The organism is Streptomyces sp. NPDC101393 (assembly GCF_044767385.1).
GTDB lineage: Bacteria > Actinomycetota > Actinomycetes > Streptomycetales > Streptomycetaceae > Streptomyces.
The window spans coordinates 1-56,719 of sequence record NZ_JBIWNU010000005.1; the positions used below are offsets into that span (position 1 = coordinate 1).

The window sequence follows — 56,719 nt, forward strand, 5'->3', positions numbered from 1 at the left end:
GGGGGGGGGGGGGGGGGGGGGGGGGGGGGGGGGGGGGGGGGGGGGGGGGGGGGGGGGGGGGGGGGGGGGGGGGGGGGGGGGGGGGGGGGGGGGGGCCGGCGGTCCTGCCGGCTTGGGGCCCCGCCCCCGCCCCGCCCTCCCACCTCCTCCACCACCTCCACCGCCGCTTCGTGCCGCCGCCTTGCGGTGCCTCGCTGCGCCACGCCGTGCCACGCCGCGTCTCCGCCGTGTCTCCGCCGTATGTGTCCAGGTGGCTGCACACGTATGGGGTTGTCGGCGAAAGCCGGCGTGAGCCCACCCCCGGGCCCCTTCTCAGAGGCCCGGGAGAGCCTCACCGCTCAGCGCTCACCGCTCACCGCTCAGCGCTCAGCGCCCACGTCGGCTTCTCGGCGCCCAGAGTCAGCGCCTCGGCCCCCGTGGCCGCCGCGGTCCTCGCGGCCATCACGGCCCGCGCCGCGGCCCTCGCCGGCGCGAGGTATCGCTCCCGTGCCCGCCTCACTTGTGGTCGGCGGCCCCGCTCGGGCCCGTACCCGGGAGGTGAACGGGCTGTCCCCGGCCTCGGCCGATACGTCGGCGATCGCCGCGGCCAGGGAACAGCGCACCAGGCGGGTGTGCTGCGCGGCCGCGACCCGGCGGGCCGCCGCGCAGGCCTTGGCCTCACCCCGAAGGGCATGATCCGCGGCGGCCAACGCCGCCAAGTCGGCCGCACCACCTGCCCGGTGCCGCGCCGTGACGGCCTGCCCGAATCCGACCAGCGCTGCGAAGACCACGCACAGCGCCGCCGCAGCAAAGACCGTCCACACGGTTGCCGACCCCGCATCCCGCCGATGCCGACGCCCACGCCCTCGCCATCGCTCTATCCGCCAGCTCTCCACACCCTCACCTCCCCCGCACCCCTCAAGCCCCACAGCTCACGCCTCTCAACGGCTGGCCCCATACGCCCCTCCCGTACGCCCCTCCCCGTCCCGGCCCTCAGCGCCCCACCGTGTCCTCCGCAAGGGCCACCGCCTCCCCGCCGACGCGCACCGACAGCCGTCCCACGCCGGGCAGATCGGCTTCGACCCGTACGCGCACCAGATCGCCCTGCCGGGCCAGGCTGATCCGCGCGCCGCCCGGAGCCGCGCCGCGCGCCGCACCGACCACCGCGACTCGCGGTTCGGACCGCGCCGCCGCGCGCGCCCCGGCCCGCGCCGCGTCCACGCACTCGATCCGGGCACAGACCGCCATCAGGCCCCAGATCAGCGCGGCGGCCACGCCCACCAGTACCGGCATCACCAGAGCCGTCTCAGCCGTCACGAACCCCGCATCGCGCCGAGGCCGCCGACCCCGTAAAGGACCGAGGCCGAGGCCGAGGCCGAGGCCGAGGCCGAGGCCGGGACCGGCAACGGGCCCACCTCCATCTCCGTTTCCGTTTCCGTTTCCCATTCCCATTCCGGCTCCGGCTCCGGCTCCGGGGCCGGGGCCGGAGCCGCCTCCGCTTCCCTTGCCGGCTCCGGAGCCGGTAGGTGGGGCGTTCGTGTCAGCGCCCACAGCCACCGGGCTCCTCGCGGCGGCGCCGTCAGAACTGGACATTGATCGCCCGCTGAAGCACCGATTGCAGCAGCGCCTGGACCGCTTGACTCGTCACGACTTTGTAGAGCACCGCCGCCAGGGCACACGCCGCGAGTGTTCCCACCGCGTACTCCGCCGTGGCCATCCCACGGTCCGCCCCCGCCCGGCGCAGCCGCTTCCACCACTTCCGAAACATTGCTCACTCCCCCAACTCGTTTCATCAACAGATCAGTTACGTTCCAGCAGGCCGCCCGCCAGGCCCATCAGCACGGGCGCCACCCCGAGCGTCAGGAACGCCGGCAGGAAGCACGCCGACAGCGGCAGCGTCACCAGCACCCCGGCCCGCCGGGCCCGCGCGGCCGCCGCTCGCCCCGACTCCGCACGGAGTTCCGCGGCGATCAGCGATGCCGACTCGACGGCCGGCACCCCGGATATCCCGGCGCGCTCCATGCACCGCGCCAGCCCCTCGGCCCCGGGAAGCGCGGCCAACCGGAGCCATGCCCTCGCTGGTTCGCCACCCAGACGTAGTTCCGCCGCCACGTGGCGCAGCCGTTCGGCGACGGTTCCGTCGAGTGACCGGCCCACCGCCTCCGCGGCCTCGCGCGGCCCGGCTCCCGCCGCGAGGCAGGCGGCCAGCAGGTCGCCGGCCGGCGCCAACTCCGCCCGCACTTCGACCTCCGCCAACCGCCGGTCCTCCGCGAGCCGTTGGTGCGCCAGCCAGCGATGGGCGCCGAAGGCGACGGCGAGTCCGACCACGACCCCGGCCACCCCACCCACCACAATGGCCACAAAACCGGCGGCCCCCAGCGGCCCGCCCCACACCATCAGCCCACCGCTCTCCCGCGCATCGGAGCGAGCGCGAGCACGAGAACAGGAGCGGTAGACCGAAGGGAGACGGATACGGGGATGGATACGGGAACGGTTGCGGGTAGGCGGACCCGCGACCCGGCCATCGCCGCGACGGGCGCCACACCCTCTGGGCCCCTCGCATCGGCCGCCATGGCGATGCCTGTCGCCGAGCACGGTCGACGTGCGTTTCCGTACGGCCCGACCGTGGCGGGCCTCCCCCAGCAGCACGAGTGCGCAGAGCACACCCAGCGCCACCGCGATCGCCATCCCCACCCTGTGGAAAACTTCCGGGCTCATGCCCCACCCCACCTCTCACCGCACCGCCGGCTCGTCATCTCCGCGCCTCTCCCCCACGCACCGCCGTCTCCCCCACACACCGCTGACTCCGCCTCCACCCGCCCGGCCGGCCGGCGCCCCGAGCCCCCCGACACTGCGGACATATCCGGCACCGCAGCCGCGACGATCCGGGCCGTCCAGACCACGCCGCCCCACTCCAGGAGCCCGCCGATCAGCAGGCAGGCCCACCCGGCAGGGGTGTGGAGCAGGACCCGCAGCGGGTCGGCGCCGAGGGCACTGCCCATCAGGAGGCCGCATACCGGGAGCAGTGCGAGCATCAGCGCCGTCGCGCGTGGGCCTGCCAACTGGGCCCGTAACTCCTCGCGTTGATCGCGCCGGGCTCTGAGGCCGGCCGCGATCCGCTCCAGTCCTGCGGCCAGCCCGGCGCCGCCCTCCACCGCGACCTGCCAGCACGCCGCCACTCCGGCCAGCCCCTCGGCCCCGGGCAGCCGCGCCGCGGCGCGCAGCGCCTCCGGCACGTCGCCGCCATAGCGCGCCGCGGCCAGGACGGCCGATCCGGCCGATCCGAGGTCCGGCGCCCGTACGGCGAGGAGGGCCTGCACCGGCTGCCGCCCGGCTCTCAGTTCGCCGGCCACCGCCGCGCACATGCCGATCACCTCCGCGGCCCGCGCCTCGCGCTCGCGCTCCGCGCCGCGGGCCGCCAGCCACCGGCGGACGACCAGCAGGGCCGCCAACGACGCGCACACGGGCAACACCGATCTGCCCAGCACCCCGATCCCGAGCCCCACCGGCAGACACCACGCCTCCCGTCCCAGGGGCCCCCGGCGCCCGATGGCCCACCGGCGCCGCGCGCCACCACCGACCCGACGCACCCTCAACCTGCCCCGCACGCCCTCCCGGACGGCCTTCCCGCCTCCATCCCCTGCCCCGGCACCTCCCCCGCGTCCGGCTGCTCCCCCCGTCGGCCGGTCTCCCGGGAACACCTCGCGCGCCCGCCGCCCGGAGTCGTCCCGCCCGCCCCCGAGCAACCAGCCCACGACCCCGGCGCACCCCACCGCCACCCACATCCACGCCGAGCCCGCCATGGCCGTCACGCGCACCCACCGCCCCTCGCCCCGTTCATCCCGCTCCTCCGGATCCGCTCCGCCACGCCGCCCGTCCCGCTCCTCACGTCCACCCCGCATCGCCCCCGCCCCGCTCGCAGAGCCGAGTCAGCCGCTCCCAGCCACGCGCCTCCCGGAATCCGTCGGGCCCCCACAGCGCGGCCGGCACCGTCACCACGAAGCCGTCGCGGTCCCGCTCCAGGACGTGGACCTCGGCGATCCGGCGCCGGCCGGTCCGGTCGCGTACGAGATGCAGGACCACCGAAAGTGCGGCCGCCAGCTGGCTGTGCAGCGCGGCGCGGTCCAGACCGGCCGTGGAGCCGAGGGCTTCCAGGCGGGCGGGGACGTCGCTCGCGGCGTTCGCATGGACCGTGCCGCAACCGCCCTCGTGGCCCGTATTGAGGGCTGCCAGAAGGTCCGTGACCTCGGAACCGCGCACCTCGCCGACCACCAGCCGGTCGGGCCGCATCCGTAACGCCTGCCGTACGAGATCCCGCAGGGTCACACGGCCGATGCCCTCCTGGTTGGCCGGCCGTGTCTCCAGCCGCACCACATGCGGGTGGTCCGGGCGCAGCTCCGCGGAGTCCTCGGCGAGCACGATCCGCTCGGCCGGGCTCACCAGCCCCAGCAGGGCGCTGAGCAGCGTCGTCTTGCCGGAGCCCGTACCTCCCGTGATCAGGAACGACAGCCGGGCGGCCAGCAGTGCGGTCAGCAGCCGGTCGCCGCCCGGGGGGACCGTCCCCGCGGCCACCAGCTCTTCGAGGGCGAAGGCCCGTGGCCGCAGCACCCGGAGGGAAAGGCAGGTCCCGCCGACGGCCACCGGAGGCAGCACAGCGTGCAACCGGGTGCCGTCCGGCAGCCGGGCGTCCACGTACGGCCGGGCGTCGTCCAGGCGTCGGCCGGCCACCGCCGCCAGCCGCTGGGCGAGTCGGCGCACCTGCGCCGCGTCCCGGAAGCGCACCGCCGTACGCTCCAGACCGCCGCCCCGGTCCACCCACACCTCGTCCGGTGCGGTGACGAGGACGTCCGTCACCTCGGGCTCTGCCAGCAGCGGCTCCAGTGGTCCGCTGCCCACCATCTCGGACCGCAACGCGGTCACCACGCCCAGCACTTCGGCGTCTCCGAGGAGGCGCCCTTCCTCCCGGAGTGCCACCGCCACCCGGGCCGGTGTCGGCTCCGCCCCGGCCTCGGCCAGCCGCCGGCGCACCACGTCCAGCAACTCCTGGCTCATGACCGCACCCCGTCCCGCGCCGCGGCGGGTGCCGCGGCATCCTCGGTCAGTGCGCGCTCCCAGAAGGCGGCGCAGAAGCGGGCGAGCGGTCCGCGGGCGTTCGCCCCCGGGGGCCCGCCGCGCGCGGGCTCTTCCAACAAGCCGGTCTCCCACGGGAGTTCTCCTGCCAGGGGCAGCTCCAGGAGGCGGGCGATCTCGTCCGGTTCCAGGCCCGTGGGCGTCCCTGGCGAGACGCGCGCCACCGTCCGCAGATCGCGCAGCACGGTGCGTACGCCGGCGGCGACCCGCCGGGCCGCGGCGATCGCCCGCAGCTCGGCGGGGACCAGCAACAGCCCCACGTCCACCTGGGCGAGGGCTTCCGCCACGGCTTCGTCGACGCGGCGCGGCAGGTCGACCACCACGACGCCGCCGCGCCGGCGCGCCGCCGCCATGACGGCGCGCATGGCCGGTGGCGGGATCGCGATCTCGGTGCCGCGGTCCCAGCTCAGCACGCGCAGGGAGTGCAGCCGCGGCAGCGATTCCTCCAGCGCGCCGGAGGCCACCCGGCCGCGTGATTCGCAGAAGGCGGGCCAGCGCAGGCCCTTCTCCTTCTCCCCGCCGAGCAGGACGTCGAGCCCGCCGCCCAGCGGATCGCCGTCGATGAGCATGGTGGGCCGTCCCGTGCGCGCCGCGGTGACGGCCAGCGCGGCGGCGAGGGTGCTCGCTCCGGCCCCGCCCCGGCCGCCGATGACGCCGACGGTGCGGGCCGGCGGTCCGACGCCCTCGACCGCGTCGGCGATCCGGTCCACCAGCCAGCGTTCACCGTCGGGGAGGGTCAGCACGCGTTCCGCACCGATGGCGACGGCGAGCCGCCAGAGGGCGGGGTCGTCGGTGTCGGGGCCGATGAGGACGACGCCGGGCCGGCGTCCGGCACCGGGCAGCCGGGCCGCGCAGTCGCCCCCGACGAGCACCAGCGGCGCCGCCTCCCAGTCCTCTTTGCGGGCGGGCGGGCCGTGCGCCACTTCGGGCAGTGCGCCGGCCGCAGCGGACAATCGAAGAAGATCATCGAGGAGCTCTTCGTCCTCGGTAATGATCAATGGGGCGCCGCGCTCATCACCGCTTCGCGCCGGCTGATCGGAAGCATTGGTTCCGGCCACGTTCTGTCCCCCTATCGCTACGCAACTCGTACATCCGCGAACTCCGCGGACTTTTACGGTGCAGCGATCGGGGAAATCTCGGGGATCTTGGTCCAAAACTGTGGACAACTCAGCGGATGTGAATATCCCCGTCACCTATTCCGGCGACGAAGGTCTGGCGAAGACCTGACGAAGGCTTAGTTTCAGGGCCGGGGAAGAGGGTTCCGTAGAGCATTGCTTCAACTACGGAGCGTGACAGGCGGCGGGCGCGAGCAAGGGCCGCGACGCAACGGAGAGGGGAGCGGGCAGAACCATACCCAGCGGTTGAAAATGCGTCCGGACATGCGACGACCCCCGCCGGGGGGGAGAGCGGGGGTCGTCCCCACGGCCGACTCGGGGGGGGAGGAGCCGGACCGGGTTAGCACGGTCGCGAACGATCCGTGACTTCCATGGTGTACCCGAGAGCCTTCTCAGGCAAACCCACGCGCCGCACTTTACGCCGAATGGTGGGCGCCTATGCTCGCCCCGTGGAAAACCGCTCTGCACCTCACTCGGCTCCCCGTACTGCCGCGTTCTTCGACTTGGACAAGACCGTCATTGCAAAGTCGAGCACGCTGACCTTCAGCAAGTCGTTCTACCGAGGCGGCCTGATCAATCGGCGGGCCGTTCTGCGCACCGCTTACACCCAGTTCGTGTTCCTCGCGGGCGGCGCCGATCATGACCAGATGGAGCGGATGCGCGCCTACCTGTCCGCCCTCTGCCGTGGCTGGAACGTCGACCGGGTACGCGAGATCGTCGCCGAGACGCTGCACGACCTGATCGACCCGATCATCTACGACGAGGCCGCCTCCCTCATCGAGGAGCACCACGCCGCGGGCCGCGATGTCGTGATCGTCTCCACCTCGGGCGCCGAGGTCGTCGAGCCGATCGGTGAACTCCTGGGCGCCGACCGGGTGGTGGCCACCCGCATGGTCGTCGGTGAGGACGGCCGCTTCACCGGCGAGGTGGAGTATTACGCCTACGGGCCGACGAAGGCGGAGGCCGTCCGGGAGCTCGCCGCTTCCGAGGGCTACGACCTCGACCGCTGCTACGCGTACAGCGATTCGGCGACCGATGTCCCGATGCTCGAGGCGGTCGGCCACCCCCACGCGGTCAATCCCGACCGCGCGCTGCGCCGCGAGGCCGTCAGCCGCGGCTGGCCGGTGCTCTCCTTCACCCGCCCGGTCCGGCTCAAGCAACGGCTTCCGGCGCTGTCGATGCCCTCGCGGCCGGTGCTCACCGCGGTCGTCGCGGTGGGCGCGGCCGCCGCCACCGCGGGCGCGGTCTGGTACGCGGGGCGGCGGAAACGCGCCGCCCGCGTTCGATGCATTTGAGGCCCCGCGCAAAGATCTGCGGCCCGGGGTTCCGCTCACCCCGCATCAGTAGTACAAAGGACATAACGGCCCGCGAGACCAAGGACGTCCGAGAGGACGACCCGTAACGCAGCAAGGCCCCACGGACCGATGCACGAATGTCGGGCACCCACGCGACGTCGACCCGTCGATTACGGGCCAGCCGCACCAGGTAACCGGACGAAGACTCCGACCTGATGGGCACAATTCGAGCACGCACTGGTAACCCGGCAAACGTGCCAGCGGCGGTACCCCTCAGCGACGGGTACCGCCGCAACCCCTTTCCGGGGCAGGCGAGTTGCCAGGTCAGAGCGGCAAGGCCGGCAGCGGGGCGCCCGTCAGGCCGCGCCGCGCTGCAGCGCCTCGCAGACCGCGGTGCTCTCCCGCGAACCCAGCCCGACCGCGCGCCCGCAGTGCGCGATCCATGCGGCGACACCCTCCGGCGTCCCCGAGACATAACCCTCCAGGGCGGCGACATAGGCCGCGCGCCCCTGTTCGGCGTGCCCGACCTCGGCCGGGCAGATCGACTTCGGGTCCAGTCCGCTGCCGACCAGCACGATCCGCTCCGCGGCGCGCGCGACCAGCCCGTTGTACGAACCGAAGGGGCGCAGCGCCAGCAGCTCGCCGTGCACCACCGCGGCGATCACCAGGGCCGGGGCCTCGGTGCCCGTCAGCAGCAGCCCCGCCAGCCCCTCCAGCCGACCGGCCACCTCGTCGGCGTCCGGCAGCGGCAGCTCGATCAGCGGCTCCTCGACCGGCTCGCCCGCCAGCCGGGGCCGGCCCACCGCGTCGTCCGCCTCGCCGCCGCCGGCCGCCACCAGGTGCAGCCGCGCCAGCACCCGCAGCGGGGACTGCCGCCACACGCTCAGCAGCTGCCCGGACTCGGCGGTCAGCCGCAGCGCGGCGCCGACCGTCCACGGCTCGCCCTCGACGCCGAAGTCGCTGCGCCGCCTGACCTCTTCGAGCGCCCAGTCGGCCCCCGAGAGCGCCGCGGAACCGCGCGCTCCGCGCAGCGCGGCCTCAGAGGTGACCTCGGTGCTGCGGCGTCGCATGATGCGGTGCCCGTAGACACGGTCGACGCCCTTGCGCACGGAGTCCACGGAGTCGGCGACTCCCGGGAGCGACGCCAGGGTCATGAGCGGATCGGCGCCCGCCTTCGGGGATCCGGGGGTCGTTCCCCGGGGGTTTGCTGCCATGGACAGGACCCTACGCACCATCGGGCCGCACCCCTCGAAGGAGTGGTCTTCTTCACGCAAACCTCTCACTCAAAGCGATAGGACGATTACCCTTGGTGAACATGAAGATCGCTTTCGTAGGAAAGGGCGGCAGCGGCAAGACGACCCTGTCCTCCCTGTTCATCCGGCATCTGGCCGCCGGCCGCGTCCCCGTGATCGCGGTGGATGCCGACATCAACCAACACCTGGGCGCCGCCCTCGGCCTGGACGAGGCGGAGGCCGCCGGGCTTCCGGCGATGGGCGGCCATCTTCCGCTCATCAAGGACTACTTGCGCGGCCGCAACCCCCGCATCCCGTCCGCCGAGACCATGATCAAGACGACCCCGCCCGGCGACGGCTCGCGGCTGCTGCGGGTGGGCGGGGACAACCCCGTCTACGACGCCTGCGCCAGGACCGTGCCGCTCGACGGCGGGTCCGTACGCCTGATGGCCACCGGCCCGTTCACCGAGTCCGACCTCGGGGTGGCCTGCTACCACTCCAAGGTCGGCGCGGTCGAGCTGTGCCTCAACCACCTCGTGGACGGCCGCGGGGAGTACGTCGTCGTCGACATGACGGCCGGCTCGGACTCGTTCGCCTCCGGGATGTTCACCCGCTTCGACATGACCTTCCTGGTCGCCGAGCCGACCCGCAAGGGCATCGCCGTCTACCGCCAGTACAAGGAATACGCCCGGGACTTCGGCATCGCCCTGAAGGTCGTGGGCAACAAGGTCCAGGGCCCCGACGACCTGGCGTTCCTGCGTTCCGAGGTGGGCGACGACCTGCTGGTGACCGTCGGGCACTCGGACTGGGTGCGCGCCATGGAGAAGGGCCGCCCGGACCGCTTCGACCGGCTGGAGGAGGACAACCGCCGCGCCCTTGAGGCACTGCACACCGCCGCCGACGCGTCGTACGAGCGGCGCGACTGGGAGCGCTACACCCGCCAGATGGTGCACTTCCACCTGAAGAACGCGGAGAGCTGGGGCAACGCGAAGACGGGGGCCGACCTGGCCGCCCAGGTCGACCCCGCCTTCACGCTCTTCGAGGGGGCGGCTACTCCTCAGCCTGCTTGACGTGTTCGTCGGATCCGGCCGCGGCCGCCGGTTCCGACGGCTGCGCCGGTGGGGACGGAGCCCAGGGGCGAGGTGCGTCGGAAAGGTACGACTTCCAGCCGCCCTTCGGCTTCTCGCCCACCGGCAGGGCGCGCAGCCTGGCCAGCACCTCCGGGTCCTGCGCGTCCAGCCAGTCGCTCAGCTGCTTGAAGCTGACGCACCGCACGCCCTCCTGGGGGCAGATGTTCTTGATGGCCGACTCGACGGCCTTCATGTACGTCCCGCCGTTCCAGGACTCGAAGTGGTCGCCGACGAACAGCGGCGCGCGGTTGGTCTGCTCGGCACGGTTGAAGGCCTGGAGCAGCCCGTCACGCATCTGCTTGCCCCAGGCGCTGTGCATCGACCGGTCGCCCTTGGTCGTGACCGACTGGTTGGCGAGGAAGTTGTAGTCCATCGACAGGGTCTCGAAGGCCCGGCCGGGGACGGGGATCTGCTGCAGCGGGAAGTCCCAGATGCCGTCGATCCGGTCGGGCCAGGTCTGCACCCCGCCGACCGAGCTGGCGTCGTAGCGGAAGCCCATCGCCTTGGCGGCGGGAATGAGATTGCGCTGCCCCTCCAGGCACGGCGCCCGGCCCCCGACCAGCTCCTTGGAGTAGTCGAAGGGCAGCGGCTCGACGCCCTTGAGGCCCGAGTTGGTCTTCCAGTTCTTCACGAACGACTCGGCCTGCTCGATCTCGCTCTTCCACTCGTCGGACGACCAGGTGCCGACGCCGCCGTTGGGGCCGCAGAAGTGGCCGTTGAAGTGGGTGCCGATCTCGTTGCCGTCCTGCCAGGCACCGCGCAGCTGCTCCACGGTGTTCCTGATTCCCTTGACGTCGTTGAAGCCGATGTCCGAGGCGCCGGCCCGGTGCTGGGGCGGGTCGTAGAGCTCCTTCTTCTCGGTGGGGAGCATGTAGACGCCGCTGAGGAAGTACGTCATGGTCGCGCCGTACTTCTTGCCGACCTCGCGGAAGTGCGAGAACAGCTTCTGGCTGTCCTCGCCCGCGCCGTCCCAGGAGAACACCACGAACTGCGGGGGCCGTTCACCGGGCTTGAGGCGCACCGGCGCCGGCTGGTTCGGCTGCGCTCCGGTGTAGGCGGTCGAGCCGTCGCCGATGAGCCGGGCCGGCTGGGCGGGGGCCTTGGGCGCGGCCCTGCCCTTCTTCGTGTTCGGTGGCGGCCCGCCCTGCGCGCCGGAGCAGCTGGCGACCGCCGCCATTGCCACCGCCGCGGCGATTCCCGCCGTGACCTTCGATACGGCTGCCATCAGCCACCTCATTCCTGGCGCTGTGAGCACCTTCCGAGTGATTAATCGGAAAAACTGCCCACAAGATCCCATACACCAAGAAGAGGGATTAAAACGACAAGCCGATAGTCATCATATTCACCCCATAGGGGGACTGACTGGCCCGTATGCCCGAAAAAACTTCTCCCAGCCTTTACGCGGCATTACGATTCATTTACCGATGCTTGAGAGTCACCGGACCGTCACCCATCGCGACGATCACCGGCCGGCTCGCGTCCCGCCGCAGTACACCGCCGCCCCACGATCGCGCCCCCCGCGCGACCGCGTCGCCCCGGAGGAGACGGGAATGTCGCAGACCAAGAAGTCGCCGCCGCAGCCGCAGCGCACCCCCCACCCCACCGAATCCCGCCCGGAGCCCTCGGACGACCATCCCGCGCGCCACCCGAAGTTGAGCCGCCGCGCGGCCCTCCGCCAGGACCTCTCCGCCTCGATCGTCGTGTTCCTGCTCGCCGTCCCGCTGTCACTCGGGATCGCCCTCGCCACCGGCGCACCACCCCAGGCCGGACTGGTCGCCGCGGTCGTGGGAGGCCTCGTCGTCGGACTGTGCGGCGGCGCGCCGCTGCAGGTCAGCGGGGCGGCCACCGGCCTCCTCGTGGTCACCGCCGACCTCGTCCAGCGCTACGGCTGGCGTGCCACCTGCGCGATCACCGTCCTCGCCGGGCTCGTCCAAATCGCCCTGGGGGCGCTGCGCGTCGCCCGCGCCGCGCTGGCCGTCAGCCCGGCGATCGTGCACGGCATGCTGGCCGGCATCGGCGCCACGATCGCCGTCGGACAGCTCCATGTGGTGCTCGGCGGCAGCCCCGACAGCTCGGCGCTCGCGAACGTCGCCGCGCTGCCCCGCCAGTTCGCTGAGCCGCACACCACCGCCCTGCTGATCGGCGCCGTCACCGTCGCCGTACTCGTGGGCTGGGGCAGACTGCCGGGCCGGGCCGGCCGGTGGGCGCGGGTGATCCCGGCGCCGCTGGCCGCCGTCCTCGCCGCGACCGCCGTCAGCGCGGGCACGGCGGTACCGCGCGTCGACCTGCCGTCCTGGCGGATGCCCGAGCTGCCCGCCCTGCCCGACGCCTCCGTCCCGGCCCTCGCCGCCGCCGTGCTGACCGTCACCCTGGTCGCCGCGATGGAGTCGCTGCTCTCGGCGGTGGCGGTGGACAAGATCGCTACCGAATACCCCGGCACCCCTTCGAGCGGCTCCCGCCTCAACCGCGAACTCGCCGGCCAGGGCCTCGCCAACACCGTCTCCGGGCTGCTCGGCGGGATGCCCGTCTCCGGCGGCGCGATGCGCGGCTCGGCGAATGTCCGGGCGGGCGCGGTGACCCGCCGCGCCACCGTGCTGCACGGGGTCTGGGTGCTGCTGTGCGCAGGCCTGCTGGCCGGGGTGCTGGAGCTGATCCCGCTGGCCGCGCTCGCCGCGCTGGTGATGGTCGTCGGCGTACGGATGGTGAGCTTCGCGCACATCCGGCATGTGCAGCGGCACCGCGAATTCCCCGTCTACGCCGCCACCTTGGGCGGCGTCGTCGTCCTGGGTGTGCTGCAAGGGGTGCTGACGGGCATCGCGGTCGCGGCGTTCCTGGCGCTGCGCCGGCTGACGCACACCCGCATCACGGTCACGGAGGAGGACGACGTCCACCAGGTCCGCGCCAGCGGTCAGTTGACGTTCCTGGCCGTGCCGCGGCTGACCCGGACACTCGCGCTGGTGCCGGCGGGAGCCGATGCCGTGGTCGAGCTGTCCGGTTCGTTCATGGACCACGCCGCGTACGAGGCGCTGCAGTCCTGGTCGGCCGGCCATCGGGCGCACGGCGGCCGGGTGACCCTCGGCGGCCGCTCGGGCCGGCCGATCGCCGAACCGGCCGGCGCGCACTCCTGCCGGCCGTGGACCCCGTGGCGCAACCACCACTGCACCCGGCCCGACCCGGCGCGCGCATCGGCGCCGGAGAGCAGCGGCAGTCAGCTGATGGGCGGGGTGAGCGCGTTCCAGCGGCATACGGCGCCGCTGGTGCGCGAGGAGCTGGCCCGGCTGGCGCGCGAGGGGCAACGGCCCACCCAGCTGTTCCTGACCTGCGCCGACTCCCGGCTGGTGACGAGCATGATCACGTCCAGCGGTCCGGGCGATCTGTTCACCGTCCGCAACGTCGGCAATCTGATCCCGCTGCCCGGCGCGGACGCCTCCTGCGACTCCGCGGGAGCCGCGATCGAGTACGCGGTGGACGTGCTGAAGGTCGGCTCCATCACGGTCTGCGGCCACTCCGGATGCGGGGCGATGGGTGCGCTGCTCGGGTCCACACCGGCCGAGGCGCAGGGCGCGCCGGCGGTCGACGCGACGCCGCTCACCCGCTGGCTGCGGCACGGCCGGCCGAGTGTGGCCCGGATGAAGCGGATCGGCCGGCTGGGCAAGGGGGAGGTCGCGATCGACGAACGGCCGGTGGCGGACGATCATGAGCGGCTGGCGCTCGTCAACGTCCTGCAGCAGCTCGACCACCTGAGGGCACACACCTGCGTGGCCCGCGCCATCGCCGAGGGCTCGCTCGCGCTGCACGGCATGTACTTCCATGTCGCCGAGGCGCAGGCGTATGTGCTGGACGAGACCACCGGGCGGTTCTCGGCGATCCGCGCGGAACCGGCCGAGGTCCGGGTCTGACCTGCGCAACGGGCGGGAAGGGGCCCCGAGGTGACGCCGCGTGGAGCGGGAACGGCCCACGCGGCGACCGGGCGCGAGATAGGTCTACACCAATTTTCCCCGGCAGCCCTTGTCAGGGTGTGCCATGGGCTGATGAGCTAGGTGCGGGACACATCGGACGCCCCGGAATATCGGACGCCCCGGAATTGGGAGATGTCGTGAGCAACGAAAGCCTGGCCAACCTGCTCAAGGAAGAGCGGCGGTTCGCGCCGCCCGCCGATCTGGCCGCGCACGCCAACGTCACGGCGGACGCGTACGAGCAAGCGGCGGCGGACCGGCTGGGCTTCTGGGCCGAGCAGGCGAAGCGCCTGTCCTGGGAGACCGCGCCCACCCAGACACTCGACTGGTCCAACGCGCCCTTCGCGAAGTGGTTCGCCGACGGCAAGCTCAACGTCGCCTACAACTGCGTCGACCGCCACGTGGAGAACGGCCTGGGCGACCGGGTCGCGCTGCACTTCGAGGGCGAGCCCGGCGACACCCGCTCGATCACCTACGCCGAGCTCCAGCGCGAGGTCTCGCAGGCCTCGAACGCGCTGATCGAGCTGGGTGTGGAGACCGGTGACCGGGTCGCCCTCTACATGCCGATGATCCCGGAGACGGTCATCGCCATGCTGGCGTGCGCCCGCCTGGGCGCCCCGCACTCCGTCGTCTTCGGCGGCTTCTCCGCCGACGCACTGGCGACCCGCATCCAGGACGCCGACGCCCGCGTCGTGATCACCGCCGACGGCGGCTACCGCCGCGGCAAGCCGTCCGCCCTCAAGCCCGCCGTCGACGACGCGCTGACCAAGCCCGGCACGGAGAACGTCCGCAGCGTCCTCGTCGTACGCCGCACCGGCCAGGAGGACGTCTCCTGGACCGAGGGGCGGGACGTGTGGTGGCACGAAATCGTCGGACGGCAGAGCCGGACGCACACACCCGAGGCGTTCGACGCCGAGCACCCGCTCTTCATCCTCTACACCTCGGGCACCACCGGTAAGCCCAAGGGCATCCTGCACACCACCGGCGGCTACCTCACCCAGGTGTCGTACACCCACCACGCCGTCTTCGACCTCAAGCCGGAGACCGACGTCTTCTGGTGCACCGCCGACGTCGGCTGGGTGACCGGGCACAGCTACATCACCTACGGCCCGCTCTCCAACGGCGCGACCGAGGTGCTCTACGAGGGCACCCCGGACAGCCCGCACCAGGGCCGCTGGTGGGAGATCGTGCAGAAGTACGGCGTGTCGATCCTCTACACCGCGCCGACCGCGATCCGCGCCTGCATGAAGTGGGGCGACGACATCCCGGCGAAGTTCGACCTGTCCTCGCTGCGGGTCCTGGGGTCGGTGGGCGAGCCCATCAACCCCGAGGCGTGGATGTGGTACCGCAAGCACATCGGCGCCGACGCCACGCCGATCGTCGACACCTGGTGGCAGACCGAGACCGGCGGCATGATGCTCAGCCCGCTGCCCGGCGTCACGGCGACCAAGCCCGGCTCCGCCCAGGTGGCGCTGCCCGGCATCGCCGCGACCGTGGTCGACGACGACGCCAACGAGGTGCCGGACGGCGGCGGCGGCTACCTCGTGCTGACCGAGCCCTGGCCGGCCATGCTCCGCACCATCTGGGGCGACGACCAGCGCTACCTCGACACCTACTGGTCGCGCTTCGAGGGCAAGTACTTCGCGGGCGACGGCGCCAAGAAGGACACCGACGGCGACATCTGGCTGCTCGGCCGGGTGGACGACGTGATGCTGGTGTCCGGCCACAACATCTCCACCACCGAGGTGGAGTCGGCGCTGGTCTCGCACCCGAAGGTCGCCGAGGCCGCGGTCGTCGGTGCCGCCGACCCGCAGACCACCCAGGCCATCTGCGCCTTCGTCATCCTGCGCGGCGGCGCCACCGCCGAGGACGAGGGGCTCGTCGCCGAGCTGCGCGCGCATGTCACGCAGCAGCTGGGCCCGATCGCGAAGCCCAGCCGGATCATGCCGGTGGCCGAGCTGCCCAAGACCCGCTCCGGCAAGATCATGCGGCGGCTGCTGCGCGATGTCGCCGAGAACCGCGACCTCGGTGACGTCACCACGCTCACCGACTCCTCGGTCATGGACCTGATCCAGGCGAAGCTGCCGAGCGCGGCCGCCGACGACTGATCCGCGGACGTACACCGCTGTGCGCAGGGGCCCGGCCGGGCGGACCGGCCGGGCCCCTGCGCATGCGGCTCCGCCGCACACACAGCCATATGCCCGATATGCCCGTAACCTGGCCTCCACCGGATATCACTGGCGACCGCCCGGTACAGTGGAAACCGCGTCAATGACACGCCAAGAAACTCAGGGTGCGCCGGGAAGTCTGGTCGGCAACTGCAACAGCCGTACACAGCTGCCGAAATGGCCGGAGGACACCCGCAGTGAGCGCCCCCCACAACCGCCGTTCCATATTCCTCGGACGCATGCCGCTGCCCGAGCGGAACTACATCGCCGACGCCCTGCGCACCGAGACCGTGGGCGGCGTCCTCCTCCTCGCCGCCGCCGTCGTGGCCCTCATCTGGGCGAACACCCTGGGCACGAACTACGAAACGGTCCGCGGCTTCCACCTCGGCCCCGCCTCGCTCGGCCTGGACCTGTCCATCCAGCACTGGGCCGCCAACGGTCTGCTCGCGCTCTTCTTCTTCGTCGCCGGCATCGAGCTCAAGCGCGAACTGGTCGCCGGTGAACTGCGCGACCCCAAGGCCGCGGCGCTCCCCGTGGTCGCCGCGCTCTGCGGCATGGCGATGCCCGCCCTCGTCTACGCCGCCGTCAACGTCCTCGGGGACGGCTCCCTCCAGGGCTGGGCGGTCCCCACCGCCACCGACATCGCCTTCGCGCTCGCCGTACTCGCCGTCATCGGCACGTCCCTGCCATCCGCGCTGCGTGCCTTCCTGCTCACCCTCGCGGTCGTCGACGACCTCTTCGCGATCATGATCATCGCGATCTTCTTCACCTCGACGCTCAATTTCCTCGCACTCGGCCTCGCCGTCGCCGGACTGGCGCTGTTCTACCTGCTGCTCCGCAAGGGCATCCGCGGCTGGTACGTCTACGTCCCGCTCGGCGTGGTCATCTGGGCGCTGATGGAGAACAGCGGCGTACACGCCACCATCGCCGGCGTCGCCATGGGCCTGATGCTGCGCTGCACCCGCCGCGAGGGCGAGACGCACTCCCCCGGCGAGCACATCGAGCACCTCGTCCGCCCGCTGTCGGCCGGGCTCGCCGTACCGCTCTTCGCCCTGTTCTCCGCGGGCGTGGCGATCTCCGGCGGCGCGGTCCACGACGTCTTCACCCGGCCCGAAACGCTCGGCGTCGTCCTCGGCCTGATCGTCGGAAAGGCGCTCGGCATCTTCGGCGGCACCTGGCTCACCGCCCGTTTCACCAAGGCCCGGCTCAACCCCGACCTCCAGTGGCCCGACCTGTTCGCCGTCGCCGCCCTGGCCGGCATCGGCTTCACCGTCTCGCTGCTCATCGGCGAACTCGCCTTCACCGAGGACCTGGCGCTGGCCGACGAGATCAAGGCCTCGGTGCTGATCGGCTCGCTGCTCGCCGCCGTCTTCGCCGCCATCCTCCTCAAGCTCCGCAACGCCAAGTACCGCGCCCTCTTCGAGGAAGAGGAGCGGGACGAGGACCAGGACGGCATCCCCGACATCTACGAGGCCGACAAGCCCGAGTACCACCTGCGGATGGCCGCGATCCTCGAGGCAAAGGCCGCCGAACACCGGCGCCTTGCCGAAGTGGCCGCGGAGACGGACGCCAGGGACGATGGTCCGGCATGATCTGAGAGGCTTTGCATCCGGGTGATCAGAAGAGGGAGACGGCGATGAGCACTGCCGACGACGGCACGGACCGCAGCCTCGGCCAGTTGGTGGCCACGGCCACCGCCGAGATGTCCGCACTTGTGCACGACGAGATCGCACTGGCCAAGGCGGAGCTGCGAAAGGACGCCAAGCGGGCCGGAATCGGCAGCGCCGCCTTCATCGTGGCGGGCGTCCTCGCGCTGTTCTCGCTGCCGGTGCTGAGCTTCGCCGCGGCGTACGGCATCCACAACCTCGGCCTCGGGCTCGCCTGGTCCTTCCTGATCGTGGGCGGCGCGTTCCTGGTGGTCGCCGGTCTGGCGGTCCTCCTCGCGCTCGCCAAGCTCAAGAAGATCAAGAAGCCGGAGAAGTCCATCACCTCGGCCAAGGAGACCGCCGGCGTGCTCCAGAACGCCAAGCCCCACCCGCGCGTGGCGCCGGCGGACCACCCGGTCCTGGAGTCTGTGACACGCTCATAGCTATGACAGCCCCCGACAGCACCGCATCGGTCGTACGGCTCGGCGTCCCCGGCGGCAGAGAGATCTCCCACCGGGACGTCGCCGCCAACGGCGCGCGCTTCCACATCGCCGAGATGGGCGACGGCCCGCTGGTGCTGCTGCTGCACGGCTTCCCGCAGTTCTGGTGGACCTGGCGCCACCAACTCTCCGCGCTCGCCGACGCCGGCTTCCGCGCCGTCGCGATGGACCTGCGCGGCGTCGGCGGCAGCGACCGCACCCCGCGCGGTTACGACCCCGCCAACCTCGCCCTCGACATCACCGGCGTCATACGGTCCCTGGGCGAGCCGGACGCCGCACTCGTCGGACACGATCTGGGCGGCTACCTCGCCTGGACCGCGGCGGTCATGCGGCCCAAGCTGGTGCGCCGGCTCGCGGTGTCGTCGATGCCGCACCCGCGCCGCTGGCGCTCCGCGATGCTCGCCGACGTCAAGCAGAGCAGGCAGAGTTCGCACATCTGGAACTTCCAGCGCCCCTGGCTGCCGGAGCGCCGGCTGCTGGCGGACGACGCGGCGCTGGTGGGCCGGATGATCCGCGACTGGTCCGGCCCCCGGCTCCCCGAGGACGACGCGGTCGAGGTCTACCGCCGGGCGATGTGCATCCCCTCCACCGCGCACTGCTCGATCGAGCCGTACCGCTGGATGGTGCGCTCGATGGCCCGCCCCGACGGCATCCAGTTCAACCGCCGGATGAAGAAGCCCGTGCGCGTCCCCACGCTCCATCTGCATGGCTCCCTGGACCCGGTGATGCGCACCCGCAGCGCCGCCGGCTCCGGCGAATACGTCGAAGCGCCGTACCGCTGGCGGCTGTTCGACGGGCTGGGGCACTTCCCCCACGAGGAGGACCCGGCGGCGTTCTCGGCCGAACTGGTCAACTGGCTGAAGGACCCCGAGCCGGACCGCTGAAGAAGCCCGGACCGGCCCGCTGAGGGGTGCACGGCCCCGGAGGCCGACCGATCCCGAACATACGTATGACGAACGGCTACTTGCCCGGCGCATAGGCCAATTGGCGGCCCCCCGGGCGGTTACGGACCTTGGGCCACGGGCACAGTCGAGGGTATGGGCTGGACGCACGACTACCGTGACGTGGCACGCAACCGCCGCAGCAGTGCCGCTGCCGTGGGCACTCGGGAGAGGGGCACACCGGACCTTGCGTCCGGCGACTCCCCCGATCCCGCCCACCCGATGGGCATTCCCCTCATCCTGCGCCGCAGAGCCCGCTGGATGAGCGCCCGGCTGCGCCATCCCCGCAGCTGAGCCCCGGCCGGCGCCTCTCCTGCGGCGCGCGGCGCGGAGCGTCTTCCGCCCCCGCGCCGTGCGCGCACCGCCTACTCAGATCGCGCAGCCCTGGCTGTCGACCTGCCGCCCCGCCGTACGCCCCTTGACGACGTCCTCGCGGACCTCGTCGGCGGTCAGCGCATAGCCGGTGCGGGAGTCGTCCAGCGACTTCGCGAAGACCACTCCGTAGACCTCACCACGGGGTGTCAGCAGCGGGCCGCCGGAGTTGCCCTGCCGGACGGTGGCGAAGAGCGAGTAGACATCACGGCCGACCGTGCCGCGGTGGTAGATGTCCGGGCCGTTGGCCTGGATGCGGCCACGGATGCGGGCGGCGCGGACGTCGTAGCCGCCGTTCTCCGGGAAGCCGGCGACGATGGCGCTGTTGCCGCTGGACGCGTCCTGGGAGGCGAAGTCCAGCTTCGGGGCGTCCAGCGAGGGCACGTCCAGGACCGCGATATCGCGCTCCCAGTCGTAGAGCACGACCTTCGCGTCGTACGTACGGCCCTCGCCGCCCACCTGGACGGTCGGTTCGTCGACGCCGCCGACGACATGGGCGTTGGTCATCACGCGGTGCCGGGCGAACACGAAGCCGCTGCCCTCCAGGACCTTGCCGCAACTGGGCGCGGTGCCGACGACCTTGACGATGCTGCGCTTGGCACGCGCCTGCGCCGGACTGGTGGTCAGCTTCGGGTCGGGCGCGGGCACCGAGGTGATCGGTTCGTTGGAGAACGGCGTGAAGACCTGCGGGAAGCCGTTCTGCGCGAGCGCCGAGGAGAAGTCCGCGAACCAGGTGTTGGCCTGTGGGGGCATCACCCGGGACACGCCGAGCAGCACCTTGGAGTTGCGGACCTCCTTGCCGAGCGTCGGCAGGGACGTACCGGCCAGGGCCGAGCCGATCAGCCAGGCGACGAGCAGCATCGCCAGGACGTTGACCAGCGCGCCGCCCGTCGCGTCCAGCGCCCGCGCCGGTGACCAGGTGATGTAGCGGCGCAGCTTGTTGCCCAGATGGGTGGTGAGTGCCTGGCCCACGGAGGCGCAGACGATCACGATGGCGACCGCGGCGATGGCCGCGAAGGTGCCGGGAGTCGCGTCGTCCGTGACCTCGTTCCAGATCAGGGGCAGCAGATAGACCGCGATCAGGCCTCCCCCGAGGAAGCCGATCACGGACAGGATGCCGACGACGAAGCCTTGCCGATAGCCGACGATGGCGAACCACACGGCCGCGACCAGCAGCAGGATGTCCAGGACGTTCACGCCCGACACCGTCTCACGCGCGCCAGTCGAGCGGGACGTGCTTGTCACGGTCCCACGGAATCTCCCACCCCGCGTAATGCAGGATCCGGTCGATGACACCGGCCGTAAAGCCCCAGACCAGGGCGTTCTCGACAAGGAATGCCGGGCCGGAATGACCGCTGGGGTGACGCGTCGTCACGCGATGACCGGGGTCGGTGAGATCCGCCACGGGAACCGTGAACACCCGGGCCGTCTCGGCCTGGTCGACCGCACCCACCGGGCTCGGCTCGCGCCACCAGCCCAGCACCGGCGTCACCACGAAGCCGCTGACGGGGATGTAGAGCCGCGGCAGCACGCCGAAGACCTGCACACCCGACGGGTCCAGGCCGGTCTCCTCCTCGGCCTCGCGCAGCGCCGCACGCACCGGGCCGCGGCCCTCGGGGTCGCCGTCCTCCGGATCGAGGGCGCCACCGGGGAAGGAGGGCTGGCCCGCATGCGAGCGCAGGGTGCCGGCGCGCTCCATGAGCAGCAGCTCAGGGCCGCGGGGGCCGTGCCCGAAGAGGATCAGCACCGCCGACTGCCGGCCGCCGTTCTCGGGCGGCAGGAAGCGGCTGAGCTGGCGCGGCTCTATCGTGCCGGCCGCGCGGGCCACCGGGTCCAGCCACTCGGGCAGGCCCTCGGCGGTGACGGTGACCTCCCGCCCGGCCGCCGCCCGGCCGGACGGGTCCGTCTGCTCGCCGTACTGCTCCCGTGCACTCGTCATACGCGCCCCCTCAAGGCCCTGGCTTCGATGGTCGGTCCCCCTGGAGTCACTCCCGCGGTCCCCGAGGCTGCCGTCACGGGGCCGCCATGGGGGGCGCGGGCTGCCCCGGATAGTCGGCCGGCGGCTTCAGCCGCTGCCCCGGCTGACCGCCCAGCTCGTACTTGAGCAGCTTCTTCGCCTTCTCCGGATCCGTCTCGCCCTCGCCGTACGCGGGGCACAGCGGGGCGATCGGGCAGGCGCCGCAGGCGGGCTTGCGGGAGTGGCAGACGCGGCGGCCGTGGAAGACGACGCGGTGCGAGAGCATCGTCCAGTCGCTCTTGGGGAAGATCTCGGCGATCTCCGCCTCGACCTTCTCCGGGTCCTCCTGGGTGGTCCAGCCGAAGCGGCGCACCAGGCGGCCGAAGTGGGTGTCGACGGTGATGCCCGGGACGCCGAAGGCGTTGCCCAGCACCACATTGGCGGTCTTGCGGCCGACGCCGGGGAGGGTGACCAGGTCCTCCAGGCGGCCGGGGACCTCGCCGCCGAACCGGTCGCGCAGCGCGGTCGACAGGCCGAGCAGCGACTTCGCCTTGGCACGGAAGAAGCCGGTCGGGCGGATCAGCTCCTCCAGCCGCTCCGGGTCCATCGCCGCCATGTCCTCGGGCGTCGGGCAGAGGGCGAAGAGCCGCGGGGTGGTCTGGTTGACCCTCAGGTCGGTGGTCTGCGCGGACAGCACCGTCGCGACCAGCAGCTCGAAGGGGTTGGTGAAGTCCAGCTCGGGGTGGGCGTACGGATACAGCTCGGCCAGCTCGCGGTTGATCCGCCGCGCCCGCCGCACCATCGCGACCCGCGATTCGGGCTTGCGGGCGGGGGACTTCTTGGCGGCGGCCTTCTTGGCGGACGCCTTCCCGGCGGGAGCGGCCTTCTTCGCCGCGGCCTTCTTCGCCGCGGGCGCCTTGGCCACGGCGGCCTTCTTCGCCTCGGCGTCCTTGGCCGTCACGGCCTTCTTGGCAACGGCCTTCTTCGCGACGGCTTTGTCCGCGACGGCCTTCTTCACCGCCGCGGACTTCGCGGGGGTCTGCTTCACAGCGCCTTCTTCCCTGCCGAGGTCTTGCCCGCCGAGGTCTTGCCTGCCGGCGACTTCCTTGCTGAGGTGTTCGCGTTCGGGTCCTTCGTGCTCGCCGCTGCCGCCATCGGGCGCGACGCGCCGGGCTTCCGCACCGCCGGCTTCCCGCAGGACGTCACCCTGGAGGGCGATTTGTTACTTTTATCCTCATTCGGGGCCTCGGCGGGCGGCTGTTCGCCCACAGCGGAATCGCGTCCCGAGCTCACTCGCCCGGCCCCCCAGTCCTGTGCTCTCACCGGCGTATTGGACACTCGGCCAGACTAAGGCCACCCACTGACATCCGGCCCGAACACCGTGATCCGTGACCCCAATCGGCCCCCTGCCGTAGGGCTTGGGCCACGGGTCCGGCAAACTTGTGATTGATCGCACTGTTTTGCATTCCGGCATGATGGGGACCTCAGTCCCCCGGAGCATGTCGACAAGGAGAGATCTCGTGGACGACGTTCTGCGGCGCGCACCGCTCTTCGCGGCGCTCGACGATGAGCAGGCGGCCGAGCTGCGCGCCTCAATGGGAGAGGTCACGCTCGCCCGCGGCGACGCCCTGTTCCACGAAGGGGACCCCGGCGACCGCCTGTACGTGGTCACCGAGGGCAAGGTGAAGCTGCACCGCACTTCCCCGGACGGCCGGGAGAACATGCTCGCCGTCCTCGGCCCCGGAGAGCTGATCGGTGAGCTCTCGCTCTTCGACCCGGGTCCGCGTACGGCCACCGCTTCCGCCCTCACCGAGGTCAAGCTCCTCGGTCTGGGCCACGGTGACCTTCAGCCCTGGCTGAACGCCCGCCCCGAAGTGGCCACGGCCCTGCTGCGCGCGGTCGCCCGCCGACTGCGCAAGACCAACGACCAGATGTCCGACCTGGTCTTCTCGGATGTGCCGGGCCGCGTCGCGCGCGCCCTGCTGGACCTGTCGCGCCGCTTCGGCGTGCAGTCCGAGGAGGGCATCCACGTCGTGCACGACCTGACCCAGGAGGAGCTGGCCCAGCTGGTCGGCGCCTCCCGCGAGACGGTCAACAAGGCCCTCGCGGACTTCGCCGGCCGCGGCTGGCTGCGCCTGGAGGCGCGCGCCGTGATCCTGCTGGACGTCGAACGGCTGGCCAAGCGCTCGCGCTGACCCGGCCGGGGCCGCGCACCGGCCACCGGTGAGCGCACCCCGCAGGCACCGAAGGGCCCCGCTCCGGCGGGGCCCTTCGCCGTTTCCGCCCCCCGGCCCGCCCCCCGCCTTCCCGCCTTATTCGTTCGCGGGCGCGCGGACCGGCCCGCCATAGTGGCGCCCATGAGCGACGGCGGCGGACTGGACCGGGACGGCTTCTTCGTACGGGAGGGGTCGCTGGACCGCGTCTCCGCCGTCTTCGCACCGGTCGTCGACGGCCTGCGCACCCGGCTCACCGCCCGCTTCGGCGCGCAACCGGGCCGCCTGACCAGCACGTACCTCTACGGCAGCATCCCGCGCGGCACGGCCGTCCCCGGCGTCTCCGACCTCGACGCGCTGCTCGTCCTGCGGGACGCGCCCACCGCGGCCGACCAGGCCGACGCCCGCGCCGTCGAGGACGGGCTGGACGCCGCCTTCCCGCAGATCGACGGCGCCGGAATCCTGCTGACCGGTGCCCAGGAGCTGCTGAGCGAGCCGGAGCGGTACGACACGGCCTGGTTCGTGGCCTGCCTGTGCACTCCGCTGACCGGCCCGGACCTCACCGCACAGCTGCCCCGCTACCGCCCCACGTCGCTCCTCGCCCGGGAGACCAACGGCGATCTGGCCCGCTTCCTTCCCCGGCTGCGCGAGAAGGCGGCCGCGGCCCGCAGCGACGCCGAGCGCCGCCGGCTGACCCGGGTCGTCGCCCGCAAGCTCGTACGCACCGGATGCACGCTGGTCATGCCCCGTTGGGGCGGCTGGACGAGCGACCTCGCCGAGTCCGCGGAGATCTTCGGCCGCTACTACCCGGAGCGGGCCGGGCAGATGCGCGCGGTGGCGAGCGCCGCCCGCAATCCGCCCGCCGCCGACGCCCCCGCCGCGATCCTCGACGAGCTGCTCCACGACCTCGGCCCCTGGCTGGCCGGCGAATACCTCGCCGTCCACGGGGCGAAGACGACCGCCCCGTAGCGGCCGAGCCCGGCACCGGGCCGGAAACCGGCGGGGCCGCACCCGGCGGGCCGCAGGGCACCGCGTCGGTCAGATCAGCCCGTGCTCGCCCAGGTAGTCGAGCTGGGCCCGTACGGACAGCTCGGCGGCCGGCCACAGGGTGCGGTCGACGTCGGCGTAGACACTCGCGACGACTTCGGAGGGCGTACGAAGGCCGGATTCGACGGCGGTCTCCACCTGGGCGAGGCGGTTGGCGCGGTGCGCCAGATAGAACTCCACCGCCCCCTGGGCGTCGTTCAGCACCGGCCCATGACCCGGAAGGACCGTCGAGACGCCGTCGTCGACCGTGAGGGAGCGCAGCAGGCGCAGGGAGTCGAGGTAGTCGCCCAGGCGCCCGTCGGGGTGCGCGACCACGGTGGTGCCGCGGCCCAGGATGGTGTCGCCCGTGACGACCGCTCCGTCGGCGGGGAGGTGGAAGGAGAGCGAGTCGGCGGTGTGGCCCGGTGTGGGCACCACGCGCAGCTCCAGGCCCCCGGTGGTGATGACGTCGCCCGCTTCGAGACCCTCGTCCCCGAGGCGCAGCGCCGGATCCAGGGCGCGCACGGCCGTACGGGTCAGCTCGGCGAAGCGGGCGGCCCCGTCGGCGTGGTCCGGGTGACCGTGGGTCAGGAGGGTCAGCCCGATGCGTTTGCCGGCCCGCTCGGCGGTGTCGATGACGGCCTGGAGGTGGGCGTCGTCGAGCGGCCCCGGGTCGATGACGACCGCGAGGTCGGAGTCCGGCTCGGCGACGATCCAGGTGTTGGTGCCGTCCAGGGTCATCGGGGACGGGTTCGGGGCCAGCACGCAGTGGGCGCGTGCCGTGGCGGGCCCCGAGATGACTCCGCCGCGGGGCTGGCCGGGGAGGGCGGCGGCTTCGGTCATGCGCGGGTCCCTCCCGAGGGGCCGGTGGTGCCTGAGGGGCCGTCGGGGGCGGCCTCCTGCGGAGTGCCCTCCCCGGGTCCGTCGTCCTTCGGCGCGATGAGTTTGGTGAATTCGTCGTGGCCCGGCCAGCTCAGCACGATCTCCCCGTCCACGATCTCGGCGCGGGCCAGCACCGGCGTCAGATCCTGGGCCTCGGCGGCGGCCAGTGCGTCGGCAGCGCTGTCGTACGGCTGGAGCGCGCGCAGCGTCGAGATGGTCGGCGGCATCATCAGCAGCTCACCGCGGTCGTAGCCGGCGGCGGCCTCCGCGGGCCGGGTCCACACCGTGCGATCCGCCTCCGTGGAGGCGTTGCGGGTGCGCTGGCCTGCGGGGAGCGCGGCGACGAAGAACCATGTGTCGTAGCGCCGCGGCTCGAACTCCGGGGTGATCCAGCGGGCCCAGGCGCCGAGCAGGTCGGAGCGCAGGACCAGGCCGCGGCGGCCCAGGAAGTCGGCGAAGGACAGCTCGTGCGCGACCAGCGCCGCGCGGTCCGCCTCCCAGTCCTCGCCCGTGGTGTCGGCCACGACCGTGTCGGCCGAGGCGCCGGCCAGCAGCACGCCCGCCTCCTCGAAGGTCTCGCGCACCGCCGCGCACACGATGGCCTGGGCGGCGGCCGGGTCGACGCCCATCCGCACGGCCCATTGGGCGCGCGAGGGCCCCGCCCACGCCACCGGGCGCTCGTCGCGTGGATCGACGGAGCCGCCCGGATAGGCGTACGCGCCTCCGGCGAAGGCCATGGAGGCGCGTCTGCGCAGCATGTGGACGGTGGGGCCGGGCGCCCCCGCGGCAGCGCCGCCAGGAGCGTCCCGCAGCAGCAGGACGGTCGCGGCCCGCCGGGGCGCGACAGGGGTCAGCTCGCCGCTCGCGAGCGCCCGGATACGGTCCGGCCACTCCGGCGGGTACCACTGGCCATTGGTCGTCGACGACATGGCCGGATGCTATGCGCTCACGCGCGGATGTTCGAGGGGCCCTCCGGCGCGATACCTGCTGCCGACGGGCGCGGGGACGGGTTCCGGTCGGTCGGGAACGCCGCGGGGGCGCTCCCGAAACGGGAGCGCCCCCGGGGGGTCCTTCAGCCGGCGATCCGCCGGCCGGAGTTCTCGGATGCCTCAGCCGGCGATCTCGACCTGGATCTCGACCTCGACCGGTGCGTCCAGCGGGAGCACCGCCACGCCCACGGCGGAGCGGGCGTGCACGCCCTTGTCGCCCAGGATCTCGCCCAGCAGCTCGCTGGCGCCGTTGATGACACCCGGCTGACCGGTGAAGTCCGGCGCGGAGGCCACGAAGCCGACGACCTTCACGACACGCTGGATGCGGTCCAGGTCGCCGATGACGGACTTCACGGCGGCGAGGGCGTTGAGCGCGCAGGTCGCGGCGAGTTCCTGGCCCTGCTCAGCGGTGACGGCGGCGCCGACCTTGCCGACGGCCGGCAGCGCGCCGTCGATCATCGGGAGCTGGCCGGAGGTGAAGACGTAGCTGCCCGAGCGCACGGCCGGCTGGTAGGCGGCCAGCGGCGGCACGACCTGCGGCAGCTTCAGGCCGAGTTCGGCGATCCTGTCCTCGACCGCGCTCATGCCTTCTCCCGCTTCAGGTAGGCCACCAGCTGCTCGGGGTTGTTCGGGCCCGGAACGACCTGGACGAGCTCCCAGCCGTCCTCGCCCCAGGTGTCCAGAATCTGCTTCGTCGCGTGCACGAGCAGCGGTACGGTCGCGTATTCCCACTTGGTCATGGGGCGAGCGTAATGCCTGTCCCCGGCCGGTGCGGACGCCGTCCGCCGCGGCTCGCGCACGCCCGCCCCGCAGGATTTCCCGGGCTCCCCTGGGTGACATCCCCGGCATGGCCCTGAGGTGTCGTGGGACAGATCTCAGGGGTATCCCCGGTGGATCCTGTGCGTAGCCGGGACGCGGACTGGTTAGGCTCCTTTGCGTGAGCAGGCTCCATGTCGTCAGCGGCAAGGGCGGTACCGGAAAGACCACGGTCGCCGCCGCCCTTGCCCTCGCCCTCGCCACCGAGGGCCGCCGTACCCTCCTGGTCGAGGTCGAGGGCCGGCAGGGCATTGCCCAGCTGTTCGAGACCGAAGCGCTTCCTTACGAGGAACGCAAGATCGCCGTGGCCCCGGCATCGGAAGGCGTATCGCGCGGCGATACCGACCGGGGCGGCAAACGGGCGGGCGAGGTGCACGCCCTGGCCATCGACGCCGAACGCGCCCTGCTGGACTACCTCCAGATGTTCTACAAGCTGGGCAGCGCCGGCCGGGCGCTCAAAAAGCTCGGTGCCATCGATTTCGCCACGACGATCGCGCCGGGCCTGCGGGACGTCCTGCTGACCGGCAAGGCCTGCGAAGCGGTGCGCCGCAAGGACAAGCAGGGCAAGTTCGTCTACGACGCCGTCGTGATGGACGCCCCGCCGACGGGCCGCATCACCCGCTTCCTGAACGTCAACGACGAAGTGGCCGGGCTGGCGAAGATCGGCCCGATCCACAATCAGGCGCAGGCCGTGATGCGGGTCCTGAAGTCCCCCGAGACCGCGGTGCATCTGGTGACCCTCCTGGAGGAGATGCCCGTCCAGGAGACCGCGGACGGCGTCGAGGAGCTGCGCGCCGCCGGCCTCCCGGTGGGCGGCGTCGTCATCAACATGACCCGCCCCGCGGTGCTGGACACCGGCGACCTGGACATCGCCGCCCGTGGCGCCCGTACAGGCGTCGCCAAGGCGCTCTCCCAGGCGGGCCTCGGCGGCGCGCGCCGCGGCGGCCTCGCGGACCGGCTGATCGACCCGCTGCTGGAGCAGGCCCGCGAGCACGCCGAGCGGGTCGAGCTGGAGCGCGCCGAGCACGCCGAGCTGACCGGAATCGGCCTGCCCACCTACGAGTTGGAGCTGCTCCCCGAGGGAGTGGACCTCGCCGGGCTCTACCGTCTGGCGAGAGACCTGCGGAAACAGGGGCCCATATGACCTCGGACGACACGACGCTGGACGCCTCCGCCCCGTGGCTCGAGGTCGACGCGCTGATCGATGACCCGCGGACCCGCATCGTGGTGTGCTGCGGATCGGGCGGGGTCGGCAAGACCACGACCGCCGCCGCGCTGGGCGTGCGCGCGGCCGAGCGCGGCCGCAAGGCCGTCGTGCTGACGATCGACCCGGCCCGGCGGCTGGCGCAGTCGATGGGCATCTCCGAGCTGGACAACGTCCCGCGCCAGGTCAAGGGCGTCGAGGAGGCCGCGGGCGGCGAACTGCACGCGATGATGCTGGACATGAAGCGCACCTTCGACGAGATCGTCGAGGGCCATGCGGACGCCGACCGCTCCCGCGCGATCCTGGAGAACCCCTTCTACCAGTCCCTGTCGGCCGGTTTCGCGGGCACGCAGGAGTACATGGCCATGGAGAAGCTGGGCCAGCTGCGCGCGAGCGACGAGTGGGACCTGATCATCGTCGACACCCCGCCGAGCCGGTCCGCCCTGGACTTCCTGGACGCCCCCAAGCGGCTCGGCTCCTTCCTGGACGGCAAGTTCATCCGGGTCCTGATGGCCCCGGCGAAGGTCGGCGGCCGGGCCGGGATGAAGTTCCTCAATGTCGGCATGTCGATGATGACCGGCACCCTCAGCAAGCTGATGGGCGGCCAGCTGCTGCGCGATGTGCAGACCTTCGTGGCCGCGATGGACACCATGTTCGGCGGCTTCCGCACCCGCGCCGACGCCACCTACCGCCTGCTCCAGGCCCCTGGCACGGCATTCCTGGTGGTGGCCGCCCCGGAGCGGGACGCGCTGCGCGAGGCCGCGTACTTCGTCGAGCGGCTGGCCGCCGAGGAGATGCCGCTGGCCGGGCTGGTGCTGAACCGCGTGCACGGCAGCGGTGCCGCGCAGCTGAGCGCGGAGCGTGCGCTGGCCGCCGCGGAAGCCCTCACGGACCCGGACCACTCCGCCGAGGACACCGCCTCGGACGACACCGGCACCGGATCCGCCACGGACCCCCGGCCCGGATCCGAGGACGCCACCGAACCCGCTGAAAATCTTGGACCGGACGGCATTGTGGATCTCGACGGCGGGAAGGCTGGATCACGTACCGCCGACGGCCTCTCCCCCGCTGCCCCGGCGGAGCACCCGACATCCCCTCAGGCCTCGGCGGCACAACTCGCCGCCGGGCTGCTGCGACTGCACGCGGAGCGTATGCAGGTCCTCGCGCGCGAACGGCGCACGCGGGACCGCTTCACCTCACTGCATCCCGAGGTCCCGGTGACAGAGGTCGCCGCGCTGCCCGGCGACGTCCATGACCTCGCCGGCCTGCGCGCGATCGGCGAGCGCCTCGCGCTCGGCCCTTCCGACACCGGCGACCGGCCCGAAGCCGGCAGCTGACGCACGGGGCGCCACCCCTCACACCGGCCACTCACACCGGCGCCACCGCACCAACCAGGTGTTGATCAGCCGGTGTTGCCCTGCCCGGCCGATCGCCGATCCCCGGCGACGCTTCACCCCGGGCCTTCACACCGGGCCCACCCCACCGGCACCAGCCGGTTCTCCGCCCTGCCCCCCACGGCACACCCCAACCGCGGGCATGCCGAAGTCACTGACGGGCCATCCTTGGCAGATGCCCCATTCCCGGTCCTCCGGCCGTCTCCGGCCGGGAGGCTCCGCTAGCCGACCGCGGCGAACTCGTCGAACGCCTCGACCTCACACCCCTCCGGCAGCATGCCGGTGCTGCGCTCGTATTCCGTTCGCGCTGTCTCCAACAGGCGACGCCATGACGTCACGGTCGGGCGGCGGCGCAGCAGCGCCCTCCGCTCGCGTTCGGTCATTCCGCCCCACACGCCGAACTCGACCCGGTTGTCCAGGGCATCGGCCAGGCACTCCGTACGCACCGGACATCCGGTGCACACCGCCTTGGCGCGGTTCTGCGCCGCCCCTTGAACGAACAATTCATCCGGATCAGTAGTGCGGCAGGCTGCCTGTGCACTCCAGTCGGTTACCCAGCTCATGCTGGCGCCGTCCTCTCCCGAATCGAGGCTCCCCCACGGCGGCAATCGGCATATTCACCGTTGCCAGTTGAGGACGTTACGGAAGGCGGGCAGGGCGCAACACCCCCTTCGGGCCCAATCTTGAATGGCCCGAACGGACTATGCGTACGCGGCAGATCACCCAACGGAGTGACCGGAGGGCATACGTCACCTTGCGCACAAGGCGGGACAGTTCGCCGTGGTCACACGGGATATTCAGCGACACGGGCGGACGTGTGGGGCACTGTTCGCATCGGGAGAGGGGGTTGACGAACTCGTGCGTAACCGTTCGGCCGTGGCCGGTGAATACAGGCTAAGCGAACAGGTGCGCCCCTGTCCGGCGATTGAGAACGTAGGGTGCCCTCATGGCTAAGAAGCGCGACGGCGGGGGTCTGACGAGGACCCAGCAGGCCGCCAAGTTCCTCGGTGTCAGCGTCCTGGCCGGAGCCGTCCTCGCCGGTATCGCGCTCCCCGCCGCAGGAGCGCTGGGTCTCGCCGCCAAGGGTTCGGTCGAGGGATTCGACGACATTCCGGCGAACCTCAAGACACCGCCGCTGAGCCAGCGGACCCGCATCCTGGACGACAAGGGCGGCGAGATCGCCAAGGTCTACTCACGTGACCGTACGGTCGTCGGCCTCAAGGACATGTCGCCGTACATCCAGAAGGCGATCGTCGCGATCGAGGACGCGCGCTTCTACGACCACGGTGCCGTGGACCTGAAGGGCATCCTGCGCGCGGTCAACAAGAACGCCCAGAGCGGCGGCGTTTCCCAGGGTGCCTCGACGCTGACCCAGCAGTACGTGAAGAACGTCTTCGTCGAGGAGGCGGGCGACGACCCGGACAAGGTCGCGCAGGCCACCCAGCAGACCATCGGCCGCAAGGTCAAGGAACTGAAGTACGCGATCCAGGTGGAGGAGGAGCTCGGCAAGCGCAAGATCTTGCAGAACTACCTCAACATCACCTTCTTCGGACAGCAGTCGTACGGCATCGAGGCCGCGGCCCAGCGCTACTTCAGCAAGCACGCCAAGGACCTCAGCCTGGAGGAGTCGGCCCTGCTGGCCGGCATCGTCCAGTCGCCGAGCCGCTACGACCCGGTCAACGACCCGAAGGAAGCGACCCGGCGCCGGAACACCGTCCTGCAGCGGATGGCCGACCTGAAGAACATCACCCAGGCGCAGGCCGACGAGGCCGCCAAGAAGCCGATCCGGCTGGCCGTCAGCCGCCCCAAGAACGGCTGCATCACCGCCACCGCGGGCGCCGGCTTCTTCTGTGACTACGTCCGCGAGACCTTCCTCAACGACAAGACCTTCGGCAAGACCCGGAAGGTCCGCTCGCAGCGCTGGAACCAGGGCGGCATGACGATCCGGACCACCCTCGACCCGCAGGCCCAGAAGTCGATCCAGACGTCGATAAGCGATCACGTCTACGAGGACGACCCGGTCGCCAGCGCGGCGTCCATCGTGGAGCCGGGCACCGGCAAGATCCTGGGCATGGGCCAGTCCCGCCCCTACGGCTTCGGCGACAACCAGACCCAGATCAACCTCTCGGTGGACCAGAGCATGGGCGGCGGCGCCGGCTACCAGCCCGGCTCGACCTTCAAGCCCGTGGTGGCCGCGGCCGCTCTGGAGCAGGGCACGAGCCCGTATCAGGAGTACTCCGCGCCCTACCGGATGGCGTATCCCAGCCCCGTGCAGACCTGCGACGGTGAGTGGCAGGGCAGGGAGTCCACCCAGAACGAGAACAAGGAAGAGGTCGGCCCGTACGCCATGAAGGAGGCGACCGCGAAGTCGGTCAACACCTACTTCGTGCAGCTGATCAGCGATATGGGCGTCTGCCCCGCGGTGAAGATGGCGCAGAACATGGGCATCGAGCGCGCGGACGGCAAGAAGCTGCAGGAAGTGCCCTCCATGACGCTCGGCGTGCAGGAGATGTCGCCGCTGACGATGGCGGCCGGCTACGCCTCGTTCGCCAACGGCGGCCGGTACTGCACCCCCGTCGCCATCGCGTCGATCACCGACCCGCAGGGCAGGGCGATGAACGTCCCGAAGAGCAGCTGCCACGAGGCGATGTCGGAGAGGACGGCGAAGACGATCAACACCCTCCTCAAGGGCGTCGTCGAGGACGGTACCGGCAAGGAGGCCGGGCTCAAGGGCCGCGACAGCGCCGGCAAGACTGGTACCAGCGACAGCCGCTATGCCGCCTGGTTCGTGGGCTACACCCCGAACGCGGCCGGCGCGGTCTGGGTCGGCGACCCGCAGCACAAGCGGAAGATGTTCGACATCTCCATCGGCGGCAGCTACCACGACAAGGTCTACGGCGCCGACACCCCCGGCCCCATCTGGCGCGACGCGATGTCCGGCGCGCTGTCCGACAAGCCCGCTCCGTCCCTGCCGACCGTGCCGATCGACGACCCCGGCAAGGACAAGAAGGCGGACGACGACGAGAAGGGGCACGGCAAGCCCAAGCCCGGCAAGCGCGGCCACGGCGGCAACAAGCCCGGCGGCGGATGGCACCTCCCGCACTTCCCGGACATTCTGGGCGGCGGCAACGGCGGCTGGTGACCGGCTCCTTGGGCCGGGGCGCGCAGCGCGCGCACGACGCTCGGCCCACAGGGCGCCGCGGCAGCCCGGACGCACGGCAGGGGCGCCCCTCATGAGCCATGAGGGGCGCCCCTGCCACGCTTGGGCCCATGCGTCCGGGCCCGCCCGTGCGTACGGGCCCATGCCTCAGACGGCGAGCAGCTTCTTCACCACCGCGGCCACCCGGCCGCCGTCCGCCCGGCCTGCCACCTGCGGGTTCACGATCTTCATGACGGCACCCATCGCGCGCGGGCCCTCGGCGCCGGCGCCCTTGGCCTCGGCCACGGCCGCCGCGACCAGATTCTCCAGCTCCGCGTCGGTCAGCTGCTTGGGCAGGTAGTCGGCGAGCAGCTCGCCCTCGGCCCGCTCACGCTCTGCGGACTCGGCCCGGCCGCCCTTGTCGAACGCCTCGGCGGCCTCGCGGCGCTTCTTGGCCTCCCGCGCGATGATCTTCTCCACCTCGCCGTCGGACAGCTCACGCGACGCGGTGCCCGCGACCTCCTCCTTCTGGATCGCGGTCAGCGTGAGGCGGAGGGTCGAGGAACGCAGCTCGTCGCGCGCCTTGATCGCGAGCGTGAGGTCGTCGTGCAGCTTGGACTTGAGCGTGGTCATGACGTCGAGTATGCCCGCCCCCACAGGCAACCGGCGCGCCTTTTCCCGCCTCGCCACCCGGTCCCCGTCCGCCGCCCCCGCCCGCTGTCTCCTCTCCGGCCCCCTTCGGCTCCCGTCTTCCCCCTCTCCTCTGCGACGATGGGAGGATGCGCGCGCGATACGGAGTACCCCTGACCCTGACCGCAGTCGGTGCGGCCGGCCTGGCCTACGCCGCCGGCTTCGAAGTCCGTTCCTTCCGCCTCCGGCGCGTCACCGTGCCCGTACTGCCCCGCGGCATGCGGCCGTTGCGCGTCCTGCAGGTCTCCGACGTCCACATGGTCCGCGGACAGCGCAAGAAGCAGCGCTGGCTCCAGTCGCTCGCCGGGCTGCGTCCCGACTTCGTGATCAACACCGGCGACAACCTCTCCGACCCCGAAGGCGTCCCCGAGGCGCTGGACGCGCTCGGCCCGCTGATGGAGTTCCCCGGTGCGTACGTCTTCGGCTCCAACGACTACTACGGCCCCAAGCTGCGCAACCCCGCCCGCTACCTGACCGAGCGGCTCCAGGGGCGGCACGGCCTGAACGGCAACGCTCCGGCCGTCAACGTGGTCCACAACCCGTGGGAAGACCTGCGCGACGCCTTCGACGCCGCCGGCTGGGTCGGCCTCTCCAACACCCGCGGCCGCCTCAAGCTGGAGGGCATCGAGATCGCCCTGACCGGCCTGGACGACCCGCACATCAAGCGCGACCGGTACGCCGAGGTGGCCGGCGGCCCGGAAGCCGGCGCCGACCTCTCCCTCGCCGTCGTGCACGCCCCCTACCTGCGCTCGCTGGACTCCTTCACCGCCGACGGCTACCCGCTGATCCTGGCCGGGCACACCCATGGCGGCCAGCTCTGCATCCCCTTCTACGGGGCCCTGGTCACCAACTGCGACCTCGACGCCGACCGCGTGAAGGGCCTCTCCACCCACACCGCCGAAGGCCGGACCTCCTACCTCCACGTCTCCGCCGGCTGCGGCACCAACCGCTACACCCCGGTCCGCTTCGCCTGCCCCCCTGAGGCGACGCTGCTGACCCTGACGGCGCGCGACTGAAGATCTCCGGAGGGGCGGGGGGCGCCCCGGGAACGGAATTACGGCCGGTGAGGACGGGCCAGACGCCCTCCTCACCGGCGTGCCCGGCCCCTGCCGTGGAGGAATGCCCGACCCCACCCGGACCTCGCAGTCCACGCGCCACGCTGCCGGCCCGATCGGCGCCTCCGCCCGCACCCCGGCAGCAGCGGTGGCCCCCGCGTCCCGCCTCCCCGTCGCCGCGCTCGCCCGCCTCCTCATCACCACCGCCGCCCTCACCGGCCTCACCCTCCCGGCCCGGCCCCGCCCTCTCTTCTCCCTCACGGTGGTGGCGAACCTCGCCGTGATGGTGGCCTTCGCCTGGTCCGCCCACCGCGCCTGGACCGGCCGCCGCCCCGTCTCCCCGCGCATCACGGCCGGCGTCGTCCTCCTCATCGCCCTCACCGGCCTCGTCCCTCACCTCGCCCCGGCGGCCCTCGCCCCCGGCGCCGCGGATCACCTCCCGCACACGGTGACCCCTCTGGCCGCCCTCGCCGACTGGCTGCTCCTGACCCGCCCCCGGCGCTTCCGCCGCCCGTACGTCTTCTGATTCCCTCCGCGATCCACCGCGATCGCCCAGGTCAGGCCCTCTCTCCGGCTCCACAACAACCGGATTTCGCCTACGGGGATCAGTCCGCTAAAGTAGAGCTCGTTGCTTCGGGGTGTAGCGCAGCTTGGCAGCGCGCTTCGTTCGGGACGAAGAGGTCGTGGGTTCAAATCCCGCCACCCCGACTGAAGGAACACAGAGCAAGGGCCTGATTCTCACTGAGGATCAGGCCCTTGCCGTTTCTCCCGGCCGGCTTGGGGGAAGTTGGGGGAAGATCTTGGACTTCTTCTCCCGAGCAGCCCTTACGGCCGCGCCCTCCAAGCGGGCCCGCAGCAACTCATTGGCCACGGCGACGGGTGACGTGGGACACACGCAGGCCGGTCAGTCGGGTGGGGGCGCCGATGATGCGGTAGCCGGCGCACGAACTCGGTCTCCAGACCTACGAGTTCCCCCTCGCATGCCGACGCCCGCGGCGACCGCACTGCCGAGCTCATGCCGACAGCATGACCTGCGCGTATGCCGGGCGGGACCGGTATGGCCTCTCGCCGGACCTCATTCGGGGAGGAGCGGAGTGATCCCCCCAGGCGCCCCCCGAAGAGCCGGTGTTGAAGTAGGCCGCCAGTTCAGAGGCTTGTCACGCCCATACACGACAGGGCAGAAGGCCGAACGGGCCCTCGGGAGCGGGGCACTGGGCTCATCCACAGCGCGCGGCATGCAGCGGCAGACGAACACGACTTCCCCGGGCCGCCGTGGAGGCCCGGGGAAGTCGTTGGTTCTGGTTCAGAGCCCGCCGCGATGCGAGGCGGAACATTCGGGCCCGTTGGGTACCAAGGAGAGTGCAGGGGCACTCATCACGAGGCGCTTGTCAGTCGTTGCCCACTTCGAGCAGCCAGCCGTCGCTCTGGGGGGAGCACATGTAGCCGGCAGTGTGACCGTTGTTCGTCAGCGCTGCCCCCTTGTCCATGCACGCCTTCTCCGTGGGGAAGCCACGGTATTCGTCCGCCGCCTGCGCCGCCCCCATGCTGATCGTGGTGGCCGCCGCTACGGCGGCCAGGACGACAGCTGCCTTGCCGAGCTTCTTGCGCATATTTCGCTCCTACGAAGTGCTTCCGTGAACGACCACCACGTTGCCCGGCCCCACTAATGGATCACTAAGTGATCACTAACGGTCGGTGCGGGGCCACGGCGAGGACGGCGGAGAGCGGCCCTGCGAGGGGGCCGGAAGAAGATCGTGGGTCCTGGCTTCAGCTCGCCCCCCGATCGCCCCTTCGCCCCGCGCGCCCTGGCAGTCCCTCGCGCGCGGCGGCAGTGACGTGGGACACATCGCGTGGGCGTGGAGCGCATCGGAGCGGGTCGGGAAGGATCTTGGGACGCGCAGGGAACCGCGCAGGGAACCGCTCAGGCAACCGCTCAGCGGAACGCGTGCGGGAATGTGCCGGGGTCGCTCAGAGGCGCGGGCAGGGGCACGCGCGGGGATCGCGCAGGGATCGCGGCGGAAGCAACTCCGCGCCGTTCGTCACCGGTCCCTCCCCTCGTGGGGACCGGTGCCGAACGGCGCAGGCTGCGGTCCGCGCCGTGGTGGCGCGGTGCCGGCGCGGCCGGACCCGTGGTCGGCGCGCCAGCAGTCGGTGGGGGATCCGTCTCCACAGATCCCTCGCGCTCATGTGCCGAGACCTTCACCGCCGGCTGGTGGATCCTGCGGAAGAGGACGGGGAACATGCCTGGGGAGATGTCGTTCCGAGCGCTTGGCTGTTGGTCTTTCCGGGCAACGCCCGGATGGTGCGCTGCTGGTGATGATCCTGCCAGCCGTGGCTCCCGGCGAGGAGGTTCCGGTTTCGGAGCAGCGGCTTCGCCACAGGTCAGCCAGCTAAGGTGAGTTTTCCGGTCCGGATGTCCAAGCGCGGGGGAAGTAAGGGGTGGAGGCCTTGAGTTCCGACTCAGGGGCACGCACAGCCTTCGCGGAACGTCTCGCGCTGCTGTACAAGGAGGCCGGCAACCCTCCCCTGAAGAAGGTGGCCGACGCGGTCGTCCGGCTGCAGCGGGTCGACGAGCGGGGGCGGCCCGTACGGGTGTCCGTGCAGCGGATCAGCGACTGGCGGCGGGCCAAGAACGTCCCTGCGCAGTTCGCCGCCCTGGCGGCGGTGCTGCAGATCCTGATCCCCCCGGCCCGGCGCCTGCGGCCCGTGCCGGTGTCCGCGGGCCTGTACGACCTGGCCCAGTGGGAGCGCCTGTGGCAGCGGGCGGTCGCCGACCCGGTGGGAGACCGGGCCGCGGCGGCCGCGCAGGAGGAGGAACACCCCCCGGCCGACACCGCGTCCGTTTCCGGTGTGTGCCCGTACCGGGGGCTGGCTTCGTATCGTCAGCAGGACACCCGGTGGTTCTTCGGCCGGGAGCGGAGCACCGATGCGCTGGCGGCCCAACTCCGCGCGACGGAGCGGACCGGCGGCCTGGTCATGCTGGTGGGCGCCTCTGGGGCGGGCAAGTCGTCGCTGCTGAATGCCGGATTGGCGCCCGCGGTGAAGAGCGGGTCACTGGGTGACGGGGACGGCCGGGAGCGGGAGGTCCTGCAGCTCGTACCGGGAGGCGATCCGCTCGCGGAGCTGACCCGCCGCATCCCCGGGCTCGCCCGCCTCGTCCCTACGGCGGAGGAGCCGGCCGCGGCCGAGCCCGGCACTCCGCAGTTCGCGCAGGCGGTGCGGGAGGCCGCCGCCGCGTGGGCGCGCCGCGAGACGTCGTCCGCCGCGCGTCCGGTGGTGATCGTGGATCAGTTCGAGGAGGCGTTCACCCTCTGCTCCGACGAGGCGGTCAGGCGCACCTTCCTCCAGATTCTGCACGCCGCGTGCACGCCCTCCGACTCGGGCGAACCGGCACCGCTGCTCGTCATCCTCGGCATACGCGCCGACTTCTACGAGCAGTGCCTCGGGTATCCCGAACTGGCCGACGCGCTGCAGCACCGGCACATGGTGCTGGGGCCGCTGACCACCGCGGAGCTGCGCGAAGCAGTGACCGGCCCGGCCAAGGCCGTGGGGCTGGAGCTCGAACCGGGGCTGGCGGAGCTGATCATCCGGGAAGTGAGCGCGGACGGTCCGAACGGGACGCACGACGCGGGGGTGCTGCCGCTCCTCTCCCACGCCCTGCTCGCCACCTGGCAGCGCCGGAAGGCGGGACGGCTGACGCTGTCCGGCTACCGCGCGGCGGGCGGGATCCAGGGAGCCGTGGCGGCGACCGCCGAGCGGGCCTGGTCCGGCCTCGACCCGACGGCACGCACGGCCGCGAGGCTGCTGCTCCTCAGGCTGGTCCGGCTGGGCGAGGACACCCAGGCCACCCGGAGGCGGGGGACGCGGCGCCAACTGGCGGACGAGTCGACGGATCCGAACAAGACGGAGGAATCGCTCGAAGCGCTGGTGCACGCGCGGTTGGTGACCCTCGACGCGGAGGCCGTGGAGATCACTCATGAGGCGCTGCTGCACGCCTGGCCGCGGCTGCGCGACTGGATCGACGAGGACCGCAACGGCAATCTGCTGCGCCAGCGCCTGGAGGACGACAGCAGGGCCTGGGAGGGCTCGCACCGCGACACGTCGCTGCTCTACCGGGGCTCCCGCCTGGAACAGGCCCGCAGTTGGTCGGAATCGGCCGGTGACACCTTCCTGACCCGCTGCGCGGTGGAATTCCTGGCTGCTTCGAACCGGCTGCGCAAGCGCACCGCCTGGATCAGCCGTGGTGCGGTGGCGGCGCTGGTCGTCATGGCGATGCTGGCTGTCGGTTCAGCGGTGGTCGCGTGGCAGCAGCGGGACGACACCGTTTTCGAGCAGGTGCTGGCCCAGGCCGATCGCGCCCAGTACACGGACCCGTCCCTGTCGGCTCAGCTCGACCTGGTGGCGCACGGCTTGCGGCCCGAGGACGAGGGCACCAACAACCGGCTGATCTCGATAGTGAACGCGCCGCTGGCCACGCCGCTCCGTGGCCACACCGGCGCCGTCTACCTCACCTCGTTCAGCCCGAACGGGCGGCTCCTGGCGACCGCCGGCTACGACCGGACCGTCCGGCTGTGGGACGTGGCGGACCCGACCCGGCCCCACCCCCTGGGCAAGCCTCTCACCGGCCATACGAGCTGGGTGAGCACCGCCGTCTTCAGCCCGGACGGGCACACCCTCGCCAGCGCTTCGGACGACGGCACGATCCGGCTGTGGGACGTGCGCGACCCCCGCCACCCGCGCCCGCTCGGGCCGCCCGTGACCGGCCATGACGGCACGATCTCGCTGCTCGCCTTCAGCCCGGACGGGCACACGCTGGCCTCGGCCACCGAAGAGCGCACCGTCCGCCTGTGGAACGTGGACGATCCGCACCGGCCGACGTCGCTCGGTGCCCTGACCGGACACACCGCCGCCGTACGCTCGGTGGCGTTCAGCCCGGACGGGCACACGCTTGCGGCCGGCGGCGACGACCACACGATCCGGCTGTGGGAGCTCGGCGATCCGCGTCATCCGAAACCGGTCGGCACCGCGCTGACCGGACACACCGACACGGTGCACTCCGTCGCCTTCAGCCCCGACGGCCGCACTCTCGCCAGCGGCAGCGCGGACAACACCGTCCGGCTCTGGGACGTGGCCGACCGCGGCCGGGCCACCCAGATCGGCGTGCCCCTCACCGGCCACAAGGGGCCCGTCTGGTCGGTGACCTTCAGTCCCGACGGCACGATGCTCGCCGCCGGCAGCGCCGACAGCACGGCGAGCCTGTGGAACGTCACCGATCCGGGGTACCCGTCGCAGGTCGGCGAGCCCCTCGCGGGCAGCAGCGGCGAGATGTACGCGGTGGGCTTCAGCCCTGACGGGCGGACCCTCGCCACGGGGACGGGCGACGGCAAGGTCCGGCTGTGGTCGATCCCGGCGTCGAACATGGTCGGGCGCAGCGGTGCCTTCCGCCCGGACGGGCGGGTGCTCGCCACGGCCGCACGCAACGGACGTGTCCGGCTGTGGAACGTGCAGACTCCCGAGCGGCCCGAGGCGCTGAGCAAACCCTTCATGGCACGGGACGGCGGCCCACGGGCGCTGGCGTTCTCCCCCGGTGGCCGCACCCTCGCGGTGCTGACGGGCAACCGGGCGGTGCACCTGTGGAACGTGACCGACGCGTCCCGGCCGGTCCCCTACGCACGGTTCCTCACCCTGCGGACCCGCTTCATGGGTCCCAACGCGCTGGCGTACAGCCCGGACGGGCGCACTCTGGCGACCGCCTATGACGACCACAGCCTCCAGTTGTGGGACGTCAGCGACCCCTCCCACGCCACCCGGCTCGGCAAGCCGCTCACCGGCCACAAGGGCTACATCAACACCCTCGCCTTCAGCCCGGACGGCCGTACGCTCGCCAGCGGCAGCGCGGACGCCACCATCCGGCTCTGGAACACCGCCGATCCGCGTCACACCGCCCGGCTCGGGCCGCCCCTCAAGGGACACCTGGGCCCCGTCAACGCGCTCTCCTACAGTCCGGACGGCCGCACCCTGGCCAGCGGCAGCGACGACAACACCGTCCGGCTCTGGAACATGGCCGACCCTCGCAAGGCGGCCCGGCTGGGCGCCCCGCTCACGGGCCACACCGAGGCGATCGTCTCGCTGACCTTCAGCAAGGACGGCCGCACCCTGGCGAGCGGCGGCAACGACAACACGATCCGGTTCTGGAATGTCAGGCTGCCCTCCAAGGCCTCACCCATCGGCCAATCGACGAGCCCAAACGCCAAGGCGGGCAACTTCCTGTCGTTCAGCCCCAAGAGCCACATGCTCGGGGTGTCGAGCGGCGCCGGCACCGTACGGCTGTGGAAGCTGGACTCCGACAGGGCGATCGACCGCATTTGTTCGACCACTCGGGGCGTGCTGACACGGGAGAGATGGCGTGAGTATCTGCCCCACCTCTCCTACGAGCCGCCGTGCGGCGAAGAGTGAAGGCGCACGGCGCGGCGGGGTCTTCCGGGTGCGGCGCGGCGCGTGACGCCGATCACAACTCCTCGTCGCAGCTGGGCAGTCGGCTCCCACAGACGAAGCAGCCTTGCTAGGCTTGGCCACAGCCCGATCGCTGGTGCATCCCCCGTCGCCAGCGATCGGGCGTTTTCATGCCCCGGGCCCCTGGTGAGGCGCCTGTTCGGCCGGTGAGGCGCCCTGTGGTGAGCGCGCGTACGTCATCAACTCCTCTTGAGGACTAGACTGGATCCGTCCGACGATCAGGGACGGTGCGCGCGACATGGCCAAGACGTATGAGCGGATCGCCGATGCGCTGCGGCAGGAGATCCGCACCGGCCGGATGAAGCCGGGGCAGCGCCTCCCGGCCGAGACCGCCCTCGCCAAGGAGCACCACACCAGCGTGCCGACGATGCGCGACGCGCTGGCCGAACTGCTCGCCGAGGGGCTGATCGACAAGCGGCACGGCGTCGGCAACTTCGTCCGTGAGCGGCGGCAGAGGGTGGAGCGCAGCAACGCACGCCACCAGTGGGAGAAGGACCGTGCGCGGCTGCGGGAAACCGAGCGCCTGCAGACGGGTACCACCGAGCACGACACCGGCCTGACCGCACCCGGGCTGGAGTTCCGGGCCCACTACCGCGAAGTGCGGGCCGACGAGGACCTGGCGGCCGTTTTCTCCGTCCCTGTGGGCACCCGGCTGCTCCGCCGGAGCTACCGCACCTTCCTCCGCGACGGCGACGCGCCCTTCCACCTCGCCACCTCGTATCTCGTCCACGCCGTGGTCGCGTCCAACCCGGATCTCCTCGACGAGACCAAGGAGCCGTGGCCGGGCGGCACACAGAACCAGCTCCTCACGCTGGGCATCGAGGTGGACCGGGTCGTCGAGCGGGTCACGGCCCGGCCCCCCACCTGGGAAGAGGCCGAGGAGCTCGGTCTTCAGAAGGGCGTCTCCGTGATCCGGCTCCGCAAGATCTCGATCGACACCCGGGGCAGGACCGTGGAGGTCTCGGACCTGCTGATCCCCGGCGACCGCACCGAACTCGTCTTCACGACCCCACTGGCCAGGTGGTGACGATGACGGCGCAGCGGATCACGGTCATCACCGCCGTGCACCCGCCGTCCGCCCCGTTTCTCTCCGATGCCTACACGTCGCTGCTGGAACAGGAGTTGCCGGCCGGCTGGGACTGGCAGTGGGTCATCCAGGAAGACGGCGAGACGGACGACGTCGCCCGGCATGTCCCCGAGGACCGCCGCATCAGCTTCGGACAGGGGCGCAAGGGCCGCGCGGCGATGGCACGCACCCTCGGGCTCTCGCGGGCCGAGGGCCGCTTCGTGAAGGTGCTCGACGCGGACGACATGCTCACGCCCGGGGCTCTCGCCAGGGATCTCGCGGCCCTGACGGACGACCCGACGATCGGCTGGGCCACCTGCCGCGCGCTCGACTACCTGCCCGACGGCTCCACCGCCGGCTTCGCGGACCCGCCCGAGGGCCCGCTCGAACGGGGCGTGGTGCTCCAGCACTGGCGGGAGCATCACTACCTGGCGCAGGTGCACCCGGCGACGCTGTGCGTACGCCGCGATCTGCTGCTGGCGCTCGGCGGCTGGATGGCCCTGCCGGCGTCCGAGGACACCGGGCTCCTTCTGGCGTTGAACGCGGTCAGCCGCGGCTGGTTCTCGGCGGAGACGGGGCTCCTGTACCGCAAGTGGCCGGGCCAGGTCACCAGCGCGCCCGCGCACTCCGACGGGGTGGAGCGGGCGGCACGCTTCGCGGTGGCGGAGGCACGCGCACGGGCGTTGGCGTCGATGGCGGGCTGGCGGTTCGAGGGGCCCCAAGCCGCGCGGAGGGGCCGGGCCCGCCCGTGACACGGCCGTACCGACACCCGCCGGTACGGCCGCCGCCTCGCGCCCGCGGCACGGCCGCGCCCGGTCAGCGCGCCTTGTCGAAGTCCAGGTCGAGCATCCGGATCGCGTTGCCCCGCAGCAGCTTGTACGTCACTTCCGGGGAGAGGCCGGCGACGTGTTCGGCGGCGACCTTCTTGGTGTGCGGCCAGGTGGAGTCGACGTGCGGGTAGTCGGTCTCGAAGGTCGCGTTGTCGACGCCGACCACATCGATGGCGTCGATGCCGTGCCGGTCGCGGAAGAAGCAGCAGAAGATCTGCCGGTAGTAGTACGTGGACGGCGGCTCGGGGATCAGGTCGCGGACGCCGCCCCAGGCGCGGTGCTCCTCCCAGACGTCGTCGGCGCGCTCCAGGGCGTACGGGATCCAGCCCATCTGGCCTTCCGCGTAAGCGAGTTTGAGGCGGGGGAACTTCACCAGCACGCCGCTGAAAAGGAAGTCCATCATCGACGCCATGGCGTTGTTGAAGCTGAGTGACGCCTGGACGGCCGGCGGGGCGTCGGGGGACGCGGCCGGCATCTGCGAGCTGGAGCCGATGTGCATGCACACCGCGGTACCGGTGGCCTCGCACTCGGCGAAGAACGGGTCCCAGTAGCCGGAGTGGATGCTCGGCAGTCCCAGGTAGGTGGGGATCTCGCTGAACGTCACGGCCCGCACCCCGCGGGCCGCGTTCCTGCGGATCTCCTGTACGGCCAGGTCGACGTCCCAGAGCGGGATCAGGCAGAGCGGGATCAGGCGCCCGCCGCTGTCGCCGCACCACTCCTCCACCATCCAGTCGTTGTACGCGCGCAGGCACGCCAGCCCGACCTCCTTGTCGCGCGCCTCGGCGAAGGTCTGGCCACAGAACCGCGGGAACGTCGGGAAGCAGAGCGATGCCTCGACATGGTTGATGTCCATGTCGGCCAGCCGCGCCTTGGGGTCCCAGCACCCCCGGCGCATCTGCTCGCGGGTGATCCCGTCCAGGGTCATCTCGTCCCGCGAGAAGCCGACGGCCGCGATGATGCGCTTGTACGGGAAGAGGTCGCCCTCGTACTGCCACCAGTCCGTCTGCTGGCCCTCGGGGTCAGTCGTGAACTTGTACTTGCCGCCGACGTAGGCCAGTTCGCCGATACCGGCGGTCAGCGGCTTGGGGCCGCGGTCCCGGTACTTCGCCGGTAGCCATGTGTCGAAGAGGTGTGCCGGCTCGATCACATGGTCATCCACGCTGATGACGCGGGGGATCTCGGCCGTGCCGTTCGTCTCGCCAGTCATGGGGGCCTCTCCACGGATGCAACCTGGGGGCGGATCTGACGATCCGTCAGATCGACGGTACCGAGGACGCCCCGAGGCGGCAAGCCGTTCGGCACCGTGGACGCGGGGTGGGGCCGCCCCCCGTGCGCACCGACGGGCCGCAGGGGTGTCCGCAGGCATGTCCGCACGCATGTCCGCACGCACCCTTGCGGCGTCGCGCCGGATGGGTTGAACTGACGATCCGTCAGAAATTGGGTCGCCGGCTCCCGGTGACTCCGCGGGAGGGTGCGCGATGCAGACGATCTGGCTCAGTGGCGGCGAATGGCTCGCCGTGCTCCGCATCGGCCTCGGCCTGTGGTGGCTGGAGAGCTGGCGCCACAAGGACAAGAAGACCTGGTTCGCCGGCGGCGGGGTGACATGGGCTGTCGGGATCGCCGAGAAGCACCGGTGGCCCGTCGTCCGCCGCGGATTCGACGTCGTGGTGAAGCCGCGCCCGGCGTTGATGGCCTATGTCGTCGCCTACGCCGAGTTGGCGCTCGGCCTCGGCCTGATCTTCGGCCTGCTGACGCCCGTGGCCCTGGTCGGCGGCCTGCTGCTCAACCTGCTCTACCTCGTGCTGATGATCCACGACTGGGCGGAGCAGGGGCAGAACTTGATGATGATGCTCATCTCGGTGGTGGCGGTGGCCGCGGTGAGCTGGCAGAGCTGGTCGCTCGACGGCGCTCTGGGGTGGTTCCGCTAGGGCCTGTCGTTTCGCCGGCCGGCCGGAGGCGGGCGGTCAGGGGGCCGGGCGCTGCGGGGTGCTCGCCACCCCCGACGCGCGGCCGCTGAGCTCGGCGTCCAGGGTCTGCTGGGCGTTGCGCATGGCCTCCGCGTACTTCGGCTCGGCCATCCGCTGCCAGACCTGGTCCGGCGCGACGGCCTCGCCCCGGCTCATCACCCACCAGATGTTGCCGAACGGGTCCCGCACCCGGCCGCCGCGGTCACCCCATGCACTGTCGGCGATCTCGGTGATCACTCGCGCCCCGTGCGCCACGGCCGCGGCCATGGCGGCATCCGCGTCGGGGACGTAGATCCGCAGCAGCGACGGCATCGCCGGCCAGTCGGGGCGCCGGTCGAAGGCCAGCACGACCGTGTCGCCGACCCGGATCTCGCCGTGGCCGATGGTGCCGTCCTCGACCGCCACCCGGGCGAGCTCCTCGCCCTCGAAGGCGGCGGTGATGAAGTCGAGCAGCGCACCGGTGTCGTCGGTGACCACCCACGGCGCGACGCTGGTGTGGCCCTCGGGTGCGGTGTGATGCATCTGCCTCGCCCTTCATACGGCTGTCGGTGAGGTGTCGGGTGGCCGGGGTTCCGTGGCCGGGTGTCGAGTATGGCCCCAGGACGTGCCCGCGGGGCCCGAACGGTCGGTTCCGGGGGGGGTGAGCGGCAACAAACTGTGACGTAACTGGGCTGCGACGGCGCGGAGTTGGCGGGACACGCGGCCGACGTGGCACTCCACGCCGAGGTCGCGGGCCTGCGAGGGGCCGGGAGGGGGGTGCGCCCCCCGCTATGAGGGGCGGGAGGGTGGCGTGCCCCCGCTACGCGCCCACCGCGCCGCCCTCCCCCGGGCTCAGGACACGGGGACGACCGCCGTCGCCCCGCTCCGTTGGTCCGGGCGGCCAGGAGTCGGGCCGTTCCTTGGGGCCGAGGGCGACGACGAATTCCTCCACCGCCTGCTCCAGCCGGGTCCGGGTGTCGTGCGGAAGGTGCGGCGTGCCGTCCGCGGCGACCTGGATCGCCTGGTCCAGGACGAACGCGCCCCGCACGATGTGCCGGGCCCCCAGCGCGGCCAGTACCGGGCTCAGCGCGTAGTCGATCGCGAGGACATGCGCGGTGCTGCCGCCGGTCATCAGCGGCAGCACCGTCTTGCCCGCCAGGCCGTGCTGCGGCAGCAGGTCGAGGAAGGACTTCAGCAGGCCGCTGTACGCCCCCTTGTAGACGGGCGTCGCCACCACGAGCCCGCCCGCAGCGGCGACCGCGTCGAGTGCCCGGCGCAGGGCGGGGCTGCCGGTCCGCCCGGCCAGCAGGTCCGCCGCCGGCAGGTCGCGTACCCGCAGGTGCCCGGTCGGGTATCCGGCGAGGGAGAGCTGCTGGACGAGGTGGCCGGTCAGCAGCGCGGTGCGCGAATCCGCGGAGGGGCTGCCGGATATGGCGAGCAGAGAGGCCATCTGGGACTCCTGTGCGGTCGGCCGGACGGCGCCCGGCGCGGCGCTGCTCACGCTTCGGGCAGTTCGATGGACTGGCCGTGCCGGAAGACGTTCCGCGGGTCCCATTTCTGCTTGGCCTGCTGCAGGCGGGCGTAGTTCTGCTTGTAGTAGAGGTCGTGCCAGGGCACCGACGAGGTGTTGAAGCGGGGGTCTGACAGGTCGATGTCCGGGTAGTTCACGTAGCACCCGTCGGTGACCTCGTTGGGGACGGGGACGCCGCCGGTGTCCGCGTAGACCTCGCCGTAGCACTCCCTGGCCCAGTTCACGTAGGTCTCGTCGTCGGCCGGGTCGTTCCAGAATGCCTGCCAGAGCATTTTGAAGGCCGCCCCGCGGTGCGCGGACGCCGTGGCGCCGGGGGCGACGGCGTTGATCCGGCCGCCGTAGGACGTCAGTTGCACGCCGACGTTCGGGTTGTCGATGTCGTCGCGGGTGAGGTGCTCATAGAGGGCGGTGAGCTGGTGCTCGGGGAAGTCCGCGCGCATGAAGGACGACTTGTACTCGGCCCGCAGGGTGGGGTCGTTGAGCGTGGGGTTGGTGGTGCCGAGCATCCGGATGGCCTGCAGCCAGGGCAGTCTGCGGGGCGCAGCGAACTGCGGGAGGGCCGGAAGGTCGCCCATGTGGGTGCTCATCGCGCCCTGTTCGACCGAGATGCCGTCGTTGATCTGCTTCAGGTAGCCGGTCAGCATCTGCTCGGCGTCCGGGACGGACGCGTCCACCAGGACGAGCATCCCGATCTGGCCGGCGGAGCGGTGGTTGAGCACCAGTTGGCTGATCAGGGCGCGGTGGGGGTTGTCCGGTGCGGCGTTGTCGACGTGCCAGGTGGCGTAGTTGTGCGCCAGTTTGCTGAATTCCTCCCGGCTCAGCTCGCTCCATGCCCAGCTCACCGCGCCGACCAGGAGTTCGGCGGGCGGCTTCGGCAGCAGCTCGCGCGGGTCGTGGCCCTTCGCGCCGGGTGAGCGGAACCAGTAGCGGGTGACGACGCCGAAGTTGCCGCCGCCACCGCCGGTGTGCGCCCACCACAGGTCACGGTGCGGGTCCTTCTCGTCCCGGGTGGCGATCACCGCGCGGGCCCGGCCACGGGCGTCGACCACGACCACCTCCACCGCGTACAGATGGTCGACGACCAGGCCGTGCATCCGGCACAGCGGCCCCCATGCGCCGCCACTCACATGTCCGCCCATGGCGACCGAATAGCAGAATCCGGTGGGGACGACCACGCCCCACTCCGGGTAAATGGTCTGGTACGTCTTGAGGTTGGTGGCTCCCGATTCGACCGCGATGGCATTCAGACGCCGGTCGTAGGAGATGTCATGCATCCCCGACATGTCCAGGATGATCTGCACACTCGGGTGGTGCACGAAATCCTCGTAGCAATGCCCGCTCGACCGCACCGCGAGCCGTTTTCCTGCGTCGACGGCCTCTTGGACGACTTCGACCACCTGCTGGGTCGAATTGACGATGCGTATCGATTCGGGCGTGGCGATGTACCGCTGGTTGAGGCCGCTGACCAGGTCGGCGTACTGCTGGTCGGCCGCCCGCACCGAGACCGCGCCGGCGGGCCGGCGCTCCCCGGTGCCGGGTACCGCGCTCCCGGATATCGCGCTCCCGGACGCCTCGCCGGTCTGCCCCGTTGTCGCTTCGCTCATTCTTTTCACACCTTCGTTCACGCAAATCCTGGGCAGGCGCCCTGAAAGAGGATTTGCTGCCAGTTCTCTGTGTGATCCCCCGTGCCGAATTGCGATTCGACCGGTACCGCCGGCCGAGGCGTCAGGATGGCGTGGTGCCCGCGTTCCGTGGGCCACGCCGCCGGTTACCCGCGCAGTGGCGGAATCACGTCCCGCGCGATCCGCTCGAATTCTTCGAGATGCCCCTCCCCCGGCCAGTCGAGGACGAAGTCCGTGACGCCGGCCGTGCCGAAGCGCTCGAAGACCTCCTCGTAGCCGTGCGTGCCCCTCCTGGGGTCCCACGGGCCGAAGAGCGTGTACGCCCGGCGGATGCCCGCCGGGTCCCGGCCGGCCTCGGCGGCCAGGCGGTCGATCCTGCGGTTCTGTTCGGCCGTGATGGCCAGTACCTCCGCGGCGCTCGCGCCGGGCGGGCCGTGGGTGTTCCAGGTGTCCGCCAGCTCGGCCGCGACCCGCACCAGGGTCGGGGACTGGCCGCCGACGGTGAGCGGCAGCCGGGGGGATTGCAGCGAGCCGGGAACGGTGGCGATGTCCTTGGCCCACAGGCGGGTGCCGGTGTGGTTGAACAGCCCGCCGCGCAGCACGCCGTCGACGATCGCGACGTAGTCGGCGAAGCGTTCGGCGCGCTCCTTGGGCGCCCACGGAATCTCACCGACGCTGTGGTGGTCCCAGGGGAAGATCCCGGCGCCGATCCCCAACTCGAAGCGTCCACCGGACAGATGGTCGAGGGCGATCGCCTGCTTCGCCAGTTGCGCGGGCGGCCGCAGGATCTGGTTGGCGACGAGGGTGCCGATCCGGATGCGCTCGGTGCACAGCGCGGCCATGGCCAGGGCCGTCCAACTGTCGAACCAGGTGCCGCGCGGATCCCGGAGGTCGGCGCTGTGGTCGGGGAAGTAGATCTGGTCGAATCCGAGGCTCTCCAGCCATCTCAGGCGTTCGGCGAGCACGGGAAACGGCTGGTCGGGATAGACCATGACGCCGAATTGCCGGGCCGGTACGGCTCGCTGCCCGTCGTGCGGGGTACTGCGTCGTGGCTGACCACCGGCCGTGTCCGGACGCGTCATTGCTGCCACCTTTCTGTGGTGCGGATATCGCTGGAGTGCCGTGTCAGTGCAGGAATTCCGGCAGGGTGCGTGGGTCGGGTACGGGGGCCCAGCCGTCCGACGGATGCCCGTACGTCCATCGTGGCCCGTGCCGCACCAGATCCTGGAGCGCCGCCAGCAGGCGGTCGATGTGCTCCGCGGTGCTGCCGAGGCCGATGCTGGCCCGCAGGGCGCGGTCCGGGTCGTGCCCGCCGGCCTCGGCCAGCAGGGCGCGGACGGCCGGGTGGGCGCAGAACGCCCCGTCCCGTATCCCGATGCCGTGCTCCGCGGACAGCGCCGACGCGACCAGCCGCTGGTCCGCGGTGTCGTGGCCGATCCGCGCGACGCTGAACGACACGACGCCGAGTCCGGGGCGTTCGTCGTCCCACAGGCGCAGGATGCGGATGCCGGGAATCCGGGCCAGCCCCTCGCGCAGCCGGGCCGCCAGGGCCTGTTCGTGTCCGGTGATGGCGTCCCAGCCGGCCGTCGTCAGCGTGTCGCAGGCGACGGCCATCGCGTGGGCGCCCACCACGTTCGGGGAGCCGGCCTCGTGCCGGTGCGGCAGCCCGGCCCAGGTCACACTGGCCTGGTCCGCCACCTCGGTCACCCGGGCGGTGGCCCCGCCGCCTGCCAGGTAGGGCGCGGCGTCGGCCAGCCAGTCGGCGGCGCCCACCAGCGCACCGGAGCCGAACGGTGCGTACATCTTGTGCCCGGACAGCGCCACCCAGTCCACGCCCCACCCGGCGATGTCCATGGGCCGGTGCGCGGCCAGTTGGGCCGCGTCGAGCACGGTGCGGGCGCCGTGGCCGGCGGCGACCTCGGCGAGTTCGGCAACCGGCCACAGCTCCCCGGTGACATTGGACGCGCCGCTGATCACCACCAGCTTCGGCCCCTGCGGTGCGTCGCCCAGGGCCTTGGCCAGCAGGCGCACCGCGTCCGCCGGGCCGGCCGGCACCCCCAGCCCGCACACCCGGGACCCGCGCCAGGGCAGCAGCGCGGCATGGTGGTCGGTGGCGAACCGGAACACCGTCGTGCCCTCGGGCAGCGCGCGCCCGACGAGGTTGAGGGCGTCGGTGGTGTTGCGGGTGAACAGCACCGTGGCGTCCGGGGCGGCGCCCACGAAACGCCGGACCGCGTCCCGGGCCCGTTCGTAGGTCCGGGTGGATGTCTGGGAGGGGAATCCGGCGCCGCGGTGGACGCTGCTGTACCAGGGGAGCAGTCTGTCCACCGCCCGGTGCACCTCGGTCAGGCAGGGCGTGCTCGCCGCGTAGTCCAGATTCGCGTACGGCACCCGCCGGCCGGTCACCAGGGGCACCGTCAGGTCGGCGCCGACGACGCCCGGGAGACGATCCGGAACACGGTCGAGTCCGCCCGCGGAGTGGGTTTCGATCAGCATGCCGGTCTCTCCTTCGCCTGGGCAGGGTGCACGCGCTGCCTCACAACGGCCGCCCGCGAACGGTGAGTTCGCCGGCGGCCTCGGGGTCGCTCAGCTCACTGAGCGGTCCAGCCACCGTCCATGACCAGGACCGATCCGGTGAAGAAGCCCGCCTCGTCCCCGGCGAGGTAGGCCACGGCCGACGCCGCCTCCTGCGCACTCGCGATCCGGCCGAGCGGGTGCAGGCCGACGAACATGTCCGTCATCTCCTGGCTCCCGCCCACGGAGGAGCGGTACATCGGCGTGTCCACGGACGCCAGCGCGATGGCGTTGACGCGGATGTTCTCGCGGGCGTATTCGAGGGCCGCGGCCTTGGTGAGGCCGACCATGCCGTGCTTGGCGGCCACGTACGAACTGATGCCGGCGCCGAATCCCACCACGCCGAGCTGCGAGGCGTTGTTGACGATCGTCCCGCCGCCCCGCCGCTGCATGGCCGGGATCTCCTGCCGCATGGACAGGAACACGCTGGTCAGGACGTTGTTGATGTCCTCGGCCCAGGCCTTCGGCTGCTGCTCGGCGACCTTCCCCATGGTGCCGAGACCGCCGGCGTTGTTGAAGGCGATGTCGAGCCCGCCGTAGTGCTCCTCGGCGGCGCGCACCGCGGCCGCGAGCTGGTCGTCCACCGTGACGTCGGTCGGTACGGCGATCGCGGCGCCCCCCGCGGCGGTGATCTCACCGGCGACCCGTTCAAGCGCGTCCTGGCGCCTGGCCGCCAGCACCAGACTCGCGCCCTGTAAGGCCAGCGCCTTCGCCGCTGCCTCACCGATGCCGGAGCTCGCCCCGGTCACCAGCGCGACCTTGCCGTGCAGCCGGCCCGGAGCGGTCGTGCCGTCGGCAGAGGGTGTGTTCTTGCTGTCGTTCATGGATTATCGGGCCGTCGTGACATGGCCGGCCCTACTCCCTTCGGGGATGTGCGCGGGTGAATGAACAGGTGAGTAAATGAGCCGGGGCCCGGTCAGCCGCCGGTGCCGCGTGCGACCGGCACGCCGACCAGGGACCCGTATTCCGCCCAGGAGCCGTCGTAGTTCTTGACGTCCGGGTGGTCCAGCAGCTCCCGCAGGACGAACCAGGAGTGCGCCGAACGCGCGCCGACCCAGCAGTAGGTGACGACGGGGCGTGTGGTGTCCAGCCCGGCGTACAGCGCCCGGAGCTCCTCGTCGGTCTTGAAGGTGTCGTCGGCGTTGACGGCCTTCTCCCAGGGGAGGTTGACCGCGCCGGGCACATGGCCCGCTCGCTGCGCCACCTCGTGGGGGTTGGCGCCGGGCGCGAACTCGTCGCCGGCGAAACCGGGCGCGAAGATCCGGCCGGCGAACTCCTCCGGGGTCCGCACGTCGACGATGTGGGCGGTGCCGATGCCGGCGAGCACCTCGTCCCGCATCGCCCGTACCGACGCATCCGGCGCCGCCGCCCGGTAGGTACTGGCCGCCCGGTCCACCGCGTCCGCGCTGACCGGGCGGCCGTCCAGCTCCCACTTCTTGCGGCCGCCGTCGAGGAGCTTCACGGAGCGGTGGCCGTAGAGCGTGAAGTACCAATGGGCGAGGGCGCCGTGCAGGTTGGCGCTCGACGAGAGGAGGACGACGGTGTCGTCGTTCCCGATGCCCTTCGAACGGAGCAGCCGCTCGAACTTCTCCCGCCCGATGACGCCCAGTTCGAGATCGTCCTGGAAGGCGCTCCAGCTGATCCAGACGCAGCCCGGTATATGGCCCTTGCGGTAGTCGGCTTCCTCATTTCCGGTCTCGACGAAGACCACATGGTCCGCGTCGAGGTGGTTCTCGGCCCATTCCCCGGTGACCAAGACGGATTCACGGCTCATCGTTCCCCCTGGTGATTACGAGCGTCCCGGCAAAGCCTCAGATCTGGTGCGCAGGGTGGTGCGGTGTGCGGGTGCGGAACCGGCCGGCCCGGCAGGGACGGAGAACGACGAAGAACGCCGCCCCCGCCGGGCCGGACGTCATGCCGACGACGTCTGCGCCGCCTCCTGCTTCGCCGTGCTCCCGGCGATCGCGCGGTCCCGGTACCACGCGTAACAGCTCAGGGCGATGCCCACGACGGTCACGGCAGCGGCCGCGAGATAGACGGACCGCAGGCCCATTCCGCCGTCGATGACCCGGCCGCCGAGCCAGCCCGCCAGCGCCGCGGCCACCTGGTAGGCGGAGGCGTTCACCGCGATGGCCAGGGTCGGTGCCGAGCTGGCGGTGTTCAGGACCCGGGTCTGCATGCCCGGAATGACGGAGAATCCGAGCGCGCCGATCAGGAAGACCATGACCGCGGTGGCGGCGATGTTGCCGCTGACCGCCCAGGTGAGCAGGAGGCCCAGGGTGAGCAGGCCGAGCAGCCCGATCTGGGACGGCATCAGCGCGCGGTCGGACAGCCAGCCGCCGACGAAGTTGCCGACCGCCGCACCCACCCCGTACACCAGCAGCAGGATGGCGACGGCACCCGAGGCGAAGCCGGTGACGTCGGTGAGCAGCGGTGCGAAATAGGTGAACACCATCAGCAGCCCCATGTTGGCGACGGCGGTGATGACGATGGCGAGCTGCACGTTGCGGCTGCGGAACACCCGGAGTTCCGCCACCGCGGAGGTGCCGGGCGTGGAGGCCTCGACGCTCGGCACCAGCTGCAGCACGAGCAGCAGTCCGAGGAGGCACACCCCGGCGATGACGATGAAGGTGGCCCGCCACCCGAAGTTGTTGCCGATCACCGTCCCGATGGGCGCACCGAGCATCATCGACAGGTTCATTCCGAAGACCAGCTTGGAGACGGTGGAGGCCTGCTTGCCCTCCGGGGCCGTCGACGCCGCGATCACGATCGCGTTGGCGAAGAAGGTGGCGGTCACCAGCGCGGTGATGATCCGGGCCACGAACAGGACGGCGTAGACCGGCGCGAAGGCCGACGCGAGATTCCCGACCACGACGATCACGAGCAGGGCCACGATGAGCGGCTTGCGCGCATAGCGCGCGGTGAGTGCCGTCATCACCGGGCCGCCGATGATCATCCCGATGGCGTACGCCGTGACCAGGAGCCCGGCGGAGGGGATGGACACATCGAGGTCGCTGGCGACATCCGGGAGGATGCCGGCGATGACGAACTCACCGGTCGTGATGCCGAACACGCACAGCATCAGGGAAATGAGTTTCAACGGCATGGTGTCTCTTCTGTCAGGGGGAAGGGTCTGTCGATCGGCCGGCCGGGCCTACGGCATGGGCGGCGGACCCGCGAAGCCGTACCCGTAGGTGGTGCCGAGGGCGATGATGTGGTCGAGGTCCGGGCCGCCGACGTCCTCGGTCGGCAGCGTCAGGGCCTTGGCGTGCGGGATCTCCGCGTCCAGGAACAGGTCGAACTGCGGCTTGCGGTCCGGCTGCGGCGTCGAGTGGATGGTCAGGAACCGGGCGTTCGGCGACGTCGTCACGAATCCGTGCGGGATCGTTCGCGGGACGATCATCGTCGAGCCGGCCTCCGCTATCTGCTCCTCGCCGTCGCAGATCATGCGCAGGGTGCCGTCCAGGACGATGAAGACCTCGTCCTCGTAGTCATGGACGTGCAGCGGTGTGTTGTAGCCGCGGTTGCCGGTGTGCTGAACGACGGTGTAGGTGTCCCTGGTCGCCGACCCGGGCACCCGTACCTGCGCCAGACCGCCGAGCAGCCATACCGCGGTCTGCTCGGACTCGGGGATCAGGCGCCCCTTTTCGTCGCGCGCCATATCCGGAAATGACATCGTGCTCCTTTCGAGGATCGTGACCGGGGCGCCGGCCACCCGCTTTCGGATCCGGTCGTTCACTGCCGGGACGGCAGGGGCGCCGTCCGCCGGCAGCCGGCGAGGAAGGACTCCGTTCCCGCCGGGCTGGACAGCGTTTTCCACATCGTGACCGGGTCGTTGAAATTGCTGACGAAGGCGTCCGCGACCCGTTTGTCGCCGGCCGCGTGCAGGAACAGTTCGGCGACATGCGGCGGCGGCTCGGCGAGAAACGCGTTGCTCCACTCGACGACGTGCCGTGCGTGATCCCACAGCCGGGCGGACGCGGTGCGGCAGAACTTCTCGTCGAACGGCCCCTGCGCCGTCGAGAGGAGATCGGCCAGCGCGAACGCGGTGTGCGACCCGAGGTTGGCGCCCTGCGCGGTGAGCGGATCGTTGGTGATCCAGGCGTCACCGATGGCCAGCACACCGGTGCCGTCGTCGAGTGCGGCCCAGCCCTGACGGACCACCGGCGTGATCCCGCCCTGGGCCACCTCGCCGGGCGCGATCAGCGAGAACGCGCTGCTGTCGATGCGCTCGCGAAGGGTCGGCGCGTACTCGCCCACCAGCTTCAGCACATCGTGGTGGAACGCCACCGGATCCGCGTCGGCGTCGAGATGGCTGACCGCCTCCAAGGGGCTGCCCGGTACCGCCTCGAAAGCCAGCACGTCCGCGCGCCCCGACAGCGTGAGGAACGGGATCCGGAAGATCTCGCCGACACCGGGCAGGAAGTGCACATCCAGCGAGTGCGGCACCTCTTCGCCGATACCGGAGTAGAGGCCGCTGCACAGGATGCGCTGCGGAGTGCGGTACGGCGAGCGCGCGGCGTCCACCGGGAACAGCTCCCGCAGCGCGCGGCTGCCGTTCGCGACCACGAGCAGGTCGTGGTGGCGGGCCGTCTCCTCGATCGGACGGTCACCGATGACCAGGTCCCCGCCGCGCTGGACGAACTGGTTCAGCAGGTGCGGCAGATAGATGCGGAAGTCCACCACGCTGGAGGGCGGTGTGAGGTCCGCGACGAATTCGAGGTCGGGTCCGCCGCTGTGCACGGTGACACTCCAGTGCCGCACCTGCGCGTCGGCGAATTCCCAGTCGAACACCCCGAGTTGCGCCTCACGCTGCTGGGTGCGGCCGAACCGTGCGGGGAAGTTCCGCGGCCGCCCGGACTTCAGCTGGTCGATGTCCTGCGTCGAGTACACCGTCGCGTGCACCCCCATCTGCTGCAGCCTGAGGGCCAGTTGCAGACCGGAGATGCCGGCACCGATGATGCCCACGCGCGTCATGACGCCACCTCGGCGGCGGAGCCCGCACGCAGCTGGGCGGCGAGCCAGCCGATCGACTCCACCGTGTACTGGGCGGCCTCGGGCGAGGCCATCGCCGAAGCGGGGATCAGCATGGGGTGCTGCATCCCGGCGTCGAGGAGTTCGTTGATCCGCTTCAGCACCGTCTCCCGGGACCCCGCGATCACCTGCGCGGCGACGACCTCGTCGGGGACCGCCGCCATGGCCCGGTCGACGTCGTCGCGGGTCAGCAGGTGCGGCAGCAGCTCCACCAGCCCCCGGTAGTCCGCCCCGAACGGGTGGTCCCACCCGTGCCTGCGCCAGGCTTCGGCTCCCGCGTGCAGCGCGAGGAAACGGATCGGCTTCGCCCGCAGGAGCTCCTCGGCCGCGGCGTCGGTCTCCGCCACCACGACGGGAACCCCACCGGCGGCCACGATGCCGCCCGGGTCCCGGCCCGCTTCCGCGGCCGAGGCACGCACCACGGCCAGCCGTCGGGCGTATTCCTCCGGGGCCATGAGCTCCGACGGCAGCCAGCCGTCGGCGTAACGGCCGGCGAGCTTCAGCATCCGGTTGCGGTTGGCGCCCAGCCAGATGCGCGGGGTACGACCCTCCGGGGCCTGCATGCCCATCAGGGCCTTGTCCAGGGTGAAGAACCTGCCGCGGAAGTCGTGCGGCCCCTCACCGTCGAAGAACATCCGCAGCATCTGCAGCGCTTCCTCGACCCTGCCGACCTGGTGGTCGTGAGGCACTCCGTACGGCTGAAGATTTTCCAGCGCGCCCGCGCCGATGCCGAGAACGGGCGCCTGCTCGGTGAGGTGGGCGAGCGTCAGGGCC

The 56,719-nt window shown here is 71.7% G+C and carries 50 protein-coding genes and 1 tRNA gene (1 of these 51 cut by a window edge); 20 read left to right on the forward strand and 31 right to left on the reverse strand.

What is annotated here, in order from left to right; all coding sequences use genetic code 11:
- Window positions 1–359: 359 nt before the first annotated feature.
- The 7 genes from ACIRQ7_RS16875 to ssd form a co-directional block, all read right to left on the reverse strand.
- Window positions 360–908 (reverse strand): Rv3654c family TadE-like protein, encoded by a 549-nt coding sequence (locus ACIRQ7_RS16875; RefSeq protein WP_404263164.1) that lies wholly within the window; start codon window positions 906–908, stop codon window positions 360–362.
- 64 nt (window positions 909–972) lie between these two features.
- Entirely contained in the window at window positions 973–1,272 is a 300-nt protein-coding gene (locus ACIRQ7_RS16880) for a TadE family type IV pilus minor pilin (protein ID WP_404263898.1), read from the reverse strand.
- A 286-nt stretch (window positions 1,273–1,558) separates the two neighbouring features.
- Window positions 1,559–1,747 carry a DUF4244 domain-containing protein gene (locus ACIRQ7_RS16885; RefSeq protein ID WP_404263166.1) on the reverse strand — a complete coding sequence of 63 codons (189 nt, stop codon included), beginning with the start codon at window positions 1,745–1,747 and terminating at the stop codon, window positions 1,559–1,561.
- Window positions 1,748–1,779: 32 nt separating this feature from the next.
- Complete coding sequence (locus tag ACIRQ7_RS16890) at window positions 1,780–2,319, reverse strand: type II secretion system F family protein (RefSeq protein ID WP_404263168.1); 540 nt, start codon at window positions 2,317–2,319, stop codon at window positions 1,780–1,782.
- Between the two features lie 374 nt (window positions 2,320–2,693).
- Window positions 2,694–3,485 (reverse strand): type II secretion system F family protein, encoded by a 792-nt coding sequence (locus ACIRQ7_RS16895; RefSeq protein ID WP_404263170.1) that lies wholly within the window; start codon window positions 3,483–3,485, stop codon window positions 2,694–2,696.
- 379 nt (window positions 3,486–3,864) lie between these two features.
- Complete coding sequence (locus ACIRQ7_RS16900; protein WP_404263171.1) at window positions 3,865–5,031, reverse strand: TadA family conjugal transfer-associated ATPase; 1,167 nt, start codon at window positions 5,029–5,031, stop codon at window positions 3,865–3,867.
- Window positions 5,028–6,167: a septum site-determining protein Ssd gene (gene ssd / locus ACIRQ7_RS16905; RefSeq protein ID WP_404263172.1), complete on the reverse strand. Its 1,140-nt coding sequence runs from the start codon at window positions 6,165–6,167 to the stop codon at window positions 5,028–5,030. The genes ACIRQ7_RS16900 and ssd overlap by 4 nt, the downstream gene beginning before the upstream one ends.
- Window positions 6,168–6,649: 482 nt before the next feature.
- Here ssd and ACIRQ7_RS16910 point away from each other — a divergent pair, with 482 nt between their 5' ends.
- Entirely contained in the window at window positions 6,650–7,519 is an 870-nt protein-coding gene (locus tag ACIRQ7_RS16910) for an HAD family hydrolase (RefSeq protein ID WP_404263174.1), read from the forward strand.
- A 356-nt stretch (window positions 7,520–7,875) separates the two neighbouring features.
- On the opposite strand, the gene ACIRQ7_RS16915 is transcribed toward ACIRQ7_RS16910, so the two are convergent.
- On the reverse strand, window positions 7,876–8,733 hold the full coding sequence (locus ACIRQ7_RS16915) for an oxidoreductase (RefSeq protein WP_401465218.1): 858 nt from the start codon (window positions 8,731–8,733) through the stop codon (window positions 7,876–7,878).
- 101 nt (window positions 8,734–8,834) lie between these two features.
- Here ACIRQ7_RS16915 and ACIRQ7_RS16920 point away from each other — a divergent pair, with 101 nt between their 5' ends.
- Window positions 8,835–9,821 (forward strand): ATP-binding protein, encoded by a 987-nt coding sequence (locus tag ACIRQ7_RS16920; protein WP_404263176.1) that lies wholly within the window; start codon window positions 8,835–8,837, stop codon window positions 9,819–9,821.
- Here ACIRQ7_RS16920 and ACIRQ7_RS16925 read toward each other — a convergent pair.
- Window positions 9,802–11,106: a hypothetical protein gene (locus tag ACIRQ7_RS16925; protein ID WP_404263178.1), complete on the reverse strand. Its 1,305-nt coding sequence runs from the start codon at window positions 11,104–11,106 to the stop codon at window positions 9,802–9,804. The genes ACIRQ7_RS16920 and ACIRQ7_RS16925 overlap by 20 nt on opposite strands.
- 325 nt (window positions 11,107–11,431) lie before the next feature.
- On the opposite strand from ACIRQ7_RS16925, the gene ACIRQ7_RS16930 reads away from it, so the two are divergent.
- The 6 genes from ACIRQ7_RS16930 to ACIRQ7_RS16955 all read left to right on the forward strand — a co-directional run bounded on the left by ACIRQ7_RS16930 (window position 11,432) and on the right by ACIRQ7_RS16955 (window position 19,386).
- Entirely contained in the window at window positions 11,432–13,780 is a 2,349-nt protein-coding gene (locus tag ACIRQ7_RS16930) for a SulP family inorganic anion transporter (RefSeq protein WP_404263179.1), read from the forward strand.
- Between the two features lie 197 nt (window positions 13,781–13,977).
- Window positions 13,978–15,945 (forward strand): acetate--CoA ligase, encoded by a 1,968-nt coding sequence (gene acs / locus ACIRQ7_RS16935; RefSeq protein WP_404263180.1) that lies wholly within the window; start codon window positions 13,978–13,980, stop codon window positions 15,943–15,945.
- Window positions 15,946–16,202: 257 nt separating this feature from the next.
- Window positions 16,203–17,597: a Na+/H+ antiporter NhaA gene (gene nhaA / locus ACIRQ7_RS16940; protein WP_404263182.1), complete on the forward strand. Its 1,395-nt coding sequence runs from the start codon at window positions 16,203–16,205 to the stop codon at window positions 17,595–17,597.
- Between the two features lie 44 nt (window positions 17,598–17,641).
- Window positions 17,642–18,094: a phage holin family protein gene (locus tag ACIRQ7_RS16945; protein ID WP_401465201.1), complete on the forward strand. Its 453-nt coding sequence runs from the start codon at window positions 17,642–17,644 to the stop codon at window positions 18,092–18,094.
- A gap of 2 nt (window positions 18,095–18,096) precedes the next feature.
- Entirely contained in the window at window positions 18,097–19,035 is a 939-nt protein-coding gene (locus ACIRQ7_RS16950) for an alpha/beta fold hydrolase (protein WP_404263184.1), read from the forward strand.
- 153 nt (window positions 19,036–19,188) lie between these two features.
- Window positions 19,189–19,386 carry a hypothetical protein gene (locus ACIRQ7_RS16955; protein WP_401465195.1) on the forward strand — a complete coding sequence of 66 codons (198 nt, stop codon included), beginning with the start codon at window positions 19,189–19,191 and terminating at the stop codon, window positions 19,384–19,386.
- Between the two features lie 75 nt (window positions 19,387–19,461).
- Here the strand turns inward: ACIRQ7_RS16955 and ACIRQ7_RS16960 are convergent, their stop codons facing one another.
- From ACIRQ7_RS16960 to nth, 3 genes are all read right to left on the reverse strand, one after another.
- Window positions 19,462–20,661 carry a MarP family serine protease gene (locus ACIRQ7_RS16960; protein ID WP_401465192.1) on the reverse strand — a complete coding sequence of 400 codons (1,200 nt, stop codon included), beginning with the start codon at window positions 20,659–20,661 and terminating at the stop codon, window positions 19,462–19,464.
- Window positions 20,662–20,674: 13 nt separating this feature from the next.
- Window positions 20,675–21,403: an NUDIX hydrolase gene (locus ACIRQ7_RS16965; RefSeq protein WP_404263186.1), complete on the reverse strand. Its 729-nt coding sequence runs from the start codon at window positions 21,401–21,403 to the stop codon at window positions 20,675–20,677.
- Between the two features lie 73 nt (window positions 21,404–21,476).
- Entirely contained in the window at window positions 21,477–22,469 is a 993-nt protein-coding gene (gene nth, locus ACIRQ7_RS16970; RefSeq protein ID WP_404263188.1) for an endonuclease III, read from the reverse strand.
- Between the two features lie 472 nt (window positions 22,470–22,941).
- Here nth and ACIRQ7_RS16975 point away from each other — a divergent pair, with 472 nt between their 5' ends.
- Entirely contained in the window at window positions 22,942–23,616 is a 675-nt protein-coding gene (locus tag ACIRQ7_RS16975; protein WP_006604164.1) for a Crp/Fnr family transcriptional regulator, read from the forward strand.
- 162 nt (window positions 23,617–23,778) lie between these two features.
- Window positions 23,779–24,603 carry a nucleotidyltransferase gene (locus ACIRQ7_RS16980; protein ID WP_404263189.1) on the forward strand — a complete coding sequence of 275 codons (825 nt, stop codon included), beginning with the start codon at window positions 23,779–23,781 and terminating at the stop codon, window positions 24,601–24,603.
- A 69-nt stretch (window positions 24,604–24,672) separates the two neighbouring features.
- Here ACIRQ7_RS16980 and ACIRQ7_RS16985 read toward each other — a convergent pair whose 3' ends face one another.
- The 4 genes from ACIRQ7_RS16985 to ACIRQ7_RS17000 all read right to left on the reverse strand — a co-directional run bounded on the left by ACIRQ7_RS16985 (window position 24,673) and on the right by ACIRQ7_RS17000 (window position 27,271).
- Window positions 24,673–25,503: an MBL fold metallo-hydrolase gene (locus ACIRQ7_RS16985; protein ID WP_404263191.1), complete on the reverse strand. Its 831-nt coding sequence runs from the start codon at window positions 25,501–25,503 to the stop codon at window positions 24,673–24,675.
- Window positions 25,500–26,471, reverse strand: a complete 972-nt coding sequence (locus tag ACIRQ7_RS16990) for an NUDIX hydrolase (protein ID WP_404263192.1) — start codon at window positions 26,469–26,471, stop codon at window positions 25,500–25,502. Before ACIRQ7_RS16990 ends, ACIRQ7_RS16985 begins: the two co-directional genes overlap by 4 nt.
- Before the next feature lie 180 nt (window positions 26,472–26,651).
- Entirely contained in the window at window positions 26,652–27,116 is a 465-nt protein-coding gene (locus ACIRQ7_RS16995) for a RidA family protein (RefSeq protein ID WP_404263194.1), read from the reverse strand.
- A complete protein-coding gene (locus ACIRQ7_RS17000) occupies window positions 27,113–27,271 on the reverse strand; it encodes a DUF4177 domain-containing protein (RefSeq protein WP_003967454.1) in 159 nt (52 codons plus the stop codon). The genes ACIRQ7_RS16995 and ACIRQ7_RS17000 overlap by 4 nt, the downstream gene beginning before the upstream one ends.
- Before the next feature lie 197 nt (window positions 27,272–27,468).
- Here ACIRQ7_RS17000 and ACIRQ7_RS17005 point away from each other — a divergent pair, with 197 nt between their 5' ends.
- Window positions 27,469–28,491, forward strand: a complete 1,023-nt coding sequence (locus ACIRQ7_RS17005; RefSeq protein WP_404263196.1) for an ArsA family ATPase — start codon at window positions 27,469–27,471, stop codon at window positions 28,489–28,491.
- Window positions 28,488–29,888, forward strand: a complete 1,401-nt coding sequence (locus ACIRQ7_RS17010) for an ArsA family ATPase (protein WP_404263198.1) — start codon at window positions 28,488–28,490, stop codon at window positions 29,886–29,888. The genes ACIRQ7_RS17005 and ACIRQ7_RS17010 overlap by 4 nt, the downstream gene beginning before the upstream one ends.
- 278 nt (window positions 29,889–30,166) lie before the next feature.
- On the opposite strand, the gene ACIRQ7_RS17015 is transcribed toward ACIRQ7_RS17010, so the two are convergent.
- Window positions 30,167–30,508, reverse strand: a complete 342-nt coding sequence (locus ACIRQ7_RS17015) for a WhiB family transcriptional regulator (protein ID WP_401465166.1) — start codon at window positions 30,506–30,508, stop codon at window positions 30,167–30,169.
- Window positions 30,509–30,891: 383 nt separating this feature from the next.
- Here ACIRQ7_RS17015 and ACIRQ7_RS17020 point away from each other — a divergent pair, with 383 nt between their 5' ends.
- Window positions 30,892–33,087 (forward strand): transglycosylase domain-containing protein, encoded by a 2,196-nt coding sequence (locus ACIRQ7_RS17020; RefSeq protein ID WP_404263200.1) that lies wholly within the window; start codon window positions 30,892–30,894, stop codon window positions 33,085–33,087.
- 165 nt (window positions 33,088–33,252) lie between these two features.
- Here ACIRQ7_RS17020 and ACIRQ7_RS17025 read toward each other — a convergent pair whose 3' ends face one another.
- Window positions 33,253–33,717: a GatB/YqeY domain-containing protein gene (locus ACIRQ7_RS17025; protein WP_403673603.1), complete on the reverse strand. Its 465-nt coding sequence runs from the start codon at window positions 33,715–33,717 to the stop codon at window positions 33,253–33,255.
- A 146-nt stretch (window positions 33,718–33,863) separates the two neighbouring features.
- On the opposite strand from ACIRQ7_RS17025, the gene ACIRQ7_RS17030 reads away from it, so the two are divergent.
- From ACIRQ7_RS17030 to ACIRQ7_RS17040, 3 genes are all read left to right on the forward strand, one after another.
- Complete coding sequence (locus ACIRQ7_RS17030) at window positions 33,864–34,790, forward strand: metallophosphoesterase (protein ID WP_404263202.1); 927 nt, start codon at window positions 33,864–33,866, stop codon at window positions 34,788–34,790.
- Window positions 34,791–34,893: 103 nt separating this feature from the next.
- A complete protein-coding gene (locus tag ACIRQ7_RS17035) occupies window positions 34,894–35,355 on the forward strand; it encodes a hypothetical protein (RefSeq protein WP_404263203.1) in 462 nt (153 codons plus the stop codon).
- Between the two features lie 108 nt (window positions 35,356–35,463).
- Window positions 35,464–35,537, forward strand: a tRNA-Pro gene (locus ACIRQ7_RS17040).
- Window positions 35,538–36,217: 680 nt separating this feature from the next.
- Here ACIRQ7_RS17040 and ACIRQ7_RS17045 read toward each other — a convergent pair.
- Complete coding sequence (locus ACIRQ7_RS17045) at window positions 36,218–36,439, reverse strand: hypothetical protein (protein ID WP_401465063.1); 222 nt, start codon at window positions 36,437–36,439, stop codon at window positions 36,218–36,220.
- An 829-nt stretch (window positions 36,440–37,268) separates the two neighbouring features.
- Between ACIRQ7_RS17045 and ACIRQ7_RS17050 the strand changes: the two genes are divergently transcribed.
- The 3 genes from ACIRQ7_RS17050 to ACIRQ7_RS17060 all read left to right on the forward strand — a co-directional run bounded on the left by ACIRQ7_RS17050 (window position 37,269) and on the right by ACIRQ7_RS17060 (window position 43,160).
- A complete protein-coding gene (locus tag ACIRQ7_RS17050) occupies window positions 37,269–41,285 on the forward strand; it encodes an AAA family ATPase (protein ID WP_404263205.1) in 4,017 nt (1,338 codons plus the stop codon).
- A 295-nt stretch (window positions 41,286–41,580) separates the two neighbouring features.
- Window positions 41,581–42,369, forward strand: coding sequence for a GntR family transcriptional regulator (locus ACIRQ7_RS17055; protein ID WP_404263207.1), 789 nt, complete (start codon window positions 41,581–41,583; stop codon window positions 42,367–42,369).
- A 2-nt stretch (window positions 42,370–42,371) separates the two neighbouring features.
- Window positions 42,372–43,160 carry a glycosyltransferase family 2 protein gene (locus ACIRQ7_RS17060; RefSeq protein WP_404263209.1) on the forward strand — a complete coding sequence of 263 codons (789 nt, stop codon included), beginning with the start codon at window positions 42,372–42,374 and terminating at the stop codon, window positions 43,158–43,160.
- Window positions 43,161–43,224: 64 nt separating this feature from the next.
- Here ACIRQ7_RS17060 and ACIRQ7_RS17065 read toward each other — a convergent pair whose 3' ends face one another.
- A complete protein-coding gene (locus ACIRQ7_RS17065) occupies window positions 43,225–44,445 on the reverse strand; it encodes an amidohydrolase family protein (protein ID WP_404263211.1) in 1,221 nt (406 codons plus the stop codon).
- Window positions 44,446–44,716: 271 nt separating this feature from the next.
- Between ACIRQ7_RS17065 and ACIRQ7_RS17070 the strand changes: the two genes are divergently transcribed.
- A complete protein-coding gene (locus ACIRQ7_RS17070) occupies window positions 44,717–45,166 on the forward strand; it encodes a DoxX family protein (RefSeq protein ID WP_401465044.1) in 450 nt (149 codons plus the stop codon).
- Window positions 45,167–45,202: 36 nt separating this feature from the next.
- Here the strand turns inward: ACIRQ7_RS17070 and ACIRQ7_RS17075 are convergent, their stop codons facing one another.
- The 11 genes from ACIRQ7_RS17075 to ACIRQ7_RS17125 form a co-directional block, all read right to left on the reverse strand.
- Complete coding sequence (locus ACIRQ7_RS17075) at window positions 45,203–45,727, reverse strand: VOC family protein (protein WP_404263213.1); 525 nt, start codon at window positions 45,725–45,727, stop codon at window positions 45,203–45,205.
- Window positions 45,728–46,004: 277 nt separating this feature from the next.
- The gene (gene ssuE / locus ACIRQ7_RS17080) at window positions 46,005–46,634 is read right to left on the reverse strand and encodes an NADPH-dependent FMN reductase (RefSeq protein WP_404263215.1); all 630 of its coding nucleotides are present in this window, start codon (window positions 46,632–46,634) and stop codon (window positions 46,005–46,007) included.
- Window positions 46,635–46,681: 47 nt separating this feature from the next.
- Window positions 46,682–48,319: an FAD-binding oxidoreductase gene (locus ACIRQ7_RS17085; protein WP_404263217.1), complete on the reverse strand. Its 1,638-nt coding sequence runs from the start codon at window positions 48,317–48,319 to the stop codon at window positions 46,682–46,684.
- Between the two features lie 164 nt (window positions 48,320–48,483).
- On the reverse strand, window positions 48,484–49,419 hold the full coding sequence (locus ACIRQ7_RS17090) for an LLM class flavin-dependent oxidoreductase (RefSeq protein ID WP_404263218.1): 936 nt from the start codon (window positions 49,417–49,419) through the stop codon (window positions 48,484–48,486).
- A 43-nt stretch (window positions 49,420–49,462) separates the two neighbouring features.
- On the reverse strand, window positions 49,463–50,833 hold the full coding sequence (locus ACIRQ7_RS17095) for an aminotransferase class V-fold PLP-dependent enzyme (RefSeq protein WP_404263220.1): 1,371 nt from the start codon (window positions 50,831–50,833) through the stop codon (window positions 49,463–49,465).
- A gap of 95 nt (window positions 50,834–50,928) precedes the next feature.
- Window positions 50,929–51,735: an SDR family NAD(P)-dependent oxidoreductase gene (locus ACIRQ7_RS17100; protein WP_404263221.1), complete on the reverse strand. Its 807-nt coding sequence runs from the start codon at window positions 51,733–51,735 to the stop codon at window positions 50,929–50,931.
- Between the two features lie 92 nt (window positions 51,736–51,827).
- Window positions 51,828–52,685: a sulfurtransferase gene (locus ACIRQ7_RS17105; RefSeq protein ID WP_404263223.1), complete on the reverse strand. Its 858-nt coding sequence runs from the start codon at window positions 52,683–52,685 to the stop codon at window positions 51,828–51,830.
- A gap of 138 nt (window positions 52,686–52,823) precedes the next feature.
- The gene (locus ACIRQ7_RS17110) at window positions 52,824–54,017 is read right to left on the reverse strand and encodes an MFS transporter (protein ID WP_404263225.1); all 1,194 of its coding nucleotides are present in this window, start codon (window positions 54,015–54,017) and stop codon (window positions 52,824–52,826) included.
- 48 nt (window positions 54,018–54,065) lie between these two features.
- Window positions 54,066–54,587, reverse strand: a complete 522-nt coding sequence (locus ACIRQ7_RS17115) for a cupin domain-containing protein (RefSeq protein ID WP_401465017.1) — start codon at window positions 54,585–54,587, stop codon at window positions 54,066–54,068.
- 59 nt (window positions 54,588–54,646) lie between these two features.
- Window positions 54,647–55,888 (reverse strand): styrene monooxygenase/indole monooxygenase family protein, encoded by a 1,242-nt coding sequence (locus ACIRQ7_RS17120; RefSeq protein WP_404263227.1) that lies wholly within the window; start codon window positions 55,886–55,888, stop codon window positions 54,647–54,649.
- A protein-coding gene (locus ACIRQ7_RS17125) for an LLM class flavin-dependent oxidoreductase (RefSeq protein ID WP_404263229.1) crosses the window boundary here: on the reverse strand, window positions 55,885–56,719 show its 3' portion. 305 nt of this gene lie beyond the right edge of the window; 835 of the gene's 1,140 nt are visible here — the last part of the coding sequence; its start codon lies off the right edge, out of view; its stop codon occupies window positions 55,885–55,887. The genes ACIRQ7_RS17120 and ACIRQ7_RS17125 overlap by 4 nt, the downstream gene beginning before the upstream one ends.

Bases quoted from the DNA above. Each gene is read 5' to 3' on its own strand.
- ACIRQ7_RS16880 (WP_404263898.1), bottom strand. From the start codon at position 1,272: ATGCCGGTACTGGTGGGCGTGGCCGCCGCGCTGATCTGGGGCCTGATG.
- ACIRQ7_RS16885 (WP_404263166.1), bottom strand. From the start codon at position 1,747: ATGTTTCGGAAGTGGTGGAAGCGGCTGCGCCGGGCGGGGGCGGACCGT.
- ACIRQ7_RS16900 (WP_404263171.1), bottom strand. From the start codon at position 5,031: ATGAGCCAGGAGTTGCTGGACGTGGTGCGCCGGCGGCTGGCCGAGGCC.
- ACIRQ7_RS16910 (WP_404263174.1), top strand. From the start codon at position 6,650: ATGGTGGGCGCCTATGCTCGCCCCGTGGAAAACCGCTCTGCACCTCAC.
- ACIRQ7_RS16915 (WP_401465218.1), bottom strand. From the start codon at position 8,733: ATGGCAGCAAACCCCCGGGGAACGACCCCCGGATCCCCGAAGGCGGGC.
- ACIRQ7_RS16920 (WP_404263176.1), top strand. From the start codon at position 8,835: ATGAAGATCGCTTTCGTAGGAAAGGGCGGCAGCGGCAAGACGACCCTG.
- ACIRQ7_RS16925 (WP_404263178.1), bottom strand. From the start codon at position 11,106: ATGGCAGCCGTATCGAAGGTCACGGCGGGAATCGCCGCGGCGGTGGCA.
- ACIRQ7_RS16930 (WP_404263179.1), top strand. From the start codon at position 11,432: ATGTCGCAGACCAAGAAGTCGCCGCCGCAGCCGCAGCGCACCCCCCAC.
- ACIRQ7_RS16945 (WP_401465201.1), top strand. From the start codon at position 17,642: ATGAGCACTGCCGACGACGGCACGGACCGCAGCCTCGGCCAGTTGGTG.
- ACIRQ7_RS16950 (WP_404263184.1), top strand. From the start codon at position 18,097: ATGACAGCCCCCGACAGCACCGCATCGGTCGTACGGCTCGGCGTCCCC.
- ACIRQ7_RS16955 (WP_401465195.1), top strand. From the start codon at position 19,189: ATGGGCTGGACGCACGACTACCGTGACGTGGCACGCAACCGCCGCAGC.
- ACIRQ7_RS16965 (WP_404263186.1), bottom strand. From the start codon at position 21,403: ATGACGAGTGCACGGGAGCAGTACGGCGAGCAGACGGACCCGTCCGGC.
- ACIRQ7_RS16980 (WP_404263189.1), top strand. From the start codon at position 23,779: ATGAGCGACGGCGGCGGACTGGACCGGGACGGCTTCTTCGTACGGGAG.
- ACIRQ7_RS16985 (WP_404263191.1), bottom strand. From the start codon at position 25,503: ATGACCGAAGCCGCCGCCCTCCCCGGCCAGCCCCGCGGCGGAGTCATC.
- ACIRQ7_RS16990 (WP_404263192.1), bottom strand. From the start codon at position 26,471: ATGTCGTCGACGACCAATGGCCAGTGGTACCCGCCGGAGTGGCCGGAC.
- ACIRQ7_RS16995 (WP_404263194.1), bottom strand. From the start codon at position 27,116: ATGAGCGCGGTCGAGGACAGGATCGCCGAACTCGGCCTGAAGCTGCCG.
- ACIRQ7_RS17000 (WP_003967454.1), bottom strand. From the start codon at position 27,271: ATGACCAAGTGGGAATACGCGACCGTACCGCTGCTCGTGCACGCGACG.
- ACIRQ7_RS17010 (WP_404263198.1), top strand. From the start codon at position 28,488: ATGACCTCGGACGACACGACGCTGGACGCCTCCGCCCCGTGGCTCGAG.
- ACIRQ7_RS17015 (WP_401465166.1), bottom strand. From the start codon at position 30,508: ATGAGCTGGGTAACCGACTGGAGTGCACAGGCAGCCTGCCGCACTACT.
- ACIRQ7_RS17020 (WP_404263200.1), top strand. From the start codon at position 30,892: ATGGCTAAGAAGCGCGACGGCGGGGGTCTGACGAGGACCCAGCAGGCC.
- ACIRQ7_RS17025 (WP_403673603.1), bottom strand. From the start codon at position 33,717: ATGACCACGCTCAAGTCCAAGCTGCACGACGACCTCACGCTCGCGATC.
- ACIRQ7_RS17030 (WP_404263202.1), top strand. From the start codon at position 33,864: ATGCGCGCGCGATACGGAGTACCCCTGACCCTGACCGCAGTCGGTGCG.
- ACIRQ7_RS17035 (WP_404263203.1), top strand. From the start codon at position 34,894: ATGCCCGACCCCACCCGGACCTCGCAGTCCACGCGCCACGCTGCCGGC.
- ACIRQ7_RS17045 (WP_401465063.1), bottom strand. From the start codon at position 36,439: ATGCGCAAGAAGCTCGGCAAGGCAGCTGTCGTCCTGGCCGCCGTAGCG.
- ACIRQ7_RS17055 (WP_404263207.1), top strand. From the start codon at position 41,581: ATGGCCAAGACGTATGAGCGGATCGCCGATGCGCTGCGGCAGGAGATC.
- ACIRQ7_RS17060 (WP_404263209.1), top strand. From the start codon at position 42,372: ATGACGGCGCAGCGGATCACGGTCATCACCGCCGTGCACCCGCCGTCC.
- ACIRQ7_RS17065 (WP_404263211.1), bottom strand. From the start codon at position 44,445: ATGACTGGCGAGACGAACGGCACGGCCGAGATCCCCCGCGTCATCAGC.
- ACIRQ7_RS17070 (WP_401465044.1), top strand. From the start codon at position 44,717: ATGCAGACGATCTGGCTCAGTGGCGGCGAATGGCTCGCCGTGCTCCGC.
- ACIRQ7_RS17075 (WP_404263213.1), bottom strand. From the start codon at position 45,727: ATGCATCACACCGCACCCGAGGGCCACACCAGCGTCGCGCCGTGGGTG.
- ssuE (WP_404263215.1), bottom strand. From the start codon at position 46,634: ATGGCCTCTCTGCTCGCCATATCCGGCAGCCCCTCCGCGGATTCGCGC.
- ACIRQ7_RS17085 (WP_404263217.1), bottom strand. From the start codon at position 48,319: ATGAGCGAAGCGACAACGGGGCAGACCGGCGAGGCGTCCGGGAGCGCG.
- ACIRQ7_RS17090 (WP_404263218.1), bottom strand. From the start codon at position 49,419: ATGACGCGTCCGGACACGGCCGGTGGTCAGCCACGACGCAGTACCCCG.
- ACIRQ7_RS17095 (WP_404263220.1), bottom strand. From the start codon at position 50,833: ATGCTGATCGAAACCCACTCCGCGGGCGGACTCGACCGTGTTCCGGAT.
- ACIRQ7_RS17100 (WP_404263221.1), bottom strand. From the start codon at position 51,735: ATGAACGACAGCAAGAACACACCCTCTGCCGACGGCACGACCGCTCCG.
- ACIRQ7_RS17105 (WP_404263223.1), bottom strand. From the start codon at position 52,685: ATGAGCCGTGAATCCGTCTTGGTCACCGGGGAATGGGCCGAGAACCAC.
- ACIRQ7_RS17110 (WP_404263225.1), bottom strand. From the start codon at position 54,017: ATGCCGTTGAAACTCATTTCCCTGATGCTGTGCGTGTTCGGCATCACG.
- ACIRQ7_RS17115 (WP_401465017.1), bottom strand. From the start codon at position 54,587: ATGTCATTTCCGGATATGGCGCGCGACGAAAAGGGGCGCCTGATCCCC.
- ACIRQ7_RS17120 (WP_404263227.1), bottom strand. From the start codon at position 55,888: ATGACGCGCGTGGGCATCATCGGTGCCGGCATCTCCGGTCTGCAACTG.